Raw genomic sequence first — 53297 nt, 5'->3', positions numbered from 1 at the left:
CCGCGGGGGGCTGTCCGCCCCCTCGACCCCGGACCAGCCAGGGGCTGGACCCAGGGTTGAAAAACTGCGCTCCGCGCAGTTTTTCAAACAGGCCGACGAAGAAGCCGGGGTGCCAGCCGAACCAACAGCGCGGCTGTTTTGGTGGGGAACGTCGTTGCCAGTCTTGACCGGGCCTGTTCGACGAACTGCGCGGAGCGCAGTTCGTCGAGCTTGGGTCCAGCCCCTGGCTGGTCCGGGTGCAGGGGCGGACAGCCCCTGCTGGGGCCTGGGGCAAAGCCCCAGACGCTAGCGGCGCCGGTTCTCGACGAGCGAGACCACGAAGTCGAGGCCCCCGCGCACACGCTCGGGCAGGACGCCGTCGATCCGCTTGCCCAGGCTGTGCTCGAACTTTGCGCGCTCCTCGCGGAGCTCGTCGAGGGCGCGCGCGAGTTCCTGCTTCGCAGCTTCAAGCGCACCCTTCACCGCCTCGTGCTCGCGTCTTTCAGCCTCGAGCGCGCCCCTCGCAGACTCGTGCTCACGCCTTTCAGCTTCGAGCACGCGCCTCAAAGACGCGTGCTCACGCCTTTCAGCTTCGAGCGCACCCCTCACAGACTCGTGCTCACGCCTTTCAGCTTCGAGCACGCGCCTCAAAGACTCGTGCTCACGCCTTTCAGCTTCGAGCGCGCCCCTCACAGACTCGTGCTCACGCCTTTCAGCTTCGAGCGCGCCCCTCGCAGCCTCGTGCTCACGCCTTCCCGCTTCGACCTCGCCCTTCGCCACCTCGGTCTCTCGTTCCTTTTCCGAGAGCGCCCCCTGCAGCGACGCGACCTCCTTGCGGAGCGCCTCGATCTCCTCCTTCGACGGCCCCTCGACGACCGCCGCCGCAGGCTCCGCGGCCGGCGGCTCCGGCGCCGCGGCCACCTCGACGACCGCGGCGCGCATCACCTCGCCCTCGGTCGTCCCGATCCAGACCGACGTCGCCCCCTTCGTCGTCGTCACCAAGAGCACCCGCGGCCGGCCTTTTCCGCCCGCCGCCGTCGTGCTCACCGGCACCTTTGGCCCCTCGCTCGGCGCGGCCAGCGACGCCGCCTCGTACAGCGCGAGCTTCCCGCTCGCGAACGCCACGATCACGCTCGTGTCCGTCACCGCGACATCTGCGATCGGCGCGTCCAGCGTGACGAGTGACGCCTCCGCGCGCTCCCCATCCCGCATCACCACGCAAAGCCCCGCGCTGCCGCGCTTGTACACCACGCAGGACACGCGGCCTCCGCGCACCTGATCGAACTCCGCCGCCTCCGCCGGCAACGTCACCCGCGCGCTCGGCCCGCGCTCCGGCGCCGTGCCCGGATACACGCGAAGCTGCCCGCCGCCTTCCCCCTCGGCCAGCAGGTACGTCACGCCGTCCCCCACGTCCCCCGCGCGCATGCGCCCCGGAACCTCGACCGGCCGCGCGCCCACCTCACCACGACCGAGCGAGAGCGTGAGCACCTTGCCCTCGTCGCTGATCGCGAGCGCGCCTTCTCCGGAGGGACGCGCGAGCAGCATCCGCATGTCGCGTACGATCTCGCGCACCCGGTACGGATCGGCGAGCGGCACGGACCACACCGTGCCCTCCTTGTCGCGCACGAGCGCCACGTCTTTCGACAGCAGCGCCACCTCCTGCGCGGTGATGCGAGGCAGATCGATCGCGTCTCCGCTCGTCGCCGCCACGGGCGTGACCGCCATGCGGGCTGGCCTCGACGTCAAAAACGCGACGAGGCCCGGGCCCCCGAGCCATGCGCAGGCCGAGGCGCCTGCGCCGAGATCGAGGATCTTGCGCGGAGAATCGAGGTGCGAAGTCGACATGGCCCGGAGCGTACCCGAGCCAGACCCGTCTTGTACGTACTACTTGAGCCGCGCGTCACACGTCGCGCAGCGCTTCGGCACGGCGTCCTTGTGGTAGACCTCGCCGCACCGGCCGCAGAGCCGTGCGTCGCGCTCGAACGCGATGAGCTTGCCGCTCGCCTTGCACTTGAGCCCCGCGACCTGCGCCGGCTCGAGCGGCAGCGTCTCGGCCGACCCCTCGTTCGCGTTTTCCAGCGCCCCCGCCGCGATGTCCTCCATCTTCGCCGGGATCCGCTCGCGCGCCTCGCGCAGCACCTTGCCGGCCGCCTCGGGCAGCGCCGCGAGGGAGATCACGATCGACGTCCCCTCCCCCTCCACCGTCAGCGTCCGATCGCCGAGCACGAGCCGGCGCACCGCGTTCCACGCGATCCGCTCGATCTCGTTTCCGCCCTTCTCGACCCCGACGCCCGCGTCGCCCACGCGGATCGGCAGCGCCGCCCGTGGCCCGAACAGCGCCGTCACGAGCAGCACGGCCGCGCCGGCGGCGAGCAGGTACGGCGCGGCTTTGTGCGGCCCGAGCGCCTCGTCGCGCAGCCATTGCCCGTACGTCCCGGCCCCGACGAGCACCGCCGCCACCGAGAACGCGAGCACCGACAGGATCGCCGACGGCGAGCTCTTCGGCTCGAACCGCTTCTCCGTGCGCGGATCCGAGCGGAGCTTCAGCACGACCTCGTCCCGCGAAGGCGCCTTCTTTCCGCCCTTCTTCGTCTTTGCCTCTCCCATCGTCCCTCGCGCTTGCTCTATCGGATGCGCTGCCCGAACGCAAACAGGCAAGGTAGACTCGCATGGCATGCTCGGCCGCCTGGCCACCTACGTCGTGCCCGCGGCCTCGGTGATCGTCACCGCGCTCGTGCTCTTTGGCCCGGGTTCGCCGAACCCCGCGCCCTTCGTGCGGGTGCGCGGCGTGCCCGTGGCCGGCGGCCGGACCCTCGCCCTCCGCCTCGAAGGCGCGCGACGATTGTTCGGCGTGGACGACGTCGCCGCGCTCGAAGGCGTGACCGTCGAGGTCACGAACGCCGGGACGAACCTCGCGCCCGAGACGGTCTCACTCGGCCCGGACGGCGTCGGCGAAGCCTCGATCGAGGCGAACGCGCCGCTCACGGGCCCGCTCGACGTGCGGGTCCTCCAGGGAAAAACGGTCCTCGCCGAGGGGACCGTGCCGCTCCGGCCTCCGCCTCCGAAGGCCGCCCCCGCGCGCGACATCGCGGGCGTTTCGAGCGGTTTTTTCCGCTTCTTCGTGCACGCGCGCCGCGGCCACCTCGTCTCGCCTTTCCCGGAGACGCTCGACGTCGCCGTGGGCCTGCCCGAGCACGCCTCGCCCTATCGCCCGAGCTTCGCGGGCATCACGCTCTCGCTTTCGGGGTCCGGCACGACGATCACGCCCGAGAAAAACGACACCAACGAGCGCGGGGCCGCGTCCTTCACCGTCACGCCGCTCGCGCACCACGTCGAGCTCGTGATCTCCGCCCGGGATCCCGATGGCCACGAAGGCCGCTGGGAAGGCCTCTTGCCCGTGCATCCGGGCGCCATCTGGCTCGACCCCGACCTCCACGCCGGCCTCACGTTCGTCTCGCCCGCCCCGCGCGATCGCGTCTACGCCTCCGTCGTCACCGACGTAGGCCGCATCCTCGGCGCGGTCGTCCCCGTCACCCGCGACGACGTCGGGTTCTTCCGCGGCCGCCTCGACGTCACGCCCCCGGAGGGACCCGCGCAGGTCATCGTCTCCGGCGACCCCGGCGAGCGCGGCGTCGCCACGATTGCCTGGCCCCTCGCGGCACAACCCCCCTCCGCCGCCGCGCCTCGCCTCGAACTCCTCCTCGACGGATCGGCCGCCGCCGAAGCACGCGAACATGCGCGGGCCTCCTCGGCGCGGCGCGCGGCCGTTTTCCTCGTCGCGGTCGCGGCGCTCGCGGAGGTCCTCTTGATCCTCGTGCGGACGCGGGCATCGCAGCGGGACCTCGACACGAACCTCGCTGCGGCCGTCTCGCTCGAAGCGAGCGACGAGGCGGGCGCGCCCATTCCGCCCGAGGATCAACGGCGTATCGTGGCGGCGGCGCGCGAGCGCCATCCGGCGCTCCGCGTCGCGCTCGCCATCACGCTCGTCACGCTCGGGTTTGCGCTCCTCGCGGCATTGTCCACGTTTCGCCGCTGATTCTTGGCACGACTTGCCAACGTCCTCGGAGTCGTGTCTGATCGAGCTTTGCGATTTCCATCCACCCCCACGAGGAATGTGCCGATGGCTCCCAGGCTCGCGTTCGGATTGGTTCTTTTCTTGATGGGCTGCGGCGGCTCGACGCCTTTGCCGGAGACGAAGGAGCCCGCCGCGCCCGCCGCCAAGGTCAACGTCCCGGAGATGCAGCGCAAGGCCACCGTGCGTGTCAAGGCCGAGCTGCCCGAAGACGTGAAGACCGCGTTCGTCGACACGGTAAAGAAGTCGCGCCTCCCGGACGCCGTGGGCACCGCCGGCGTGGGCTGGACCTCGACCGGCAGCGGGTTTTTCCTCAAAGCGCCGGACGGCAAGGGCCTCGTGCTCATCACGAACCGGCACGTCGTGGACAGCGCGCCCAAGGTCACGATCGTCCTCGACGAACACACCTCGCTCAGCGATTGCGAGGTCCTTTATACCGACGACAAGTATGACGTCGCCGTGGTGAAGGTGCCCGAGAGCCTGGCGACGAGCGCCATTGCGGTGGCCACGCTCGCCGACGTCGGCGTGAAGAACGACGAGTCGGTCCAGGCCTCGGGGTATCCGCGCGTCGGCGACCAGCAATCGTACCGCCTCACGAGCGGCACCATCTCGAACGCCGATTTCTCGGTCACGGTGCGCGGCCACAAGTCCTCGTTCCTGCAGCACACGGCCGCGATCGATCCGGGCAACAGCGGCGGCCCCCTCTTCCGCAAAGACTCGCTCGAGGTCATTGGCATCAACACCCTGACGATGCGCTCGAACGACAACCTCTACAGCGCGGTCCCCGCCGCCACGGTGAAGGGCGTGCTCGAGCGCGCCTTCAAGGTGCCGGCGAAGTCGGACGTCCAGGCGACGATCAAGCAGATCCAGACCTCCTGCAAGGAGCTCATGGACGAGCTCAGCATCGGCGGCGAGCCTCCGATCTCCACCGTCGCGCTGGTCTCGGATCGCCTCGTCGCCGACCGCGGCGTGCCCACCTGGGAGCTCCGCTACATCGAGAATGGTCCTCCGCAACGCAACGAGGACACGGGCGAGCTCACCCCGGGCAAACCCAAGGTCAACGAGGAGGCCTTTGGCGAGCTCGTGTCCGCCGTGAAAAAGGGCGACGTGATGGAGCACCTGCGCGGGCTCACGTTCGCGTACCTTTACGTCGATTTGAAGCGTCAGAAGGGCGTCAACGGGGACCCGTGCTCGCGCGTCGTCGAGAAGGACGTGCGTGATTACGACGATCGCGGCTTCGTGCGCGTCGGCATGGATCTCGGCTCGGGCGAGCGCCGGACGATGCGCTTCCGCTTCGAGCAGGGGCACTGGCGCCTCTCCGGATACGAATGAGCTCCGCGCGGTGACGCGCGATTCGATTTGAAGCCCGAACAATCTCCCACCTACCGGCCCGAGATCGACGGTCTCCGGGCAGTCGCCGTGACCAGCGTGGTCCTCTTCCACGCCGATCTCGGGCTCCCGGGCGGGTACGTCGGCGTCGACGTCTTTTTCGTCATCTCCGGCTTCCTCATCACGTCGCTGATCCTCCGGGATCTCCGGGACGACACGTTCCGCCTCGCCGATTTCTGGGAGCGGCGCGCCCGGCGGATCCTGCCTGCGCTCGTGCCGGCCAGCGCCGCCGCGCTCCTCCTGTCGATCGCATTCCTCCCGCCGGACGCGCTCGAAGGCGTCGGCCGCTCGGCCATGTACCTCGCGGCCTTCGCCTCGAACGTGTTTTACCGGAACAACCTCGGCTATTTCTCCGCGCGCGCCGAGGAGCAACCCTTGCTCCACACGTGGTCGCTCGCCGTCGAGGAGCAGTTTTACCTCCTGTTCCCGCCCCTGCTCCTCCTCGCCTTTCGCCTCGTGAAGCGCTCGCACCTGCGCCTCGCGCTCGTCCTCGGGATCACCGCCGCGCTGAGCCTGGCCGCGAGCATCCGCGTCACGCGGATCGACCCACCGTCGGCCTTCTACCTCCTCCCCGCGCGCGCCTTCGAGTTGCTCGCCGGCGCGCTCCTCGCCTTCGTCCCTGCCAAACCCCTCGCGCGCCTCGGCCACGCGCGTGAATTCCTTTCGATCGGCGGCCTCACGCTGATCGCCGCGTGCTGCCTTCTCTTCACCCGGGAAACCCCCTTCCCCGGCGTGGCCGCCGCCGCGCCGTGCCTCGGGGCGCTCCTGTTCCTCCTGGCAAACCTGCGCAGCGTGGCCGGACCGCCGCCCACCTGGAGCGGCCTCGCGCTCGCCTCACGCCCGTTCGTCTTCCTCGGCCTCGTCTCGTATTCGTTTTACCTCTGGCACTGGCCTCCGCTCGCGATTGCCCATTCTTGGAAAGTGGGCGGCGACGCGTGGCTCTTTCGCAGCGCGGTCGTCCTCGGCGCGTTCGTGCTGGCCGTGCTTTCGTGGCGTTTCGTCGAGCAACCTTTCCGCAAACCTCGCCCGCGCCGGAGCCGCGCCTGGGTCGCGGGCGGGGCCGCCGTCGCCATGGGCGCGCTCCTGCTCGGCGGCGCCTCCATTTCCGCGCATGGAGAGATTTCGCAGGTCCCGCCGGCCGCGCTCGGATGGCTCGACGCCAAGATCGACCCGAAATACCTGCACATCGTCGGCCTCGATCGAATGCGCGCGCGGAACCTGCCTTCGATCGGCGTCCGCGACGAGGACAAAGACCCGACGGTCCTCGTCTGGGGCGACAGCCACGCCATGGCCGTCATGTCTGCGATCGATGAGGCGTGCCGCGACGTCGGCTGGAAAGGGCTCGTCGCGACCCACGCCTCGACCGCGCCCGTGCGGGGATATTACGTGCGTGAAACGTATGGCCTCAACGAACGGGCCTTGCCGTACAGCGAGTCCCTCTTCGAGTTGATCCCGACCGCCGGCATCACCGACGTCGTCCTGGTCGCCTACTGGAGCTCGTACTTCCGCGAAGATCCGCCGAGCCACGACCCGCTCGTGAAGGCCCTCCTTTTGACCATCAAGGATCTCCGGGCGCTCGGCGTGCGCGTCTGGTTCCAGCGCGAGGTGCCGAAATACGCGGTCGACGTGCCACAAGAGCTCGCGCGGCGCGCCCTCGTGGGCCTCGCTCCGCCGAGCGGCGAGGTCACGCTGGCGGAGCTTCACGTGCCGAGCCCGATGCAAGCCTTCGAATCGGAGATCGTCGCCGCCGGCGCGACGCTCGTCGACTCCATCGGCGCGCTCTCCACCGCGGAGGGCCTCCCGATCGCGGGCGTCGACGGCCGCTCCCTCTACTGCGACCACCATCACCTCACGCCCGCGGGCGCACGCCGCCTCCTGCCCGCCTACCGCGCCGCATTTGCCGCCGCGACGCAGCCCTGAGACCACGTGCGTCCGCGGAGAATGTCCCGTGATGCCGGGCTTCCCAGGGCGCGCGGACGGGCCCGCCCGCGCCGCGTGGTGCGAGCAGGCTCGACGCGTCTCCGCGTGATACCCTGCGCTCGTGCGCTCCCACGTCCTCGCCGGCTGCTTGCTCCTCGGCTTGCCCTTCGCCGCGACCGTCCTCGCGCCGCCCAGCGCCGAGGCCGCAGACTTCGACCCGTCCGGGCGCAACCGCAAGAAGCCCCCGAAGCCGAACCCGCAGCCCGGCGGCGGGAGCCGGCCCGCGCAGCCGAAGCAGCCGAAGCAGCCGCAGGGCGACGCCGACGCGACGGGCAAAGGCCCGGGGAGCGACGCGCTCATCGCGCGGTACACGGCGATCGTCATCTCGCAGCCGAGCGCGCCGTTCCCGCTCCAGCGGCTCTCGCAGCTCTATCGGGAGCGCGACGGCAACATCAAGAAGCTCGTCGAGGAGTTCGAAAAACGCGCCGCCACGCCGGGCACCGACGCCTGGGCCGCGAAGGTCGCGCTCGCCGGCATCTACAAGCTCGACGGCCGCCCCGAGGACGCCGTCAAGACGTACGAGGCCGCGATCGCCGAGAAGCCGAACGATCCGCAGGCCATCCTCGCCCTCGCGCAGCTCCAGTCCGAGCGCGGCGATAAGTCCGCCTCCCGCGCGAGCTACGAAAAAGCCCTCGCCCTGCTCAAGCCCGGCCCGGACTTCGAGCAGACGACGCGCACGCTCCTCGGGCTTTGCCTCGATCTGAAGGACTTCGAGGCCGCGAAGAAGCACCACGACGCGCTCGTGAAGGCCGCGCAGGGCTCGCTCTTCGTGAAGGCCGAGCTCGGCCGGGAGCTGCTCGCGCGCTCGCTCTACGATCGCGCCGAGGTCGAGTTCCGCGAGCTCGTGAAGGCCGCCGCTGGCGACAACCGCGCCCTCGCGCCGGCGCTCCGCGATCTCGGCCAGGTCCTCGCGCGGCAGAAGAAGACCGAGGAGGCGCTGAGCGTGCTCAAGCGCGCGCTCACGGTCGCGGGCGGCGCGGCCGGCGTGCGCGCCGAGATCCTGGTCATCATGACCGACGCCTTCCGCGCCGAAGGCAAGCTCGCCGAGCTCATCCCGATCCTCGAAGCCGAAAAGGCGCAGGACGCGCAGCGCCTCGCCACGCTGGGCGGCCTCTACGAAGAGACCGGCGACGTCGACAAGGCGATCGCCACGTACCGCAAGGTGCTCGGCATCGACAGCCGCGCGATCGACGTACGCCTGAAGCTCGTGCACCTCCTGCAGACCGCGGGCGAGCTCGACGCGGCGATCAAGGAATACGAGGCGCTCATCAAGGCCGCGCCCGGCAACCCGGACTTCGTCTTCGAGCTCTGCGAGACGCTCATCCAGCGCGGCGATCGCCCGAAGGCGCTGAAGCTCCTGACCGAGCTCGAGGCGCGCGTCGGCAGCGAGCCCGAAATCCTCGCCGCCGTCGCCGACTTCTACGAGCGCGTCGAGGAGAAGGACAAGGCCCTCAAGGTCCTGCAGAAGCTTGCGGCCTCCGGCGGCGCCGACCACACGTACATCGTCGACCTCGGCGATCGCTACTACCAGGCCGGCGACAAGAAAAAGGCGCTGGAGACGTGGGCGCGCATCAAGCAGGTCGTGCCGAACCGCGCGCGGGCGAACTCCCTCCTCGGCGAGGTCTACCTCGACCACGACATGCCACTCGAAGCGCTGAACGCGCTGCGCGAGGCCGTCCAGCTCGAACCGACCAACGTCCGGTACAAGAAAAACCTCGCCGTCGCGATCGAGCGCACGGCCGCGACGCTCGGCAGCGCGGCGCAGCGATACGCCGAGGCGCGCGTGATCTGGGAGGAGCTGCTCGCCGGGGCGCAGAACGACAAACTCCTCGCCCGCGAGGCGCGCACGCACATCGTGAGCCTGTGGTCGCTCGCGCACGAGCTGCCGAGCCGCGTCGCGCCGCTCACCGCGCGCTTCAACGGCACCCCGCCCGACCTCGAAGCCGGCCGGCTGCTCGCCGAGGTGCAGCGCCGCCTGCATCGCCTCGCGGACGCCGAGGCCACGTTGCGCAAGGTCACCGAGCTCGCGCCCGGCGACGAGGAGAGCCTGCTCGCGCTCGAACGGATCCTCGTGCTGGAGCAGAACCTGCTCGGCGCGATCGGCGTCCTCGAAAAGCTCGTCGAGGTGAACCCGAAGCGCGCGCGCGAGTTCTACCAGCGCATGGCCCAGTACGCGGCCGAGCTCTACCGCGACGACGACTCCATCAAGTACGCGGCGCGCGCCGTCGAGCTCTCGCCCGAGGACGCGAACGGCCACCAGAAGCTCGGCGACATGTACCGGCGGCGGCAGGATTTTCCGCACGCGATCGCCGAGTACAGGCAAGCCATCCAGCGGAACGACAGGCTCTTCCCGGTCTACTTCGACCTCGCCGAGCTGCTCCTGTCGAGTGGCCAGGTCGATGAGGCCGACAGGCTCTTCCGCCGCGTCGTGCGCTCCTCGCCCGACGAGGAGCTCGTCTCGCGCGCGGCGCGCATGAGCATGCAGATCAACCTCGGCAAGAACTCGCTCGAATCACTCGAGCGCGAGCTCTTGCCCGTCGCCGTCGGCAACCCGCAGAAGGGCATCTACCGGCGCCTGCTCGTCGAGCTTTACGGCGCGATGACGCTGCCGCTCGTGCAGAAGGTGCGCCACGAGGGCGGCACGTCGCCCGCGGCAAGGGCAGCGCGCGCGGAGCTCGGGAAGATCGGCGCGCGTGCGATCAAGCCGCTGCTCGACGCGCTCGCCGACGACAAGGAGTCGCAGCAGAAGATCGCGATCGAGGTCCTCGCGTACGTCGAGAACAAGAGCGCCGGCCCGGCCCTCTACAACTACGCGACAGGCCAGGCCGACAAGAGCCTGCGCGTGCGGGCCATGATCGCCTGCGGCGCCCTGCGCGACCCGTCAATCCTGCCGCGGTACGAGCAGATGCTCGCGCCGAAGGACACGGGCGCGGCCCTCCTGCCGAGCGACTCCATCGCCGTCGCCGCGGCCTGGGGCGTGGCGCGCATGGGCGACAAGAAGGCCGAACCTTTGCTGGTCAAACTTCTCGGCTCGACCTCGCCGGAGGTGCGCGGCGTCGCGGCCCTCGGCCTCGGGCTCACGCACGACAAGAAGTACACGCCCGCGCTCGTGGCCCTCGCCCGCGCGCCCGAGGCCGGCGCCACCGCGCGCGCCGCCGCCGTGCACGCGCTCGCGGAGCTCGGCGCCTCGCAGAGCGACAACCTCCACATGCTCGTCGCGCTCGCCGACACGAACGAGCCGGTCCTCCGGCAAGCGGCCCTCGTCGCCCTCGCGCGCCTCGCGCCGAAAGGCGACGCCGCGCAGAGCGCCTCGGCCGAGAACGCCCTCGCGTCGAGCCTGTTCGCGACCGACGAGTCGATGCGCCGCACCGCCGTCGCGGCCGCGACTGCCCTCGCCACGAAAAACTTCTCCCGCACGGGCGAGGCGCTGCCCGTGCCCGATGGTCCGCTCTCCATGAAGGAGATCCTCGCGGGCCTCGGCCCGGACGCGGCGCGCGTCGCGGGAGCCCGCGCCCGCGCGCTCGTCGCGCTCGCGCCCTCGCTCGAACGAGCTGCCGTGGCCGCAGCCTCGACCTCGCCCGATCGCGCGCGCGTCGTCGCGGACGCGCTGCTCGCGAACGACGCTGAACTCTCCCTCGCGCCGCTCCTCGGCCCCGACGACAAACTCGACCCCGAATCGGCGCGCGCGACCTCGGCCGCGATCGAGCGCATCGCCGCGGCCGTCGTGCCTGCGTTCGTCGCGCTCGTCCGCCATCCGGCGCTCGAGGTCCGCACGCGCGCGGTCGAGCTCCTCGCACGGAGGCCCGAAAAGGAGGCGCAGGACGCCGTGATCGACGCGCTCTCCGATCCCGAGGAGAGCGTGCGACGGGCAGCGCTCGCCGCGCTCGGCCGGGTCAAACACCCGGCCACCATTGCCGCCGTCGCGCGCCTCGGCCGTGAAGCGCCGAGCTGGCCGCTCCGCGTGCGCGCCGCCGAAGCGCTCGGCCGCCTCGGCGCGGGCGCGACGGGCCGGGTCGCGTTCGAGACCCTCACCACGATCGCGCAAGAGGACCCGTATGCCCTCGTGCGCGAGGCCGCAGCCCTCTCGATGGCCTCGCTCGATCGCGCCGCCGCCGAGCCCATCCTGCGCAAGCTCTCCGCGAGCGACCCGGAGCCCCGCATCCGCAAGACGGCCGCGGACCTGCTCGGCGGCAAAGCCACGAACTGAGGGACGGAGTCGTTTCCGTCCCGTCAAACGCGTTCCGGGATCGGGCCTCCCATGTTGAGGATCTCGACCCGCACCAACGCGCCTGCCTCGACGAGCGCGCGTTTCGTCTCGGCGTCGTCCTCCACCACGACATGCGTGACGTCTTGCTCCGGCGGCGCATGCGCGCGGACGGCTTCGAGCAGCGGCCGCGCGAGCGTCGGCCTGGCCACGCGGAACGGGAATGACCCCGGGTAGCTCGGATGGAAGCACGCGATCCCGAGCCGCGCCTCGTCCGGCCGGGCCGCATCGACGAGGCGCAGGAGCACCGCCCCTGCCCGCGCGCGGTTCAGCGCGATCGTACCGAGGGGCAGGCCAAAGGCCGCCTCCAGCGCGGCGTCCTCGTGCGGCTCGACCCTCCGCGCCATGATCCCCTCCTCGCCGCCTGGCAAGCGCGAAAGCACGTCCCAGCCGAGCCGCATCGCCGTGGACGCGTAGTTCCTGGTCATGCCGACGGACGAATACAGCGCGATCGCGACGACGTTGCCGACCTTCACGTTGAGGCACCAGCGCGAGCACCCGGCCGCGCGGAATCGCTCGGCGCTCGCCCGCAGCAGCGAGCGCCCTCCGCCTTTGCCGCGTGCCTCGGGCGCGACCACCACGTGACGCACGTAGCCCGTCTCCTTCAGGGCCACGACGTACGCATACCCCGCGATGTCGCCGCCTCGCTCCAGGATCAGGGTATGCGGCATGAGATCGCCGGCCCATGCCTCGCGCGGCAGCGTGGGATCATCGACGCCGAGCTCTGGAAGCAGACGCGCGTAAACGTCGTAGTCGGCCGCTGTCGCGGGCCTCGACGTGAACACCTCGTGCATGGGTCGGGAACGTACCATGGCAGAACGGCCACGCCCTCCGCACGCCCTCGTCAGGCAGCCTTGCGCGCGCCTCGCGCCTCGGCCGCGAGCTCGCGGATCTCCGGCTGCTCGACGTCCCAGCCGCGCAGGAGCACGGCGGCGCGCATCCAGCTCATGTGCCGCCGTTCGTCCTCGAAGTTCGCCGCGACGAGCGCGCGGATCTCCTCCGGCAGCCCCGCTCGCAATGCCGACGCGTACGCGTTGTTCGAGAGCTCCTCGTTGCCGCGCATCACCAGCACCGCCGTTCGATCCTCCTGCGCGGCGAGCGTGGTGAAGGCCCGGATGATCTCGCCCTTCGCATCGAGCTCGCGCGGCGGCTCGGCGAAAGCCCGCCGGACGTGCTCGCCAAGCTCGGCGACGTGCCTCAGGTGGTCCTCCCGGAACGCGGCGAACGTCCCTTGGATCTCCTCGTCCCGCGAGACCCCGCGCGCGACCTCGTAGGCCGCGGAGCACGCGAGATCGAGCGCGATGAGCTCGTTCAGACACTGGAGGATCTTCTCGTCCATGTCCGCCTCTTCCCTTTCGTCCCGTGGAGGGCGCCGCGCCCTCGGGGGCTACGTGGCGAGGCCCCCTGTCCACCGCAAGCGCCGCGCGGCCCGGGGAGGTTTTTCCTGCCAGACGTGGCCCCGAGCGCGCGCGCCCAGGCGAACCCCGAGCGCCCAAGTCACCCTCCCCCGGGCGGCTTGCGCTCCCCCCTCCCTGTCTGCTACATGGCGCCCCCTATCCATCACCGCGCGAGTGATCTCGCGCAACACGGAGGTAACGACATGGCACGCAAGGCACCGCTCGCGATCGTGAAGGAGAAGTTCAGCGAGAAGGCGAAGCTCGTCGAGGCGGTCAAGGGCTTCATGACGGAGGACCTGTGGGTCGGCCGCACGAGCTCGGACCGCGGCGGCGACAAGGGCCTCGATCACGTCTCGAACGCCAAGCTCCTGCGCCTCCACGCCACGTTCTCCGAGGTCAAGGAGAAGTTCGGCACCCGGGCGAAGCTCATCGACGCGATCTTGACGGCCGAGAACCGGTTGAAGGACGCGGGGTACAAGAAGCGCCTCGAGGCCTACCCCGTCCCGCGCCTCTACGACCACTACAAGGCCGCTTCCAAGCGCGCCAAGGCCGCCACGGCCACCAAGGCCTGACCCACCCCTCCCAGCACCTCCTTCCGCCCCTTCTCCCGTCCGTCTGTCCCGTCCTCGCGGCCCCCCACCCCACCCTTGAAGGTTCGGCCTTCCTGGCGTATTGAGCCGCAGCACGGACGTACCGGAAGACCGACGTCCACCGCACAGCATTTCACGCTCAAAGCCGCCCCTGGTTTCCTCGCGCGCTGCGAGGAAGCTCTGCCCCGAACAGCACGTCGCGCAAGGGCCATGGCCCTCGGGTCCCAAGGGAGACGAAGACGTTGACCAGCAGCCATCACGACACTGACACCGACGCGTGGAGCACCGACGACGCGAAGGCCCTTTACATGATCGACCGCTGGGGCCGCGGCTACTTCGACGTGAACCCCACAGGGAACATCACGGCGGCGCCCCTGCAGGAGCGTGGTCGCAAGATCGCCCTCATCGACGTCGTCGAAGAGGCGCGTGAGCAGGGCCTGCGCACGCCGCTCCTGATCCGCTTCCAGGATCTCTTGCACCACCGCGTGCGCACGCTGAACGAAGCGTTCAACCGCGCCATCTCCGACCTCAAGTTCCGCGGCACCTACCGCGGCGTGTTCCCCATCAAGGTGAACCAGCTCAAGGAGGTCGTGGAGGAGATCCTCGAAGCGGGTCGGACCTACCATTACGGCCTCGAGGTCGGCTCGAAGCCCGAGCTCTTCGCGGGGCTCAGCGTCCACACCGACAACGAGTCGCTCATCGTCTGCAACGGCTACAAGGACGAGAACTTCATCCGCACCGCGATGATCGGCCGCAAGCTCGGCAAGAAGGTCATCCTCGTCGCGGAGAAGCTCTCCGAGGTGCGGACGATCGTTCGTGTTGCAAAGGAAATGAACGTGGAGCCGATGCTCGGCCTGCGCGTCCGGCTCATGACGCAAGGCGCCGGCAAGTGGGCCGAGAGCGGCGGCGAGCACGCGAAGTTCGGCCTGTCCACGGCCGAGATCCTCGCGGCCTGCGCGATCCTCGCGGAGGCGGGCATGAGCTCGGCGTTCAAGCTCCTGCACTTCCACATCGGCTCGCAGGTCCCGGACATCCTCGTCATCAAGCGCGCGGTGCGCGAGGCGGCGCGGCACTACGCGAAGCTGCGCAAGATGGGGCACCGCATCGAGTACATGGACGTCGGCGGCGGCCTCGCGATCGACTACGACGGCTCGCGATCGACGTTTCATTCGTCGATGAACTACTCCGTGGAGGAGTACGCGCGCGACATCGTCTTCAACATCGCGGACATCTGCGACGACGAGAAGGTCCCGCACCCGAACATCGTGAGCGAGTCGGGGCGCGCGATCGTCGCGCACCACTCGGTGCTCGTGGTGCAAGCGTTCGGCTCGATCGAGAAGACCCCGGAGGCGCCGATCGACATCCAGACGGAGGAGCACAAGCTCATCCGGAACGTGCTCGACACGCGCGACAGCCTCTCCGTCCAGAACCTCGCCGAGTCGTGGCACGACATCCTCCAGGTGAAGGAGGAGTCGCAGAAGATGTTCGAGCTCGGCCTCTTGAACCTCGACGTGAAGGCGCGGGTAGAGGCCCTCTTCTGGGAGACCGCCGAGCGCATGCAAAAGCTCATCGCCGCGCTCGATCCCGCGGAGATCCCGGAAGACGTCGTCGAGCTACGAAACAAGCTCGCCGACCAGTACATCTGCAACTTCTCGGTGTTCCAGTCGTTGCTCGATCACTGGGCGCTCGGCGCGCTCTTCCCGGTCGTGCCGATCCACCGGCTGCACGAGCGGCCGGGCGCGGAGAGCACGCTCGTCGACATCACGTGCGACTCGGAGGGCAAGGTCTCGAAGTTCATCGACCTCTCCGACGTGAAGGAGACGTTGCCGCTCCACGCGCTGCGCGGCGACGAGCCGTATTACCTCGGCATCTTCCTCACCGGCGCCTACCAGGACATCATGGGCGACATCCACAACCTGTTCGGCCGGGTGAACGAGGTGCACGTCTTCCTCGATGACGACGAGGAGTGCGGCTACTACATCGAGGAGACGATCGCGGGGAACCAGATCCGCGAGGTCCTCGCGATGACGCAGTACGACACGCAGAGCCTCATCGCGAAGGTGAAGGCCCAGGTCGACGGCGCGATCAAGCAGGACCTCCTCAAGCCCACCGAGGGCATGCGCCTGCTCGCCGATTACGAGCGTGGCCTCAAGGATCAGACCTACCTGAGCTTCTGACGCAGCGCCGGGGTTTCACCCCGGACCCCGACCAGGGGTTGTCCACCCCTGGACCCGGACCAGGCACGGCCTGGACCGAGGATGGAAGAACTGCGCAATGCGCAGTTCTTCCAGCCGCCAGGAGGGTTGCCTGTTGAAACGCCAGCGCTGCTGACTTCATTGGCAGTCTTGACCCGGCCTGTGCGATGAACTGCGCACCGCGCAGTTCATCGTCCTGGGTCCAGCGCCTCGCTGGTCCAGGTCCAGGGGCGGACAGCCCCTGGTGGGGTTTGGGGCAACGCCCCAACGCGGGACCAGAAGTTGACGCGACGAAAGGGCATGTTCGCGGCGCCTGTGTCAGGATGCGCGCCCAGCGCCACCCGAACGCCTCGTGGCGCGCCGTACGAACGAGGCGAGCCGTCGATGCGATCCCCGCTTTTGCCGATATTCCTCACCGTCTTCGTCGACGTCCTCGGCCTGACGCTCATCCTGCCGCTGCTGCCGTATTACGCGAAGGACTACGGCGCGTCGGATTTTCAGGCGACGCTCCTGACCTCGGTTTACGCGGCGGCGATGTTCGTGTCCGGGCCGATGCTCGGCCGGCTCTCGGATCGTATTGGTCGAAAGCCCGTGCTCCTGCTCAGCCAGGTGGGCACGCTCATCGGCTGGCTCACGCTCGCGGCTGCGCACAACCTGGAGATGCTCTTCGTCGGCCGTATCATCGCGGGCCTCACGGCGGGCAACCTCAGCATCGCCCAGGCGTACATCTCCGACGTCACGAAGCCGAACGAGGAGCGCACGCAGGCCTTCGGCTTTTTCGGCATCGCGTTTGGCACCGGCTTCTTGCTCGGCCCCGGCATCACGGCGCTGCTCACGTACCTGTTCCGGGATCACCCCGATCCGCTCTTCAAGTACAAGCCGCCCACGCTCGCGGCCGCTGGGCTCAGCCTGGCCGCGATCCTGCTCACTGCGTTCTTCTTGCCGGCGCGCAAGCCCGCGGCCCAGACGGGCCGGCGACTCTCGGGCATGGCCGAGTACCTCTCGCGCCCTGGCCCGCGCAAGCACCTCGCCGAGTTCTTCTTCTTCAGCGTCTCGTTCGCCGCGCTCACGGGCGCGCTCGGCGTCTACCTGAAGCGCCAGTTCAACTACGAGCTGCACCAGGCGGGCCTCATCTTCGGCCTCTCGGGGCTCATCGGCGCGATCGTGCAGGGCGGGCTGCTCAAGCGGCTCGTGAAGAGGCTTGGCGAGGAGCGGCTCACGGCGATCGGCCTCGGGACCATGGTCCTCGGCTACTGCCTGCTCGGCGTGGCGACGAGCCTCGGCTTTTTGCTCGTGCTCGTGGTGCTCGGCTCGTTCGGCGCGGCTGTCGTGCGTCCGAGCGTGACGACGCTCATCACGCGGAGCGTCGCCAAGGAGGAGCAGGGCACGGTGCTCGGCGTGAGCCAGTCGCTCGGCAGCCTCGCGCAGATCGCGGGCCCCGCGGCGGCCGGCTGGCTCATCGATCGCAACCAGGTCGTGATGTACGGCCTCCTCTGCGCGGGCTTCAGCCTGCTCGGCCTCCTGCTCGCGCTGCAGCGCCGCGGGGAGCCGCGCCCCGTCGAGCAGGCGCCCGCGGAGGGATGACTACCGGCTGGCCTCGCGAAGGCAATACCGCAGGCCGTCCTTCAGGTTCCGTAACGTCTTCACGTCGCCCATCCCGACCCCGAGGGTCACCACGGTCTGCGCGACCGCGGGCCGGAGGCCGGTGATCACGGTCTTCGCGCCGACGAGGCTCGCGGCGCGGGCGATCGCGAGCAGGCGATCGGCCGTCCCCGTGTCGAGCACCGGCACGCCCGTGAGGTCGAGGATCAAGAACCGCGCCTGCAGCTCGACCACGCTGCCGAGCGCGGCATCCATCATCTCGGCGGCGCGACCGCTGTCGACGACGCCGACCACGGGCAAACACAAAACGCCCTCCTGCACCTCCAGGATCGGCGTCGAGAGCTCCCGGATCGATGCGGCTTGCCGCTCGATGACCGCGAGCTTGTCGCGCAAGTCCGCCTCGGCGCCCTTGCGCTCGGTGATGTCCACGATCGCGGCGGCGAGCCGCAGAAGCTCCCCGCTCTCGCTCCAGAGCGATTGAAAGGTGCTGGACACCCACAGGTACGAGCCGTCCACGCGGAGGAGCCGGCTCTCGAAGGACGTCTCTTCCTTGCGTGACGCGAGGTGTTCGGCGAAGAACAGCCTCGCGCGTTCGCGGTCCTCCGGGTGGACGAACGCCGTCCACTCGCGGAGCGTCTTCGGGGCCGCCTCCGCCGTGATGCCGAGCAGCCGCGTGAGCCCGTCGGATACGTAGATCGGCTGCGTGGGATCGCCCGGGTTCTTCGGATCCTGCGGCACGTAATCCCAGAGGCCGTTCTTCGAGCCTCGCATGAGCAGCTCGAACCGTGCGAGGCTCTCCTCGGCCCGCGCGCGCTCGCGCTCGATCTCGGTCCGGTCGAGGGCGATGCTGAGGACCCCACGCACACGCCCCTCCTCGTCGGCGAGTGGCGCGTTGTGCCATTCGCACACGACCGTGCGGCCGTCCTTCGTGATGTTCTCGGTCGCGACGGCGCGCCCCGAGGGGATCCGGCCTTCGCGGATCGCGAACCCGGCATCGACGACGGTCTCGCGCTGCGGCTCGGCCACGATGAGGTCGACGAGCCTTCGGCCGAGCACCTCGGTCCGCGTGTAGCCGAAGATCCGCTCGGCGCCCGAGCTCCACTCGACGACCCCGCGGCCGACCTCGGTCTCGATCATCGCGACGGGCGCCCTTCGCAGGTATGCCTCCAGGCGCCGCGCGGCGGTGACGGTGGCGCGCCGCGGCTGCTCGATGGAGCGCGCGCAGCAGAACACGAGCCCCCGCTCGAAGACCACGCGCATGGTCCATTCGAGCCACTTGTACGTGTCGTCCGCGCAACGGAAGCGCGTCTCCTGTACAATCGCGCCCTGGGCCTCGACGGAGATGCGCGAGGTGCGCCGGGTCGGATCCCGGTCCTCGGGGTGCAAACGGTCTTCGAGCCGCATGCCTTCGAGGGCTTCGAGCGAGAACCCCGTGACGCGCTCCCAGGCCCCGTTCGGCTGGTAGATCCGGTTGTCGGAGTCGAGGACACAGAACAAGGCCGGGGCCTTTTCGAAAAACTCCCGCGGATCGATCCTGGGGCCTTGGGCTTGGGTTTCCATCGAAGGGTGGGCAGTCTACCAAGGGCGCGCGGAGAGGGGTGGCGGGAGAGGGGGGGCGAGGGCACAATCCGCGCCGATGCACACGGGCCGAGCGAGGAAGATCGGAAAACGGGCGCGATATGGGCCCTTTTTCGCGCAACTCCTCGCCGCTGGGACCGTGCTCGCCGGATGCAACGACGTCGCTCGTTTCTCCACGGACGCGCAGCATGCGTACTGCGGCGCCATCACGCTCGGCAGCCCGTTTCGCGAGGGACTCAGCCCCCGCGTGCAGATGCGCCTGACGCTCGACGCGACGCGGCTCGACGGCGATGACGCGCCAGGAAGGCTCTGGACCTTCGAGGCGGCGACGGAGACGAGGCCCGAGCGGCGGCTCTTCGACGGCGCCGCGCTCCGCCCGATCCGGCCGCTCGCGCACGATCCGCTCTCGCAGTTCGAGATGGGCGAAGGCCGGGTGCGCAACACGATCTTCGCGGTCTCGCCGAGCGAGCCCCTGGCCGAGGCGATGCTCGCGTTCCTGTCCTTGCGCTCGGACGGGGGCGTGGAGGTGCGCCTCGTGCGCGCGGGCTCGGAGGATCCGGAGGCGGACGAGGAGCGGCGGCCGATCTTCGGGATGTTTTCGCTGGTGCGCCGGGAGGGCCAATGCGGGTTCTAGGGATCGAGACGTCGTGCGACGAGACGGCCGCCGCCGTGGTGACGGAGGAGGGCGTGGTGCTCTCGGACGTCGTGCGCAGCCAGGTCGAGGCGCATGCGCCCTACGGCGGCGTGGTGCCGGAGATCGCCTCGCGGGACCACGCGCGCGCCATCGTGCCGGTGATCCGCGAGGCGCTCGCGCGGGCCGAGATGAAGCCGGGCGACGTCGACGGGATCGCGGTCACGTCGCGGCCGGGCCTACTCGGCGCGCTGCTCGTGGGTCTTTCGGCGGCGAAGGGACTGTCCTTCACGACGGGCAAGCCGCTCGTCGGGGTGGATCACCTCGTCGGGCACCTGCTCGCGGTGTTCCTGCGGCGGGGCGAGGCCGAGGCGGCGGCGCCGGTGCCGTCGTACCCGTTCATCGCGCTCCTGGCCTCGGGCGGGCACACGGCGCTCTACCGCGTGGACGCGCCGCGGCTCTCGTCGATCCGCGAGCTCGGGGCGACGCGCGACGACGCCGCGGGCGAGGCGTTCGACAAGACGGCGAAGCTCCTCGGCCTCGGCTATCCGGGCGGCCCCGTGGTGGATCGGCTGGCGGCCACGGGGGATGCTTCCCGGGCGAAGGACGTGGTGCCGCGGCCTTTGGCGCATCGCGAGAGCCTGGAGTTCAGCTTCTCGGGGGTGAAGTCGGCGGTGATGCGCCACGTGGCGACGCTGGGCAAGGCGCCCGAGGGGCAAGCGCTGGCCGACCTCTGCGCGGCGTTCCAGGCGTCGGTCGTGGGCACGCTCGTGGACAAGGCCGTACGCGCGGCGAAGGTGGAAGGCGTGCCGCGGATCGTGCTCGCGGGGGGCGTCGCGGCGAACCGGGGGCTCCGCGCGCGGATGGCGGAGGCGTGCGCGCGGCAGAAGATCGCGCTCTTCGTGCCGTCGTTCGCGAGCTGCACGGACAACGCGGCGATGATCGCATACGCGGGCGCGCTGCGGCTCGCGGCGGGGGAGGCGGACGACCTCGCGCTGGAACCGTCGACCAAGACGGCGCTGCCGCGCGTCACGCGGAAGGGGGCGGGGCTGCGGTGAGGGGCCTCCCCTGCGCCCCGCGCCCGTGATACTTTCGATCTCGTGTTGGAGACGCCGCAAAACCTCGTAGGAGCGGATCAGGATCCCTACGACGCCAACGGGATCGATCGCTCGCTCATCCGCTGGATGCTCAGCCTGTCGCCGACCGAACGCCTCGCGGTGGCGCAGGGCTCGATCGACCTCGTCGAGAGCGTCCGCCCGCTGTCCGATGGCGCTGGCTGACATCCTCCGCACGCTCCTCCACCATCAGGTGGATTTCGTCGTCGTCGGAGGCATGGCCGCCGTCCTGCAAGGCGCGCCTGTGCACACGTTCGACATCGATATCGTTTATTCTCGTGCGGAGGAGAACGTGGCGCGGCTGCTCGCCGCGTTGCAAGACCTCGACGCCGTCTTTCGCACGGATCCTCGAAGGCTCGTGCCCAACGAGTCCCACCTTCGCTCCACCGGGCACAAGCTGCTTTCGACGCGCCACGGCGTACTCGACGTCCTCGGGACCATCGAGGAGGACACCTCCTACGAAGACCTCCTGCAGGATGCATTGTGGCTGGAGGTCGCCGGCGCGCCGGTCCGCGTCCTTTCTCTCGAACGCCTCATCCAGATCAAAGAGAAGCTCACGCGCCCGAAGGACCGCGCCATGCTCCTCGTGCTGAAAGCGACCCTCGACGAGAAACGCCGCCCGCAATGAGCCGTCGGCCCGTGATGCGGGTGACGCCCATTGCTCCCCGCCGCCAGCCCATGCACATTGCTCCGCCGTGCCCACGCCCTCCCGCCTGCGCTCCACCCTCCCCCTCTCCTTGACCGCGGCGCTCCTCCTCGCCGCCTGCCACAAGTCCGACCCCGGCCCTTCCCAGCCGGTCGCGGGAGACGACGCCGCCGCGGACGTCCCTGCCGGCGCGGTCTCCCTCGAGCTTCGCAACGAGCCCGTCGACGTCGTCGCCGAGAAGCTCGCGTCCGCGGCGGGCAAGCCCTTCGCCATCGATGCCGACGCCCAGGCCGTCGCCCATTGCGCGCGGATCACGCTCGTCACCGGCGGCCCCGTCCCCCTTCCGAATGCGATCCGCCTCCTCCGCGAGGCCCTCGATCCGGCCGGGCTCTCGCTCGTCGAGAGCGAGACCGGCGGCCTCGTCGTGCGCCGCATCCCGGACAAACCCTTGCCCGCGACCTGCGCAGGTAGCGTGAGCGCGCCGGCCGAGCCGTCCGAGCGTGCCCCTGCGCCGTCGGACGCGTCCGTGGAGAAATTCGCGGCGGGCGTGCGAAAGGTCTCCGAGACCGAATACGAGATCACGCAAGCGTCGGTCGCTCTCCTGGGGGACGATCAGGCCGGGCTCGTCCGATCGGGCCGCTTCGTTCCGGCGCAGAAGGACGGAAAGATCGTGGGCCTGAAGCTCTTTGGCATTCGTTCGAGAAGTATGCTCGCGACGCTCGGGCTCCAGAATGGTGATCTCGTGCTCGATCTCGGGGGATACGCGCTCACGAGCCCCGATCTCGCGCTCGAAGCTTATTCGAAGCTCCGGGGCGCGAAGAAGGTCGAGATGACGCTCGAACGGCGCGGGGCCCCGCAGAAATTCGTGTATCGCATCGTCGAGAAATGAGCGCCCCTCAGGCGCTGTCCTCTTCCATCACGCGGAGCAGCGCCCAGAACATCGCCTCGCCGTCCCGCTCGCGTTCGACCGTCTTGCCGTGCACGCGCGCCCATTCGAGCGCGAGCGGCAGCGGGATGCCCGCCTGCCTCTTGCCCGTGAGCTCCCCCGTGGCTTTCGTGAGCACGTCGCCCATCGGCGACGGCCGCGGGGCAATCTCGATCCTCGGATCGAGCGCCTCGCACAACGCCGGATCCGTCACCGCGTTGTATTCGCGGCACGCGATCGGCCGCTCCTCGTAAATGCTGCACAGGTCGCCTTCGAGGAACGGGCAATCGATCCGGAGCTCGTAATACCGCCGGCTCACGTCGTCCCACGCCGCCGAGGACGTCGCCTCCTTCGAAACCAGCGAGGACCGACCCTTCGGCGCCCTCGGATCCACGAGCCCGGCCTGTTCGAGCCGCTCGATCGCCCGGATGAACCGCTCGCGCACCTCCGCGCGGCGCGGCTCCGGCATCGCGGCCACGACCTCGCCGAGCCGCCGCGCCTCGATCGGCGAGGCCGGCACGAGCTGGCGGCAGCAATGGGTGCAGCCCTTCTGGCACGAGATCTCCTTGCCCTGCGCCCGCGCGTGCGCCGTCGAGATGGCCAGGATCGACGCCGAGAGCGACCGCGCGAGCGGCAAGAGCTCGTGCACCTGCGCGCGCCCGACCCGCACCTTGCATTCGATCTCGTGCTCCTCGCCGAGCACGTGCAGGTGCACCTTCGCGTCCTCGTACGCCTTGCGCGGGCTCTTCACGGACACACCGCCGGCAGCTCGCCGAGCGAAGGCAAGAGCGTTCGATAATCGTCGTGCTTCACCCCGCCCCGCGCGTCGTCGGCGAGCTTGTAATAAAACGTCCGCGGGATCCCGGAGCTCCAATACGCGTCCACGTCGCTCGGCATGTTGCCGAACGCGAGCTCGGGCAAGAGCCCCGTCGCCGTCTTCAGCAGGCTGAGCTCGCCCGATTTGAACGACGCGGCGGCCCCGCCCATGCGCCCCGTCGCCGTCACCGAGGTGTGCACGATTCCCGGCGGAAACCCCCGCAGCCTGAGCCATTCCCGCGTCCGTGGTTCGAGCCAGTGCGGCCGCGCCGTCAGGTAAAACATGAAAAACCCGCGACCCGAGAGCGACCGCATCACGTCCACCGCGCCCGGGTGCGTCTGGGAATGGTTCCCCGTCAGCACGTCCCCGACGAGCGCCTCTTCCTTTTCGGTCAACGTCCCGTCGATGTCCGTCACCACGATCCGCGCGCCGGCCGGCAGCACTTCGAGGAACAAGTCCACGCTCGTCCCGTCGCCCGCGACCACCATTTTGATCCGGTGCCGCCCCACGCCGAGCGGACCGCCGGGCAGCACCTGCGCGAGATTCACGAAGATCTGTCCGCCCTCGTCCGCGACGCCGACCACCGCCGGGTGCGAGCCCTCGTCTTCGGTCGTGCGGTACGTCCCGACCTTCTCCCACGCTGCTCCGCAGCCGCGGAGCAAATACACGTCGATGTCTTCGTCCTTCAGATCCTTGTCCGCGGGCCCGTATGCGAATTTCCCGAGCACCCATTGCGGGGTGCCCGGGAGCAGGAACAGATCCCGACCCCGGTGCCGCGGGCCGAGCGCGCTCGCGAGCAGCCCCGAGCGGTTGTGCCGGAATTCCCGCTTCGACGGCGCGGGAAAGGGCGTGTCACACGAAGGCCGGAGCGCGCAGGGGCCGGGCGGAGCCATGGGGGGCGGCGCGGCCGCGGTCTGCGCGACGGCGGCGGGGCGGCTCTGCGCGGGTGCGCCCGCGCAAGCGGCCAGGGAGACGGAAAGTCCTGCAATCGCGAGAGATCGAGCGAAGAAATCCACGAGGAGGCCGATGATGCCAGAACCCGCGGGATGCGAGAAGCGCGTCGTTCGCCCGATCGCTCTAGCCGGCGCCGTCGATCGCCGCCGCCTCGTCGGGCTCCAGAAACGGCCGCACGTCCTCGATCGATTCCCGCGAGACGATGGCCTTGCCCGCCGGAGACAGGTGCACGAGGAGCTGAACGAGCGGAGGCGCCGCCGCCGTGACCGCGTCTTTCACGACGTCGAGGTCGGGCGCGCGTTGCGCGAGCAAGACGTACGCCGCCGCCGCGCGGTGCTCCGGGGTTTGCCCGAGATCGGCCACGATCGACGGCAGCTCGCCGAGCTCGAGGGGCGCCTGCTCGCGATACCCCGCCCGTTTGTTCCCGGCCGCCCCGAGCGCCGCGAGCGCCTCGAGCCACGCGGCCATCGGCCGGCCCTGCCGCGCGAGCGTCCGCGCGATGGGCGGCGCCGGCAGGATCGGCCCCGCGCGACGCAGCTCGTACGATCGCAGGAGCGCAACCGCGCTCGCATGCACGCGTTTGCCGAACAGCGGCACCCGCATGAAGGCGCGCCCGCTCGCGTTCGTCAGGGTCAACGTCGGAATGCCGCGCCAATCGGGCTCGATTTGCGCGGGGCCGAGGAGCATCCACGGATAATACGTGACGAGGCCCGAGGCCACGCAACGCAGGCCGGCCTCGTCGAGCGCGAGCTCCACGCGCAGGGCCTGCAAAAACGGGCCGACGAGGGTGACCGCCCCGGCGAGGAGCGTCATCACGACGAACATGAGTGGGATGAGGAACATGTCCTCCAGCTCGAAGGACCGGTCCACGAAGGAGCCCCACAAGATGTAGGCCATGAGGCCCGCCGCGACCCCGCCGATCAGGAGGGCCCGCCGGACGGGGTCCGTGGGGAGCCCCGTCGGGCGGAGCGAAGGCGCGAAGAGGCCCTTGCGATGGTGGAGGCTCTCCTGCTGCCGGAGAGGCTCAATCACGTGGAACGGCAAGGCAGGGCTCGCCTACCGCCGCCCGAGGTCGACCTTCGGCCGCCCGGTCGGCCCGACCGGCGCGCCCTTCGCCGCATCTTTCTTCGACTCCGGCTTCGCGTCCTTCTTCGCCGGCGCCTTGCGCACCTCGACGCCGCCGAGATCCAGCGCCGCGAGCTCCGTCTCCACGACGGCCGCGTCTCCGACCACGATCACGCGCATCTGATCGGGCCGCAGGTACTTCTCGGCCACCCGCTTCACGTCCTCGGGCGTGATCTTCGAGATCCGCGAAGGACGCGTGGCGAGCTCATCGAGCGGCAGCCCTAGCACCGCCAGCGACGCGAGCGTCCCCGCCGTCTCGCCGGCCGTCTCGAAGCGCGCCGGGAGCTGCCGGACGAGGCTCGCCTTGGCGTCGGCGAGGTCCTCCGCGGACACGGGCTCCTTCCGCAGTCGCTCGATCTCGGCGAAGATCTCCCGCACGGCCTTGGCCGTCGCGGGCGTCATGATCGCCCCGCCCGCGGTGAAAGGCCCGGGGCCGTGGCGCATGTCGAAGCTGCTCCGCGCGCCGTACGTGTAGGCGTGTTTCTCGCGCAGGTTCATGTTGAGCCGGCTCGTGAACTGCCCGCCGAGCAGCGTGTTCATGACCATCAGGGCGTCGAAGTCCGGGTTTTTCCGGGGCACCCCAGCGAGCGTCACGGCGACGTACGATTGCGTGGCGCCGGGCCGATCCACGAGGAACACCCGCTTCTCGCCCTTGCCCACGGCCGGCGGATCCTTCGGCGCCTTGACCGCAGTCGCCTTGCCCGTCCAGCCGCCGAAGCTCTTCTCGACGAGCGCGAGGGCCGCGGCCTTGTCGATGTCGCCCGCGATCGTGACCGTCGTGTGCTCCGGCCGGAAGAGCGCCGCGTGCTGGCGCGAAAGCTCCGCGGGCTTGATCGCCTTGACGGACACCTCGGTGCCGATGAGCGGCTCGCGGTAGGGGTGACCCGCCGGGTAGAGCCGCTCGGTGATGGCATTCTGGAGGAGCACGCCCGGCTGATCGGCCTGCTGCAGGATCGACGTGAGCCGCCGCGCGCGCTCGCGCTCGAGCTCCGCCGCATCGAAGGCCGGGTTCAGCACCACATCGGCGAGGACCGCGAAGAGCTCGGGCGTCTTCTCGCGCAGCGCTTGGGCCGTCAGGCCCACGCCGTCGTGATCCGCCCACGCGCCGTACCGCGCGCCAAGGGCGCCGAGCTCCTCGGAGAGCTTGATGGCCGAGCGTTGCTTCGTGCCGGAGAGCATCATGGCGGCCATGGTGCTCGTGAGCCCCGGCGAGGGCTCCTGCTCCGCGCCGCGGTCCACCACGATGTTCACCGCGACGACCGGCATCTCGCGCCGCATCACGTAGAGCACGCGCAGCCCGTTCGGCAGGCGCGCCTCGTCGATCTTGGGCGCGAGGAACGGCATGTCGGCCCCGGCTTGCGGCGGGGTCTTGCGGAACGAGGGATCCTCGGGCGGAGGCGCGGCCGCCTCCTTGGGCGCCTGCTCGGTGGCCGCGGGATCCGGCGGCGGATCGGGCGGCGGGGGCACGACGGGCGTGGGCGTCTGGCAGGCGGCGAGCGAGACCAGGGAGAGGCCGAGCAAGGCCACGATGTGCGAGCGGCGAGCGAGCTTCTTCACGGCATCCCTCCCACGAGGCGACCGGCGCGCGGCGCGTCCGCGACGGGCCGCACGAATGTGACGACGCGGTTGTCCTTCGGCAGGTACGTCGCGAGCGCCCGGGTCACGTCGCCGGGGGCGACCTTCTCGTACCGGGCGAGGTCTTTCTCGAAAAACCCGGGATCCCCGGTGCGTCGATTGTAGTTGTTCAACAGATCGGCCCGCCCCGTGACGCGCTCGGCGCCGAAGACGAGCCCGGAGAGCGCGCGCGTCTTGGCCCGATCCAGCTCCGCGGCGGCGGGCGGCGCGGCGCGCAGCTTGTCGAGCTCCTCGTCGACGACCTTGAAGGCCTCGTCGAGGTTCTTGTCCTTCTGCAGGGTGACCGTGATCTCGAAGACGCTGGCGAGCTCCGCGGACTCCTGCGAGGCCGTGACGCTCTGGGCGATCTGCATGTCGTAGACGAGCCGCTTGTAAAGGCGGCTCGATTTGCCGCTCGCGAGCACGTCGGAGACCATGTCGAGCTCCGCGTCGCCGGGCGCGTAATGCGGCGGCGTCGTCCACGAGATCACGATCCGCGGGAGCGTGACGCCCGCCTCGACGTCGAGGCGCACTTCCTTCGTGAGCGGCGAAGGCACGGGCCCGCGAATGGGCTTCGCGTCGGCCCCGCGCGGCAGGCCTCCGAAATACTTCGCGACGAGCTCCTTCGCCTTCGCCGGCTGGAGATCCCCCGCGATGACGAGCGTCGCGTTGTTCGGCACGTAGTACCGCTTGAAGAACCCGCGAACGTCCTCGAACGTCGCCGCGTCGAGGTCCTGCGGCGTGCCGATCGTGAGCCGGTGGTAGGGGTGCGTCTTCGGGAACAACGTGGAGCGCACGAACTGCCGCACGAGGCCGTAGGGCGCGTTCTCGTAGTTCTGCCGGCGCTCGTTTTTCACGACCTCGCGCTGGCTCTTGAACGTCTCGTCGTTGGCGTGGTCGAGGAGGAAGCCCATGCGGTCGCTCTCCAGCCAGAGCGCGAGGCCGAGCTCCCCGGACGGTACGGTCTCGTAATAGTTCGTCCGGTCCGTGTTCGTCGTGCCGTTCCTGTCGCTCGCGCCGGCGCGTTCGAGGTACCGGAAGAACTGATCCTCGCCGACGTTGCGCGAGCCCTGGAACATCACGTGCTCGAAGAGGTGCGCGAAGCCGTTCCGCCCGGGGCCCTCGTCCTTGGATCCCACGTGGTACCAGACGTTCACGGCGACCACGGGCGTGCGGTGATCCTCGTGCAGGATCACTTCGAGGCCGTTCGAAAGGACGTACTTCTCGAACGGCAAAGACACGCGCATGCCCGGCGCCGCGGCAGGCGCGGGTGCGGGCGGCGTGGGGGCGGCCACTTGGGCCAGGGAAAGGCCCGTCGGCACGGCGAGCAAAGCGAGGGACACGAGCCCGAAGGCGGCCCTCCTCGGTGTTCGGCGCAGCATCGCGGCCCTTGTAGCAAATTCTCGGGCCCGCGGCCCTCGGGATCCGCCCCTCCCGGCCTTCCGGGAACTCCGCGCAGCAAGCTGTTGTCGCGCTCCGAAGACCAGCCTAAGCCAGGCACAACGAGAGCGAGATACCCATGCGCAAGCTTCTTCAACGCTCGGGGGCTCCACGCGGACAAGCCGCGTTGCGCCCCCGAACCCCCGTCCCCCTGTTTCTCCTCCTTGTCGCCATGGCCGGATGCAGCGCGTCCCCGACCCCCGGCCCCCAGACGCCCGCGAACGCGGGCAACGAAACCCCCACCCCGGACACCACGAAGCCGCCCGCGCCGGATACGACCGCCAGCGCCGAGCCCAAACCCAAGCCCGACGAGGCCAAGCCGGCCGGCGGCGAGAAAGCCGCCTACCGCGAGGAGGAGCTCAGCGAGCCGAAGTTCGATCTCGTGATCACGCCCCTGCCCGCGGCCCCGAAAGGCCTGTCCGCGGCGCCCAAGGCGTGCGACGCGTTCGTCAAACGAAAGCCCGCCGCCGCGCCCGTGTGCGCCGAGCGCGCGCAGGCGCTCGAAGCGCTCGACAAGGCCCTCGCCGAAGGGAACGCGGACAAACGAGACGTTGCCCTCGCTGGCCTGGAGTCGTGCGCGGGATTGCCGCCGGGCCTCACGCGCGCGCTCCGCGCCGAGCTTGCGCCCACGGCCTGCGCCGACGTGATCCTGGAGCCCGTGATCGCCGCGCCCCCGAAGGGCATCGACGGCGCCGTCTACACCACGATGCGTGGCCTCGCGACAGCCGCCCGGCTCTCGCGCGCCGGCGACGCGCCCCCCAAGATCGCGGCGCCCTACGACAAGAAGAAGCTGCTCACGTTCATCGGCGGTCCGATGAAGGACTGGGTCGCCGAGCAAGCGACGGCCATCCAGGCGCTCTCGAACGAGGGCGCGGGCCTGCGCTCGTATGCGCGCGGCGTCGCGGCCATCGAGGCCGGCATGGCCGATCTCCGGCTCGTCGAGGCCGTCCGCGCGGTGCCGCTGCCGCCCGAGCTCGCGAAGGACCCCGAAGCGCGGAACATCTACTACGCCGAGCTCGATCAGACGCTCGACCCGCGCAAGGACCGCGGCCGTGACGCCACGCTCGTGGGCCTGCGGGATCTCGCGGTCGTGGGCGTCCTGCGCGACGCGCGGATCGACCGCGCCCGCGGACTGCTCTCGCGCCTCTACGGCGGGCGGCGCATCGACGCGCTCGATGGACTCGTGGTGCCGCCGCTGTCGAAGGCCGCGCCCGCGGACGTGACCGAGCGTCTCGCGACGAAGCTGCCGACGTTCTACGCGGGCCAGCTCCTGCCGAAGGACGCCGTGGCGAAGGCCGGCGTGCTGCGCGCCCTGATCGAGCGCGGGGTGCCGCTTTCGTACCGCGCCGCGCTCAAAACCGAGAAGCTCCCCGACGACGCGCGCCGCATGTATGCCCGTGCGCGCATCGAGCTCGGGCGCGTCTACCTGCGCGCCGTCGATTTCGATCAAGCCGCGGCGTTGTATGCCGGTCTGCCCGAGGGAGCCCGCACGGACGAGGACGCGTTTTTCGCCGCGCTCGTCGGCGCGCTGCGAAACGGGCCCGAGGACGCGGCCACGATGGTCCGCACGGCGCCGGTGTCGATGCTCGGCATGGGGCAGATCGCCGGCCTCGACACGCTCACGAAGGCGAAAGGCCCCTTTGCGGGCGCCGCGGCCTTCGACGCCGCGCTGATCAAGCAGATCACGGCGCCCATCGGCGCGGACGCGGCCTATTTCCGCGACGTGGCGGCGCGATTCCGCGAGGCCGCGGGCCTGCTCGGCGACGCCGCCCAGCGCAAGGCCGCCGAAGACCGCGCCAAGGCCGCCGAGGCCACGGCGAGCGCCATTCACTGACCCGCTCTCCCCCCGCATTCTGTCCCACCGCCGAAAAGGCCGTCCCCACGCGAATTTGATGCGCGTTTCCGGGGAGCGAAAACGATTACGCACGCAAGCTCGTTGACGCGGCGTTGACGCGAACGTGACGGGCTCGATACCGTACGAGGCCCCTCGCTTACACGCAGCCCGACCTTTCGCCCGCGATTCGGTCGAACGGCGCGTGGTGCGTCCCAGGAAACCTTTCGTGGAATCGACAGCGTCCCACCGCAATGCGACGCCGCCCACGGCGGCACACCCCCCTGACGACGCGCTCCTCCGTCTGGAAAGCGCGATGCTCCGCGTCGCGGCCGGCGGCGCGCCCGAGCTGCTCCTTTTGGGCGGCGGGACAGGCGCCACCCGCTCCCAGCTCCTGCGCTCGTTCTGCGAGAGCGCGATCGGGCTGTGCACGCTCGTGCTCTCGGGCGAGGGCAACCTGATCCACGCGGGCGAACCCTACGGCCCGATCGTCGCCGCGCTCCGCCGCGTCGCCCCGACGCTCGGCAGCGAGCCCGGCTCCCTCGGCCCGCTCCTCCGCCAGCGCGCCGAGGAGGCCATGCTCGGCAACGGCCGCCTGCTGCTCGACCTCTGCCCGGCGCTCGCCTCCTTCGTGCCCGACGATCGTCCCGCGGAGCCGCTGCCCCCCGCGCTCGCCGACGAGCGCATGACGACGACCCTGCTCCGCCTGTTCGCGGCGCTCGCCGTGCCCGAGCGGCCGATCGTGCTCGCGCTCTCGCACATCGACGCGGCCGACGACGCGACGTTGCGCCTCGTCATGCGCCTGCTGGAGAGCACCACGTGCCGGTATCTGCTGATCGTCGCGACGTTGTCGGACGGCGCGCACGCGGCCTGGAAGGAGACGCTCGGGCCGTGGCTCCAGAAGAGCGGACCCCGCGTGGACGGCGTGCACCTCGGCCCGCAGGTCGACGCGGAGATGCTGGCGAGGCACGCCGCCGTCGCGTTCCTCCCGGAGCCCTCGCGCTTCGCGCTCGCCGCCGCCGCTTGCCTCGGCAGGTCGGCCCCTCTCGATGCCGTCGCCGCGGCACTCGGCACGACCCCGGTCGAGGCCGCCGCCCGCCTCGCGCCCGCCGAGACGTCCGATCTGCTCGGCCGCGAGGGCGCCGCGTACGTGTTCGCCGACGCGCTCGCCGCGCAGGACCTCCGGCGCGAGGCCACGAAAAGCGACCCCGCGCGCCTCGCGGAGATGCACCTGCGCATCGGCGCCTTCCTCACGCGCGGGATGGGCGAGGACGAGCCGAACGCGCGGCTCTACGAGGCAGCCGGACACATCCTTCTCGGAAAAACCGCGGCCTGCCGCGCGACACTCGCGCCCGGGGAGACGGCGCGGCTCTGCGCGATCACGTTCGCCGCAGCCCGACGCGCGCGGTCCGCGGGCGCTTCGAGCGTCGCGGCCGACCACCTCGGCGCGGCGGGCGACCTGCTCGATGGCCACGACGGTCCCGCGGAGATCCCGCCCGACCTCACCTGGAAAATCCGCCTCGCGCAGGCCGAGTGCGCCGCCAGGCGCGGCGATCGACGCGCGACCGAAGCGCGCGTCGGAGAGCTCCGGCGGCGCGCGCGAAACGAGCTGGAGGGACACGCCGCGGCGCGGCTCCTCATCGACCTGCACGCGGGCCTCGGCGAGCACGAACAGGCCTACGCCTGCGCCGCCGCCTGCCTCGCGCCCCTCGGCGTGCGCCTGCCCGAGCGGCCGGGCCCCGACGACGTCGCGGCGGCGTTCGAGGCCACCTGGGATGCGCTCGGCGACCGCGCGATCGAGGAGATCGCCGACCTCGAGCCCATGACGAACCCCGAGGCGCTCGCGGCCACGGCGGCGCTCTTTGCGGTCCACCCCTCCGCGCATGCGCTCGGGCCCGACGTCGCCGACATCGTGGCGTGCCACCTCGTGCGGCTCTCGCTCCTCCACGGCAACGCGGCCGCGTCCGTGGTCGGGCACGTCGCGTTCGGCGCGGCGCTCGTCGGACGCCGCGGGGATCACCGGGGCGGCTACCGCTTCGGCAAGGTCGCGATGGACCTCTCCGAGCAGATGGGCTCGGCGCTGCTCCAGGGCATCGTCGGCGCGTGCTTCGCCACGAACATCTCCATCTGGACCCACCACCTGCGCGCGAGCATCGCCTATTCGAGGCGCGCCCACGAGGCGGCCCTCTCCTCCGGCAACACCCCGTGCGCGCGGCGCAGCGGCGCCCTCGTCGCGCTCTTCATGCTCCTGAAAGGCGATCCGCTCGACGACGTCGCCCGCGAGGTGCGAAACCATGAGGCGTCGCGCCTGGATGCAAGTGATCCCGACGGCATCGGCGAGCTCGTCGGCGCGATCGAGCGATTCGTTGCACAACAAAAGGGCCGCGCCGTCCCGCCGCCTGCGCGCCGGGACGATCTCGCGCCCGAGCCGCACGTCGACCCGCGGACCCCCGCGGCCCCGATGCGCTTCGGCACGCTCGTGCGGCGTGTCCTCGACCTCGCCGCGCTCGTCCTCGCCGGCGAGAACGACGACGCGCTCCTCGTGAGCGCCTCGCTCCGGGCCCACGCCCCCGCGTTCGCCTCGCAGGTCCTCCTCCCGGAGGAGCGGTATTTCGCGGCCCTCGCCGAAGCGGGCCGCCGCACGCCCGCGACGCTCGCCGCACGCCTCGCCGCGCTCGACGACCTCGCCTTGGACCTCGAGCGCTGGGCCGATCGCTGCCCCGAGAACTTCCAGCACAAACACGCGCTCGTCCTCGCCGAGCGCAGCCGCCTCGCCGGCCGCGATGTCGACGCGATGCGCCTCTACGACCAGGCCATCGCCGCCGCCCGCGACAACGGCTTTACCCACGGTGAGGCCATCGCCGCCGACGCCGCCGTCCGGTTCTACGTCGACCGCAGCTTCCCCACGATCGCCGCGGCCTACTTGCGCCTCGCGCGCGCGGCCTACGCCCGCTGGGGCGCGGGCGGCAAGGTCGAGAAGCTCGATCGCCGGTACGCCAAGCTCGTCGAGGACCCGGTCACGGGCACCTCGAAGCCCCCGCTCCGCGGCGGATCGAGCCTCGACATCGACGTCCTCGCCGCGGTCCAGACCGCGCACGCCGTCTCCGAGGAGATCGTCCTGCAGCGCCTCATCGTCACGCTCATGCGGATCGTCATCGAACACGGCGGGGCCCAGCGCTGCCACGTCCTGCTCGCGACGGACGGCGGCGAGCTCTCCCACGCGGGCCGCGCCCTCGTGACCTCGCAGGGCCTCGACATCGAGGTCCCCGGTGGCCGCGCCCGCGACCTCTCCACGCTCCTGCCCGCGTCCGTCATCGGCTACGTCCGACGCACGGGCGAGCCGATCCTGCTCGAAGACGCGACCGCGGAGCCCATGTTCTCCGCCGATCCGTACGTCGCCCGCGCACGCCCGCGCTCGGTCCTCTGCATGCCGATCACGCGGCAAACCAAGCTCATCGGCATCTTCTACATGGAGAACAACCTCGTCCCGGGCGCGTTCACCCCGCGGCGCCTCTCGCTCCTCGAGTTCCTCGCCGCCCAGGCCGCGATCTCCCTCGATCACGCCCAGCTCTACGCCGACCTCGCCCGCGAGAACAGCGAGCGGCGGCGTACCGAGCAGACGCTCCGCCGGAGCGAGGAGCGCATGCGCCGCCTCGTCGAGATCGCCGGCGTGATCCCCTGGGAGGCCGACGCCGAGACCGAGCGCTTCACCTTCGTCGGCCCGCAGGCCGAGGAGCGGCTCGGCTGGCCCACGAGCGCCTGGTACAAGCCGAACTTCCTGCGCGATCACGCGCACCCCGAAGACCGGGACCTCGCCCTCGCGGCCTTCACGCGCGCCGCCTCCGACGAGACCCCCGGCGGGCTCGAATACCGCCTGCGCACCAAGGACGGCCGCGCCGTGTGGCTGCACATGGTCGTCAGCGTCGCCGAGCGCGAGGGCGGGCAAAGGCTCCTTTCGGGCTTCTTCTTCGACGTGACGGCGCGCAAGCACGCCGAGGAGACGCTGCGCGAGCAGCTCGAGATCATCCACCGCCAGCGCGAGGACATTCGCACCCTCTCGACGCCGCTGCTCGACGTGTGGGACGGGGTCGTGGCCATGCCCGTGCTTGGCGCCCTCGACGAGTCCCGCGCGGCGCGGGCCATGGAGGTCCTGCTCGGCACGATCGCGCAGCGCGCCGTCCATTGCGCCATCCTGGATTTGACGGGCGTCGCGAGCGTCGACGCCGTGACGGCCGAGCACCTGCTCCGGATCGTGCGCGCGGTCGAGCTGCTCGGCGCGCGCGCGCTCATCGTCGGGATCCAGCCCGACGTCGCGCGCACGATCGTCTCGCTCGGGATCGGCCTCGGCCGCGTCGAGACCCGCGCCTCGTTGAAGGACGCGCTCCAGAACCTGAGGCTCCCCGCCCCGCACGGGAAACGCGCGGCCGGGAAGAACCCGCGCTGGCCCGCGGCGATGGGACGAACCCCCGAGTGACGGGACTCAGTCGGCGAGCAGATGGCCCGCGAAATGCTCGACCGTATCGGGGACCGATCGGGCGATCCACGTGCGTAACGCCTCGGGCTCGCGGGGGAGATCGTCCGGCCACACCCGCACCGTGCCGTCGCGGCCCACGGACACGGCCCAGCTCCCATCGGGGGCGATGTCCACGTCCCGCACGACGCTCTCGTGGGTGCCGAGCACGCGCCCCTCGCCGATCGCGAGATCCCAGAGACGCACGGTCTTGTCGTCGCTGCCCGTCACGAGCGCCGCGCCGTTCGCCGCGAGCGCGAGCGTACGAATGGGACCGTTGTGCCCGCGGAGCGCGCTGCGAATCGCGCCCGTGCCGACGTCCCAGACCCGCACCGTGGCGTCGTCGCCCAGGCTGAGCAGCGTCTCGCTGTCCGGCGTGAACGACAAACCCGCGACACGATACCCGCTCGCGTCGTAGGTGCGGGGCGCGGCGGCGCCCTCGTCCCAGAGCCGCAGCTTGTGATCCAAGCAGCCCGAGGCGAAGACCTTCCCGTCGGGCGAGAACGCCACCGACTCGACGGCCTCCTCGTGACCGCCGAGCACGCGGCTCTCGCCGGTGGTGAGCATCCAGATGCGCGCGGTCTTGTCGGCGCTGCCCGTCGCGAGCCTCGATCCATCCGCGGAGAACACGAGCGCCAGGACCGACGCTTCGTGGCGGCCGATCACGCGCACCTCGCCGGAGTCGACGTTCCAGAGCTCGACGTCGCCCCTCGTGTGGCCGATCACGACCGACCCGCCATCTGGGGAGAACTTGATCACCGGCGGCCTCGCGCCGTCCGCGCGCGCCGCCCGGATCTCGTGGCCTTGCATGTCCCAAAGCCGCACCGTGCCGTCTTCGCCTGCGGTGGCGACCACATCCCCGGCGGGGGACATCTCCGTGTGGATCACCCGTCCCACGTGCCCCGTGAGCGTGACGGGCTTTGCGCGGCCGCTGCCTCGCGTGGGCCAGAGCTGCGCGACGCCGTCGGCGCCGGCGGAGAGCACGTGATCCCCGCCGGGCGTGATGTCGACCTCGAAGGCTGCCCCTTCGTGCCGCCCGAGCACGCGGCCCGGCGTGGTGTCGAGCGTGAAGACACGCGCGGTGCCGTCCACGCTCGCGACGACCAGGCGCGTGCCGTCGTCCGAGAACAACACGTCCGACACGTTGTCGCGCATGCCGACGAACCGCCGCCGCTCCCCGGTCGCGAAATTCACGAGCCGCACCTCGTGATCGTTGCCGCCGTACGCGAGCATGCGCCCGTCGAGGGAGAAGGCGAGCGCGAACACCGAACCGTCGTACGTGGGCAGCGTCGTGGCCGTGCCTGTCGCGAGGTCCCAGACCCGGACCGTTCCATCCACCGTGGCGGTCGCGAGCCGCTGGCTGTCGGGCGCGAACGCGAGCCGCTGGATGGCCGAGGCCTGCCCTTCGAGCCTCCGCGGTTTGTCCTTCTTTTGCATGTCCCAGAGCCACAACGTCCCGTCCGGGTCGCCGGCGGCGAGCACGCGCGAGTCTGGCGAAAAACCCATGGGAAACCGCGGCAGGAACTGGGCCGTGGCGTCGTGGACGCGCATCTCGGGCAGCACGAACGACTCCCCGGTCTTCCGATCGAACAGGGTCAGGATGCCGTGTTTCCCTGCGGTCACGAAATGGCGCTCGTTCGGCGCGAATGCCCCTTTTCGGGTCATCTCCGGGTCCGACGCGAGCACGCGGTGTTTGCCCGTCGCCACGTCCCAGGCCCGCACGGTCCAGTCGTCCGCCTGGCTCACGACCTCTTTGCCGTCGCGCGACGGGAGCGCAAAGACGATGGGGCGCGCGTGCCCGCGCAGCGTGGAGATCACGGCGCCCGTGGCGGCGTCCCAGATGCGGATCGTCCGGTCCTTCCCCGTCGTGAGCACGCGCTGTTCGTCCGGGAAAAACGTGGCGAACCAGACCTCGTCCTCGTGCCCGCGCAGCTCGATCGACGCGCCCGTCGTGAGATCGTAAATGCGCGCCGTATGATCGTCGCTGGCCACGACGAGCCGCTTTCCGTCCTTCGAGATATCGACGCGATTGACCGCCCCCTTTTGGTCGCGGAGCACCTGCGCCGGCCCGTGCACCCAGGCGTCCGCGGCCACGACGCGCGCCGAGCTCCATTGATCGAACGTCGGCGAGAGCGTCTTCAGCCACGCGAGCGCCTCGTTCGGATCCCGCAGCACGGCCGCGCGCGCCTGGACCAGCGTGAGCTCGTCGGCGTGCGCGACGGCCCGTTGCTCGGCTTCCACCGCTTTTTTGCGCGCCTCCTCCGCCATCGCATGCTCCCGCGTCACGCGATCGCGCTCCTTCAGCACGCCCGTGACGAAGAGCCCCCCGGCCGTGACGAGCACACAAAACGCCGCCACCGCCACGGAGAGCGCCGCCCGGTGCCTGCGGGCGAACCGCCATATCTTCTCGCGGGTCGTGTAGGAGTGCACGCCCACGAGTTGCCCCGCGAGAAACCGCCGTAGATCCTCCGCCAGCGCCTTCGCCGTCGGGTACCGGCCGGCCGGATCCCGGGCCATCGCTTTGTCCACGATCGCCAGGAGATCGAGCTGGATCCCGCGCTGCATTTTCCGCAGCGGCGTCGGCGGGCCCTCGAGCACCCGCTGCAGGACCTTGATGCCGCTCACGCCTGCGTACGGCGGGCGCCCCGCGAGCACGTGATAAAGGATCGCCCCGAGCGCGTACACGTCCGCGCGCTCGTCCACGGCCTCCGCCGCTGCTTGCTCGGGCGGCATGTACGCGGGTGTCCCCATCACCGAGCCCACGAGCGTGATCCCGTCGCCCAGCGCGGCCTCGTCCACGTCGTCGCCGCCTTCGGGGGCCGAACTCCGCTCGCCTTCGCGGCTCCCCTGCCCGTTCCCCGCGGGCTCCGACAGATCCTTGCCGAGGCCCCAGTCGATCACGAGCGTCTCGCCGTGCGCGCCGACGAGCACGTTCGCGGGCTTCAGATCTCGATGAATGATGCGTTTCTCGTGCGCGTACGCCACCGCGTCGGCCACCGCGAGCACGTGCGTGAGCAGCGGGAGCCGCTCGTCGATCGTGCGGGCGCCGTCGATGATCTCGGACAGCGGGCGCCCGGAGACGAGCTTCATCGAATAAAAGGGCTCGCCCGTCGGCCAGCGCCCGGCCTCGTACACCGGCACGATCGACGGGTGCTGCAGCCGCGCCGTCAAGAGCGCCTCGCGGACGAACCGATCCTCGGCGGCGGAGCCGGAGTCGAGCAGCTCCTTCAGCGCCACCCGCCGATCGAGCCGCTGATCCCGCGCCGAGAGGACCCGCCCGATCCCGCCCTGCGCGACTTCGGTCTCCACCGCATAACTCGCCCGATCGACGAGCGGCAGCCGCGCCGCGCTCCACCGCCCCGACGACGGCACGTGGGTCGTGACGCCCGACGGCGCCTGGCTTTTCGAGAGCGTCGTCGCCGCGCCGAGGTCCGCCCCTGCGCCGCGCGTCGGGGGCGCGCTCGTCGCGGGTTGACCTCGCTCCGTCTCCTCCGACCCTCGCGATGGCTCCCGGTTCATCGCCCCGATCCTCTCCGCCGACGCTCGCTGCGAAGACACGCGCGAGCATCCCTCCATGCTAGCCCTCACGTAGACCGCTCACCATGACAATTGACGGCGCTCCGGACCCGCGTGAAAACAGCACGGTCATGGGGGAGCAAAAAAGCCGCGGGGGTGAGCAACCCAAACGACGCGTACCACTCTACGTGCGCGTGCTCTCCGGCGTCATCGCCGGCATCTTGCTCGGCCTCGTCTTCAAGGAACGAAAGTACCTCTTCGGAAGCGTGGGCAACGCCGAGCTCGGCCGCCTGGGGCTGCTCGTGGTGAAGCTCCTCAAGGCGCTCGCCGTCCCGCTCGTGTTTTTCGCGATCCTCGACGCATTCGTCAAGACGGACATATCGCTCCGCAAAGGGGCGCGCCTCGTCCTCATCTGCGCGGTCAATGCGACGGTGGCGCTCGGCATCGGCCTATCGATCATGAACGGCTTTTCGCCGGGACGGCACCTCGCGGGCACGCTCTCCGAGCTTCACCGGCCGGGCGACGTGCCTTCGGATGCGGCGCAGGAGCTCCTCGCGGCCTCGAAAAAGGGCAGCCTCGGCTTCCTCGACAACCTCTCGGGGTATGTCCCGCGCAGCCTCGTCGATCCGTTCTCCGAGAACAGCGTGATCACGGTCGTCCTGCTCGGCCTGCTCGCGGGCGTCGCGCTGCGGCGCGCGCGGGCGCGGTCGGACGAGGGGACGGGGCCCGCGATGACGGTGGTCGAGCAGGGCATCGGCGCGGTGTATGCGATCCTCGTCGAGGCGCTCGATATCGTCGTGGGCCTCGTGCCGATCGCGGTGCTCGGGGTCGTCGCGGACGTCGTGGGCAAGGCCGGGCTGCGGGTCTTTCAATCGATCTGGGTCTTCTTGTTCACGGTGCTCGCGGCGATGGTGCTGCATTCGCTCGTGTATTACCCGCTCGTCGCCTGGCTCGTGGGGGGAAAGCCCCCGCGCGTGTACCTCGGCATTGGCGCGGACGCGATCCTGACGGGCCTCTCGACGAACTCGAGCCTCGCCACGGTGCCCGTCACGCTGAAGGCGCTCGATCGCATGGGCGTCTCGCCCGCGTCGGCGCGCCTCGCGGCGTGCATCGGGACGAACCTCAACAACGACGGCATTCTGCTCTACGAGGCGATCACGGCCGTCTTCTTGACGCAGGCGACGGGGATGACGCTCGGGCTCGGCGAGGAGATCACGATCGGGCTCGCCTCGGTGATGGCGGCGGCGGGCATCGCGGGGATCCCGGAGGCGGGGCTCGTCGTGCTGCCGCTCGTGCTCACCGCGGCAGGGCTGCCGGACGCCTTGATCGCCACGGCCATTCCGCTCGTGATGACGGTCGACTGGTTCATTGCCAGGTGTCGCTCGGGCGTGAACGTGATGAGCGACATGCTCGTCGCCGTGCTCCTCGACGTGGGCGACGGCAACGGCAATGGTTCAGGGGCTGACGCGCGGCAGGGCGGCGGGGAAGACGTCGCGAATCTCCTGGGGGATCCGGGCGGGCCTTTGGGTCGCGGTCGCGACGAACGCCCATGAGGTGACGGAGCGGGCCACCTCGACGCCGTCGGACGAGCGCACGAGGCGGGTCCTGCGCTCGCACGTGGCGGCGCCGAATTTGGCGACGTGGGTCCGGACCTCGATGCGATCGCCCAGAAACACCGACGCGAGGTAATCGATCTCGTGGCGCCGCACGACGAACACGGCGCCGGCGCGCACGTAGGCCGACCTGTCCCAGCCGACGGCCTCGGAGTGGGCCCGGGCCGCGTCCTGCACCCAGCGCACGTAGACGACGTTGGACACGTGCCCGAGCTCGTCGATGTCGTCGGGCGAGGCGACGACGGGAAACACGTATTCATCGGAGGAGGCGGCCGTCATGCGCTGCCAAGGTAGCAGAAGGCCTGTCGCCGTCGACGCGGATCCGGCGCGCCGGACGTATCTCCTCCGTCGTATACGGAATCACGGAATCGCGTCCGCGCATTCCCATTTCTCTCGCAATGGCCATGCAACTCCGATACGTTATCGTGGGGGTGCATTCCTATGGATGGCCGACCTTATGAGCTTTACATTTCCCTCGATGATCTGGCCCCGCTCTGGTCGGGGACGTCGGGCTGGGAGAACGAGGCGCCGCTGCGCGCGGCGCTCGTCTCGCTCGAGCTCGTGTTCCTGCTGATCGCCGATACCGCGCGCGACGCCCGGGCCGCGGCGCCCAGGGACGAGCGCATGTCGCGCCTGTGGAGCGGCGCGGTCGCGCAAATTCGGCTGCTCGGCGACGTGCTCGCCTCGACGCCGCCGCCGCCGACGCTCCCGCCGGGAGCGCCCTCGCGCGCCACGAATCTCCACGTGCTCGCGGACCTCGCGCACCACACGACGAAGCTCGGCGTCCCCACGCGGCTCGTCCGGCAATGGGCCGACACCTACGACGCCACCTGTGCCGACGTCCCTTTCTTGCTGGGCCTCGAACCCGCGCTCGATGCCCTCCGGGCCGCCCACGGGCTCCCCGAGCGACGCCCCCGGACGGACGTCCCGACCCTCCCTTATGACGCCTGGGCCGCGCCCGTCGCCGTCGCCGCGCTCTTCCAGCGCCGCACGTTCAACCCCGAGGATCGCCTCTTCGCCGCCACCCACCAGGGCGTCGAGTGCTGGATGTCCCTCGCGCTCCGGGCGCTCGCCGCAGCCGAATCCGCGGCGAACCTTCGCGATTGGCTCGCGGGGGCCCGCTCCATCCAGCAAGCCGCGTGCATCGTGAGTTCCCTCGCCGAGGCCATCTTGATCCTCGAAACGATGGTCCTCTCCGATTACCACCCGCTCCGCGTCCGCCTGCGTGACGCGAGCGGGGCGCAGTCGCGCCAGTTCGCGAGCGCCCTCGCGGCGGCCCGGAGGCTCTTCCAGCGCCTCGACGCAGATCGGGCCGAGCGTGGCACCTCTCTCCTCACGATCTATCGACGCCCCGAGATCCATCGGGACGAGCACGCGTTCTTCGAGGCGCTCACGACCCTCGAGAATCGCCTCTCCCTCTTCCTCTTCAACCATTACAAACTGGCCGTGCGTGTCCTCGGGACGGAGAGCCTCGGCTCCCTCGGCGTCGAGGTGCAGACGCTGGTCGACCATTTCGTCAAGCCGCTCTACCCGGACCTGGATCGGGCGCGCTACCGGCACAGCGTCATCACGAGCTTCGCCCACGGAAACCACGCAGGGCGTATCATCAGCGATCTGGAGCGCGCCCCGGCCGATCCGCCGCTGGCCCCGCCCCCCGCGGCCCTCGACACGAGCCGCATGCGCGCCGCCGTCGCCGCCTATTTCGACGCCATGCGCGACATGGATCTCGATCGCTGGGTCCGGCTGTTCGCGACGAACGGCGCCATCGAATCGCCCGAAGGCAGCCGACCCTTCCGCGGGCATCACGGCCTGCGCGTGTTCTTCCGCAACTTCATGAAGGTCTTCGAGCGCGGCGTCGTCGTGACCGAGCGCGCCGTCCGCATCGACGCCCGCGAGGGCCGCGCCGAGGTCGACTGGCAACTCGACGTCCGGCACCAAGGAATCCCCATTTCGTATATGGGCACCGAGCGATTCTCGTTCTCCCCCGCGGGAGAGATCGTCCGCGTCACCGTGCTCGACGATCCCCGCGACATCGCGCGGCAGATGCTCTCGGGGGCCGAGCGCGTCGCTTGCCCCCTGGAAGAATAGAGGCGCCGCCCTTCACCGGCACCGCGCGAGCGCGGCGCGCAACGTGGGGAGCATTTGAAGCGCCGAGAGATCGGCCTCCAGCCGAACGAGCTCCTGGGCCACCCGGCTCCGCAATCCACAAAGCACGACCCGGGCCCCGAGCAGGCGGAGCGCCGCGCAGACCCGCAAAAAAGCGACCGCCGTCGTACCGTCGACCTCGTCGAGCCCCGTGAGGTCGAGGATCACCCAGCGCGCCGGCTGCGCGTGGATCCTCGCGAGCAGCGCCTCCGTCACGAGCGCGGCGCGCTCGCCGTCGAGCGCGCCGATGATCGGCATGGCCACCACGCCTTCGCCGACCTCCAGGATGGGCGCGGAGAGCGCGCGGATGGTCTCGGCCTGCTTCTCCACCACCGCGACGTGGGGCTCGAGCTCGCGCGTGCTTTGCTTGTACACGCGCTCCATGTTCTCGATGCGCGCCTCGTATTGCGCCGTCGCTTCCAGGGCCGCTTCGAGGTCCTTTTCGCGCTGCCGGAGCAAGCTCCGCGTCCGGCGGAGCGAATGGGCGCTCTGCCGGAGCCGATCCAGCGCGAGCCGGAGCGCGAGGGGCCCTGCCGCCGCCTCTGTGCACGCGTCGCAGGCGAGAAAATCGGAGAGAAAGGCATCCAGGGGCAGCTCGGCGCGCGATTCATCCTCGAGGATGCAACGATCACAATGCATGCTCACGCCCCGAGGAGGACCACGGTGAACGTCTCGTCGTGACAGAGGGTGATGTCACGCACGGGGCAAAGCTCGCCGTACGTATAAAACCCGACCTTGGGCACGCCCGGCGCGAGGGCGGAGAACGCGCGCCGGATCTCCTCCTGATAACGCGTGCCGAGGATGAGCTTGCGCCCGGCGCAACCAAAAACGAGCGCGAGCGAGGGCGAAGGCATCTTCCGATGGACTTCCTCGGCCGCCTGGGCCGCGGCGAGCAGCAGATCGTCCCGGGTCGAGCACGTCAGGCGAATCTTCATGCCCACGGCGATCTCGCTGCTGAGCAAGAGGCCACCTTTCTCCTCGTCGAGCTTGCGCACCACGCGCACCACGTTCACGCGCTCGTCCGAATCCATGTAGCTGCCCTCGAAATCGAGGATGACGAGCAGCGGGAACTCGATTCCTATCATCTGCTGATCCCGGAACGCGTGCCCGAGGAAGTCCTTGTAGATCCGGAGCGCGGGTTTTCCGTCGAGCTCCAGGATGAGGTTCTTCCCCTCCACGCGCGTCACGGTGCGGACGGCGCCGAGCGGCCGAAATCCCGACTTTGCGGCCGTGGCGATCGCCCTCGTGCCGCGGATGGCGAGGGCGACGGCGCCGCCGGTGAGCACCTCGCGATTGCAAATCTGGGAGGTGCGCTCGAATGCGAGGTGCTCCGCGGAGACGCCGCCCACGATGGGGAACGTCGCGCCGAGCACGTCCTGCAACCCGCGGACGTACTCGCCGGGGCTCCCATGGATGCCATCGGGAAACGTGACGAGCAGGCTCGGGCCGAAGCCTCGAACCTTCTCCGCGAGCGCGTGCCCGGCGCGCCGGCTGTCGGGCAGCAGGCTATCGACCTTGAACGCGGCGCATTCGATCCCCCGCAGGCCCATGGCCGTCACGGACGAGGTGAGGCCTTCATCCGTATTGATCTCAGCGAAACTCGAACAACCCGCGACCACGACCCCCGCGGGCAGGCGGCCCCGGAGGCCCGCGAGCACCTGCACGGGATCGTGCTGGCTCGATACGAAAAGAAGGACGGTCTCCGGCGGACCGCCGAGCTCGAAGGTCAGCTCTTCGGCGACCTCCCGACCCGCGGTCAGGGCGTCCGTATGCACGATGGATACTGTGGCTGCTCGCATCTTTTCCCCCCAATGTCGACGCGATGACGCTATTTTTCATGTTACACGATGGAATTCGGTCGCACCAATGGAATTCCGTACATTCCTGCCAAACGATGGGGACGGAGGAAATCCCCCATGGCGGTGAATCGTCCCCGACGAAGCAGCGGCGCTGCGGCGAAAGCGGGATTGCATCGACGGCCCCCGCGTTCATGTTCACGTCGTGAACGCACCCACGAGCCAGGCCGAGCCTTCCGAGAAACATCACGCGGGTTGCTGCGGAGGTCACCCCTCCAAGGCGCGGACCACGACGCCCGGCCGCTCGTCTTTCCTCGGCGCCGTGCTTCCGGTGCTGGCCTGCGCCGTGTGCCCGACCTGCCTCGGCGCGTGGGCGCAGGCGCTCTCGGCGCTCGGCGTCGGATTCGTGGTCACCGAGACGCAGCACCTCATTTTGCTCGTCGCCGCGGTCGTGATCACGCTGGCCGTGAGCGGCCGTCGTTATGCCCGCTCGCGTCGCGCGGGCCCGCTCGTGCTCTCGCTCGCCGGCTCGACCGGGCTCGTCGCGAGCCACGTCCTCGGGGAGATTCAGGTCCTCGCGTGGTCGTCGATTGCGGTGCTCGTGGCCGCGTCCATCTGGCAAGAGCGCGCGCGGCCGCGACAAACGGCGCGGGGACACGAGCCGGAGCCGCGAGGCGCCCTTCGAGGCGCCGAGGTCTCGGCCGGCGCGGATTGAAGAGCCTCAGCGAACCGCCCGAGGTGGTCCCCGGGACGCAGAACCTCCGCCGAACCGTCGAGGGGAACTTGCTGACACGCCTGGACGCCTGCTAGGCCTCCGGCAGGAGGTCGCGGCGCATGGGGCTCTGGTATCGCAACCGATCTTGTATGGAGAGGGCTTCAGGGATCCCACGCCTGATGCGACTGGCGCAGGGTTTGGCCCTTTGCCTCAGCGTGGGGGGATGCACGCGTGGCCAGCCGGACGGGGCGGCTGTTGCCGCGCCGAGCGCCGTCGCTCCCGTGCCGAGCGCCATCGCATCCGCAGCACCGAGCGCCACCGCGTCCGCAGCGCCGAGCGCCATCGCGTCCGCAGCGCCGCCGGCGACACCGCCGGATGCGAAGGCTTCGGACGTCCAGGAGGCGCCTGGGTCGGCGCCGCAGACGGCGTCGCCTTCGTGCCCGAGCACCCTCCGCGTCGAGAAAGGGGATTCCTTCGAGTCCATCACCAACCGCTGCTATGGGAGCCGCACGTATCAAGACCTCCTCGTGTCGCACAACCACCACGAGCGGAAGGGGCTTCGCGCCGGCGAGACCTTGAAGATTCCGCCTTTCGAGACCCTGGCGCGCGAGCACGTCGCGGCGAAATGGGCGAGCGAAATGAGCGCGGTCGCCGCGTCGTACGCCCACTTCCGCCGCGCCGAGCCCGAAATCGATCGGCAGCTTCGTTCGCAAAAGCCGGGGATGGGGCCGTATCGGCCGACCGCCGCGACGAAGCTCGAGCTCGACGCCGCCGCCAGCGCGCTCCGCCCTGTCGTGGAGCACCTTCGCGCAGCCGGCGTTCGAACGAAGAAGTTCGCCCAGGCCGTGCAGGCATTCGAACAACTTGCCAGCGGCGAGGGCAGCTTCTCCACCGACTACGCGACCGAGGACATCCACCAGTGCTTCTCCTACGGTATTTCGGCGCTCAAGTAGGCCCTTCCGCGCCCACCCCCGATTGACGCCGCGCCTGTTCCGACGCCTCGGTTTCCGCCCCCGCCCCCGCCTCGGTTTCCGCCTCCCACCTCCGCCTCCGCCTCCATTTTCCGGGTCCGCCTCCGTTTCCGCCCCCGCCTCCGCGCCCGCTTGCCGCTTCCGCTCCCGCTTCCTCTCGATCTAGGATGCGCGCCCCACCCGATGACCCAGCCCCGCCCCTCCCCTCCGAGTTCCTCGGCCCATCCCCTCAAGGTCGCGCTCCTGCTCTTCGGCTCCGGCCTCTCGGCGCTCGTGTACCAGACGGCCTGGCAACGTGAGCTTCGCCTCGTGTTCGGGTCCTCCACGGCCGCGAGCGCCGCCGTGCTCGCGATTTTCATCGGCGGCGCCGGCGCGGGCAGCTTGCTCTTCGGCAAGCGCAGCGACGCCTCGCCCCGGCCGCTCCGCCTTTATGGCCGCCTCGAGCTTGCCATTGCCGCCCTCGCCGCCGTCAGCCCGTTCGCGATCGACCTCGCGCGCATCGTGTATCGCGCCGCGGGCGGCACCTTTCTCCTCGGAATGACGCTCGGCACGGCCCTTCGCCTCGCGCTCGCGGCCCTCGTCATCGGCGCGCCCACGGTCCTCATGGGCGGCACCTTGCCCTCGGCCGCGCGCTCGGCCGAGAGCCAAACGGATACGCAGAGGCGCGCCGTCGGCTGGTTGTATGCGGCGAACACCCTCGGCGCGGTCGCGGGCGCCACGCTTTGCACGCTCCTCCTCCTGGAGACGCTCGGCACCCGCGGCGCGCTCTGGGTCGCCGCGCTGCTCAATGCGATCGTCGCGGGCCTCGCGCTCCTCGTGGATCAACGGCTCGCCCCCATGACCGAGGAGCCCACCTCGAAGGCCGACGAAAACGCCGCAGAATCGAAGGCGAACATGCCGCCGCGGTTCGTCCTCGTGTTCGCTGCGCTCTCGGGGTTCTTGTTCTTCTGGCTCGAGCTCGTCTGGTATCGGCTCCTCGGCCCGCTGCTCGGCGGCACGGTGTATACGTTCGGCGTCATCCTCGCCGTCGTCCTCCTTGGGATCGGGCTCGGGGGCCTCTTGTATCCCCTCCTTTTCCGCAAGCGCGCCCCGTCGGCGCGTGGCCTCGCGCTCACGGCCGCGCTCGAAGCGCTCTTCGTGGCCGTTCCTTTTGCGCTCGGCGATCGGCTCGCGGTGCTCGCGCTCGCGGTCCGTCCCGAGGCGGGCGCGGGCCTCTTTCATTACGTGCCCGGCTGGATCGCGCTCACGGCCATCATGGCGTTTCCGGCGGCGCTCGTGGCCGGCGTCCAGTATCCGCTCCTCGTCGCATTGCTCGGCGAGGGCCGGACCCGCGTCGGATCGCACCTCGGCACCGTCGGCGCGCACAACACCCTCGGCGCCATGGTCGGCTCGCTCGCCGGTGGGTTTCTCCTCGTCCCCTCGCTCGGCGCCCTCGGATCCATGCGCGTCGTGGTGTTCGGGCTCCTCGCCATGGCGGCCGGCGCGGCGTTCTTCGCGTTTCGGGTCCCTGCTTTGCGGCGCATGATCGCCGCCCCGCTCTCGGCCGCCCTCGCCTTCGCCGCCATTCTCACGCCGGGCCCCTCGGCCGTCCTCCGGCATACGCCCATCGGCGCGGGCCGCGTCGATCGCGTCTTGCTCGACACCCCCGCGTTCACGCGCGCCTGGATCGAGGACGTCAAGCGCTTGATCATCTGGCAAACCGAGGGGCGCGAGAGCAGCGTGGCCATCGACGGCACCGACGGCATCGCGATGGTCGTCAATGGCAAGATCGACGGCAATGCGCGCGGCGACGCCTCGACGCAGGTGATGGGCGGCCTCCTCGGCGCCTTGCTCCACCCCGATCCGAAGCACGCCATGGTGATTGGCTTCGGCACCGGCAGCTCGGCCGGGTGGCTCGGCAAGGTGCCCGCCATGGAGCGCGTGGACGTCGCCGAGCTCGAGCCCTCCATGCTGGAAATCGGCCGCCGCTGCGCGCCGGTGAACGAGGACGTCCTTTCGAACCCGAAGGTTCGTGTCCTCCTCGGCGACGCGCGCGAAATCCTCCCCACCGTACCGGCCCGCTACGACGTCGTCTTCTCCGAGCCGTCGAACCCGTACCGCGCCGGCGTCGCGAGCCTGTTCACGCAGGAGTATTACCGCGCCGTGCGCGGCCGCCTCAAGGAGGGCGGGCTCTTCCTGCAATGGGTGCAGATCTACGAGATCGACGTCGACACGCTCCGCACGATTTATGCGACGCTCGCCTCGGTCTTTCCGGCCGTGGAGACGTGGTATCTCGGCTGGAGTGATCTCGTCCTCGTCGCGTCCGAGGCCCCGCTCGTGCACGATACGGACCTCCTCCGGACGAAGCTCGCCGCAGAGCCTTATCGGCGGGCCCTCTTGAATGCCTGGCGCACCGAGGGCATCGAGGGGCTCTTCGCGCATTACGTCGCCGGCCCTCCCTTCGCGCGGGCCATCGCCGACGTGCCCGGCGCCGTCTACAACACGGACGACCGGAACCGCGTGGAGTTCGGCTTCGCGCGGGCCGTCGGCAATTTTGGCTCGGTCTCGACGTTCTTCGAGCCCGTCCGGCACCGCAAGGAGGATCGCCCGAAGCTGAAATCGGGCAACCTCGATTTCGTGCGGGTCGCGGAGGATCGCGCGGCGCAGGTCGCGGGCGACGGCTCGGACCCGGCCATGCCCGAGCACCTCACGCCGGAGGCGGAGGTGCGCGTGCAGGCGCTCGTCAATTACGCGGCGGGCAACCTCGAAGGCGCGCTCGCGAAATGGGGATTCCAGGAGCAAGCCCCGGTCGGCCCGGTGGAGACGACGCTCGTGGCCGAGGGGCTCGCGTGGAAGGCCGACGACGCCGTGCTCCCGCTGCTCGAACGGCACGCGCGTGATTTCCCGATCGAGGCCGACGTGATCCGCGCCCGCTACGAATACGCGAAGGGCCGGCGCGCCGAGGCCGTCAAGCTGCTCGAAGGCGCGTTCGCCGCCTACCGGCGTGATCCGTGGCCCTCGACGGCGGTCATGAACCGGGCCATGGACCTCACGCGCGAGCTCGGCCAGAGCGCGCCCGCCGACGCGAGGCGCCTCTTCGCAGCGCTCGACACGCCCTTCTCGGTGCTGGTGCTCGAATCGACGCGGAGGAGCCTGCGTGTCGACCTCTCCGAGGTGCTCCCCGAGGAAAACGCGTGCGTGGCCGCGTTTGCCATCTTCGAACCCCATCCGCCGTGGGACGAACGCATGCTCGGGCTCCGGCGTGATTGTTATGCGCGCTTCATGCACCCGCTCGCGGCGGAGGCCTCGCGCGCGACGGAGCGGCGGGCGGCGTGTGTGGGATGGCGGGGATGGTTGACGTGTTTGTGAATGCGCGCGCTCGGTCCGGCGAACGCCGCGTCAATCGGCGATGTCGCGCCCCGCGGCGACCGTCTGCCCATCGGACGTCACGAGCACCTCGAGCTCTTGCCCTCCCTTGCTGATGTGAGCCTCGAAAAACACCTGGCCACCGGGCAGGGTATACATCTCGACCTTGTCGAGCTTGCCGCCCTGTGCCCACTTCAGGATGGTGTCGCGCGCCGCCGGCGAGGCGGAGCTGAGCGAGACCTCCCATTCCTTGCCTTGGTCGAGGAACGCCTCGAGCGACTTGCCGCCCGTATCCACGGGTGACGGCGTCATCTTGTCCGGCTGCGCCCCCTGCGCGCCGGCGGTGGCCGGCAGGGCGACCAAAGCGAACGCGAGCGACGCGAAGAGCGGCCATCGTTCCAGCCTCGTCATGAATTCATTCCTCCTTCCGGGCATGTAGGGGCCCGCCGGATCACGCATGCGAACGGAGTGCCGCGCCGCCGTCGGCCGGCGTCGACGAGGCCCGCGCTGCCCGGGGTCGTTCGATTCGTGCCTAGCGGGGCTGCTTGCATTTCCTCGTTGCACCGGGGATGCGCTTGCTCTTCCATCGCTTCGATGGGACACGCGCACCACTTCCTCTCCCGGCTCGATCGTGTCTCGCTCCCGCATGTCGAGCTCGCGCTCTCCCTGTACCGGGACGAGGGCCTGCTCCGGTACCTCTTCGACCGGGCTCGCGTGCCCGAGGGCGCCGAGCGTGTCGCGCTCTCGCTCGATCACCCCGAGGAGGGGCCTTTCCTCATCGTCACGCGCGACGGGAGGTTCGTCACCTGCCTCGGCGCGGGCATGAAGGTCTCGAACCTGCCCGTGGTCACGCGCGGGCAGATCGACGCAATCGCCGCCAAGGTCGGGGAGCTGCGCGAGCGCATGGAGGCCGCGAGGGCGCTCGCCGGGGAGAAGGGGGTCCGGGCGCTGCTTCGGCGGATCTACGAGGCCGCCGACGAACTCTCGCGCGAGGAGTTCGTGGCGATCTCGGCGCTCCAGCCGCTTTACGGCTTCGAATTCTTGCACCTCTACCTCCGCGCCGCGGTCGAGCTCGACGAAGCCCGCCAGATCCTCCTGCCGCTGCTCCGCAAGACCGACAAGCCCAAGCCCATCTACGACGACGCGCTCAGCGCGTACTGGCGGACCCTCTGGGCCATGAGCCATTTCGCCATCCTCGCGACCCTCGACGGCCAAGAGACGTTTCCCCCAGGTCTCCTCGACATGTTCGGCGAGGGCGGCACGTTTTCCTGGCCCACCACGCGGCAAGGATTCTTGCCCTTCGCGATCCGCGGCGCCTGGGCCACGGCCCGGGTCGGCAAGCCCCTGCTCGCCAAGTACAAACGGTTTTACCAGGAAGCGGAGAGCGAGCTTCAGAACATCGACGGCGCGCTCGGGATCCTCGCGATCGGAATGCGCCACGCGCGGCTCCGCGCCGAGGCGGAGAAGACGCTCGGCGCAGACATCCCCGTCAAATGGAGAGGCACGCCCCACGGCAAGGTCACGGGCGCGATACGCAAGCTCGCGCGCGGGATCGCGGAGACGGATCGGGATTCGCCCGAGGAGCGGCAAGCATGCGTGCGGGACCTCGGCGCGCACCTATGGGTGGCCCTCATGCAATCGAGGCCCGCGGGCCCCCTCCGGTACGAGCGACCGGAGGACGTCCCGGAGGATCTCGCCTGCGCGGTCGTGGCGAATACCTTCCAATGTTATCTGCGCGGGTCGCAGGGCCTTTCAAACGCATTGACGTGGCTCTTCATGTTGACCCCGTGGGCCGCCCGCGCCGCGCCGGAGGCGCTCTACCTGCCGCGCGCCGCGATCGCGGCAGTCCACGTGCCCTTCCGGACGGATCTCACGCTCGGCGTGCTGCGCGCGATGCGGGATCACGTGGCCCCTGGCAGGAGACAGGCGCCCCCCGAGGGCCCCGCCCGCAAAGGCCCGTGCCCCTGCGGAAGCGGCAAGAAGTACAAGCGTTGTTGCGAGGAAACGGAGGCCGAATCGAAGAGCGCGGCGCTGCTCGGGCCTTCCGATTCGTAGGGCTTCCGCCTCCGGCGCCACGCCCGCTTGCCGTTCCGGCTTCCGCCTCCGCTTGCCGGGAAGCGCGTTCCATGGGCTCGTCCGGGCTTCTTATCTCAGTCAGGACAGCAGAGAGCACCCGCATTTGCATTGCCCACACAGCCACCGAGGTAGTTGGCCGCGGTTTCGCTCTCATACTTGCACCCCGTCCACGTGCAGGTGTTTCCTTCCGCATCCGAGGTTCCCGAGCAAACGCGCATCGGACGGGTGCTGTCGCCATTGCTGTCAAGCGTGCCGCAGCTCGTGGTCCCTGTCGAGGGGTATGCCTTGGCGGCGCAGTTGTTCGAACCCGAGCCAGAAAAACCGAGGTCCGACGCCCCATTGTCCGTCCAATAAATGTGCGTGGGGGCTGTTGACGCCCTTTTGGCGTTCCACTCCTCGGCGGTGCACACATGCATCCGATGGCCGCAAAGGCTCTCTCGGTTGGCATAGGAAACGGAGCCCGCACAGCCATACATGTTCGTGCCCCAGCTCTGTTCGGCAGTGCCATCCGCACAAGGACGATTCGCACAACAGAGTGCGCCTGCCGTCGTGTTGCCGAGGCATCCACCCCAATAATTCGTATTGGTTGACGACTCGTACTTGCACCCCGTCCAGTTGCACGCATTCCCCTCCGCATCCGAAGTTCCCGAGCAGATTCGCATCGGTGCGTTCCCGCTGCTGCCACACGTCGTGCCCGCCGGCGAAGCATTCACGTAGCGCGCGGAACAGTTGCTCGAGCTTCCGGAATAGCCCAGTTCGGTGGACCCATAGTCCGTCCAGTAGATGTGATCCGGGGTCCCGGCGGCACCTGAGAATCTCCTGGCTTCCCACTCGGCAGGTGTGCAGACGTGGGTCTCGGATCCGCAAAGCGTCGCCTTATTTGCGTAGGATTCCGAACCTGGGCACCCCCACATCTGATTGCCCAACGCTTCAGCGGGCACCCCATTGTCACAGAGCCTGGCTTCATCCCAAGCGTTGACGAGCATGCCCACGTTGTCATCTGAGTGGATATTGGTGTTCTGAACGACGACCGTTCCGGGATGGTCCTTGAAGACGAACAGAATCGACTGCTGCTCCGTGCCGCTCGTCTCGAATCCGCCACCCTTCATCACAAAAGGAGTCCCGCCGATGGTCGTTCCAGCCCAGTCCATACCGTAGCCTGAATCGAAAACCATATCGACAGCTTCCTGCTGCATGATGTCTCCAGCATACAGCAAAGAGAAGGTCTTGGCCAGGTCATACGCTGTCAAAGCGAATCCTCCTGTGCCGCATCCTGTGTTGAAATCCGTGCCGTACTGGTAGCCCGCCGTTGTACTCGTGGCATTCGGCGGATACGCAAAAGGGGAATGAGAAAGCGTGTGGGTGCAGCCTGAGTACGCAGCTTCCCCCATGAAATAGCTGCCCCTTACATGCAGATCCAGCAGTTTTCCTGCCGTCCAAGCGTCCGACTTGCCGTAATTCGTCATCTCCTGCGACAGGTTGGTTGTCATGTTGGCGATGAGCACCTGCAGCAACACGTACGTCATGCTGTTGTACTCATCGGTGCCGTTGTTGAGGCACTCCTGTGTGATGAAGTGTATCTCGCAACCCTCTTCCAACCAGTCGTGGAACACGGACGGGACGTTGCAGTCCCCGGCTGGCTGCGGCATACCGCTTTTGTGCTCCAACAGCTCCTCGAACGTGATCTTTTCGACACCGGGGCCTGGGGACAGCCAACTGGGGATGTAGGGACCGATCGCGGCCTGGGGACTTATTTGGAGCGCCGCGAGAACTTCCGCCATGCGCGCCCCGGTAAGGGCCTTGGAAACGCTCCAGATGTTCATCGGAATGTCGTAGGTCATGGTCGAGATCGCCGTGCTGTGATTATACACATCCCAGGCACTCACAGCGAATCCGTGGTTACGGGTGACCGTGCAGAGCTGGCCATTGCTCTGCTTGCGAACAACCGCGAGCTGCGTTCCGCCATACGGGTTGAAGTGGTCCTCGATTCGATTCGCAAGCGAGGAAAGCTCTGCGTAGTTGACGGCGTCGCAGTCATTGGTATTGCAGAACGATTGTGTAGCGGTACATGCACCGGCATTGCCGTATTCGTCGCATGTCCTGGTCCCCGCGGTATTGCCGCAAGTCGCGGTCGGAGCCGTACAGCTTATCTTGGCCCCCGGAATGTATTCACACGTACCCCAGTCGAATCCCAGGATACATTCCTTCTCTCCTGGGCAGCCGCTCGCGCTGATGCAGTCCTGTTTCATGCCCTCGGTACAAGTCGCACGCGCATCGAGGTGGAAAGACAGTAGCGTGGCGAACGCGCCCAGTCCGATATACCATCGCTTCATATGAATGTAAGTCCTCGCCGCCCCCCGTCCTGACGTCCCGTGGCCCCCGTGCCCAGGCTCCCAACCGGAAGGAGCCTCAACATGCATACGGAACAACAAGCGGCGGCCATTCGTGCGGAGGTCTCGCGCATCG

General features: G+C 69.8%; 36 protein-coding genes. 20 read left to right on the top strand and 16 right to left on the bottom strand.

All coding sequences use genetic code 11. From position 1 onward, the window contains the following. Positions 1 to 285: 285 nt before the first annotated feature. Together QHF89_RS42160 and QHF89_RS42155 are read right to left on the bottom strand one after the other, a co-directional pair. Positions 286 to 1824 carry a hypothetical protein gene (locus QHF89_RS42160; RefSeq protein WP_136968365.1) on the bottom strand — a complete coding sequence of 513 codons (1539 nt, stop codon included), beginning with the start codon at positions 1822 to 1824 and terminating at the stop codon, positions 286 to 288. Positions 1825 to 1863: 39 nt separating this feature from the next. Beyond that, positions 1864 to 2586 (bottom strand): hypothetical protein, encoded by a 723-nt coding sequence (locus QHF89_RS42155; protein WP_136968364.1) that lies wholly within the window; start codon positions 2584 to 2586, stop codon positions 1864 to 1866. Positions 2587 to 2653: 67 nt separating this feature from the next. On the opposite strand from QHF89_RS42155, the gene QHF89_RS42150 reads away from it, so the two are divergent. The 4 genes from QHF89_RS42150 (at position 2654) to QHF89_RS42135 (ending at position 11627) form a co-directional block, all read left to right on the top strand. Further along, on the top strand, positions 2654 to 4015 hold the full coding sequence (locus QHF89_RS42150; RefSeq protein WP_136968363.1) for a hypothetical protein: 1362 nt from the start codon (positions 2654 to 2656) through the stop codon (positions 4013 to 4015). Between the two features lie 84 nt (positions 4016 to 4099). Next, positions 4100 to 5383: a S1C family serine protease gene (locus QHF89_RS42145; protein ID WP_136968362.1), complete on the top strand. Its 1284-nt coding sequence runs from the start codon at positions 4100 to 4102 to the stop codon at positions 5381 to 5383. Positions 5384 to 5410: 27 nt separating this feature from the next. Beyond that, on the top strand, positions 5411 to 7360 hold the full coding sequence (locus tag QHF89_RS42140) for an acyltransferase family protein (RefSeq protein ID WP_136968361.1): 1950 nt from the start codon (positions 5411 to 5413) through the stop codon (positions 7358 to 7360). A 121-nt stretch (positions 7361 to 7481) separates the two neighbouring features. Next, positions 7482 to 11627 carry a HEAT repeat domain-containing protein gene (locus QHF89_RS42135; protein ID WP_136968360.1) on the top strand — a complete coding sequence of 1382 codons (4146 nt, stop codon included), beginning with the start codon at positions 7482 to 7484 and terminating at the stop codon, positions 11625 to 11627. Between the two features lie 23 nt (positions 11628 to 11650). Here QHF89_RS42135 and QHF89_RS42130 read toward each other — a convergent pair whose 3' ends face one another. Together QHF89_RS42130 and QHF89_RS42125 are read right to left on the bottom strand one after the other, a co-directional pair. Beyond that, positions 11651 to 12478 (bottom strand): GNAT family N-acetyltransferase, encoded by an 828-nt coding sequence (locus tag QHF89_RS42130; protein WP_284721641.1) that lies wholly within the window; start codon positions 12476 to 12478, stop codon positions 11651 to 11653. Positions 12479 to 12528: 50 nt separating this feature from the next. Beyond that, a complete protein-coding gene (locus QHF89_RS42125; protein ID WP_136968358.1) occupies positions 12529 to 13023 on the bottom strand; it encodes a ferritin-like domain-containing protein in 495 nt (164 codons plus the stop codon). A 261-nt stretch (positions 13024 to 13284) separates the two neighbouring features. On the opposite strand from QHF89_RS42125, the gene QHF89_RS42120 reads away from it, so the two are divergent. From QHF89_RS42120 to QHF89_RS42110, 3 genes are all read left to right on the top strand, one after another. Continuing rightward, positions 13285 to 13653, top strand: a complete 369-nt coding sequence (locus tag QHF89_RS42120; RefSeq protein WP_136968357.1) for a hypothetical protein — start codon at positions 13285 to 13287, stop codon at positions 13651 to 13653. A 260-nt stretch (positions 13654 to 13913) separates the two neighbouring features. Beyond that, positions 13914 to 15848 (top strand): biosynthetic arginine decarboxylase, encoded by a 1935-nt coding sequence (gene speA / locus QHF89_RS42115; RefSeq protein WP_232379847.1) that lies wholly within the window; start codon positions 13914 to 13916, stop codon positions 15846 to 15848. 402 nt (positions 15849 to 16250) lie between these two features. After that, positions 16251 to 17450 (top strand): MFS transporter, encoded by a 1200-nt coding sequence (locus tag QHF89_RS42110; RefSeq protein ID WP_136968356.1) that lies wholly within the window; start codon positions 16251 to 16253, stop codon positions 17448 to 17450. On the opposite strand, the gene QHF89_RS42105 is transcribed toward QHF89_RS42110, so the two are convergent. Beyond that, on the bottom strand, positions 17451 to 19028 hold the full coding sequence (locus tag QHF89_RS42105; protein WP_136968355.1) for a PAS domain S-box protein: 1578 nt from the start codon (positions 19026 to 19028) through the stop codon (positions 17451 to 17453). A 76-nt stretch (positions 19029 to 19104) separates the two neighbouring features. On the opposite strand from QHF89_RS42105, the gene QHF89_RS42100 reads away from it, so the two are divergent. The 5 genes from QHF89_RS42100 (at position 19105) to QHF89_RS42080 (ending at position 22327) form a co-directional block, all read left to right on the top strand. After that, entirely contained in the window at positions 19105 to 19680 is a 576-nt protein-coding gene (locus tag QHF89_RS42100) for a hypothetical protein (RefSeq protein WP_284721640.1), read from the top strand. Further along, positions 19668 to 20735: a tRNA (adenosine(37)-N6)-threonylcarbamoyltransferase complex transferase subunit TsaD gene (tsaD, locus tag QHF89_RS42095; protein ID WP_136932977.1), complete on the top strand. Its 1068-nt coding sequence runs from the start codon at positions 19668 to 19670 to the stop codon at positions 20733 to 20735. The genes QHF89_RS42100 and tsaD overlap by 13 nt, the downstream gene beginning before the upstream one ends. A 42-nt stretch (positions 20736 to 20777) precedes the next feature. Then, the gene (locus QHF89_RS42090) at positions 20778 to 20957 is read left to right on the top strand and encodes a hypothetical protein (RefSeq protein WP_136968354.1); all 180 of its coding nucleotides are present in this window, start codon (positions 20778 to 20780) and stop codon (positions 20955 to 20957) included. Then, the gene (locus tag QHF89_RS42085) at positions 20944 to 21420 is read left to right on the top strand and encodes a nucleotidyltransferase domain-containing protein (RefSeq protein WP_136968353.1); all 477 of its coding nucleotides are present in this window, start codon (positions 20944 to 20946) and stop codon (positions 21418 to 21420) included. The genes QHF89_RS42090 and QHF89_RS42085 overlap by 14 nt, the downstream gene beginning before the upstream one ends. A 67-nt stretch (positions 21421 to 21487) precedes the next feature. After that, positions 21488 to 22327 (top strand): hypothetical protein, encoded by an 840-nt coding sequence (locus QHF89_RS42080; RefSeq protein WP_136968352.1) that lies wholly within the window; start codon positions 21488 to 21490, stop codon positions 22325 to 22327. A 7-nt stretch (positions 22328 to 22334) separates the two neighbouring features. On the opposite strand, the gene QHF89_RS42075 is transcribed toward QHF89_RS42080, so the two are convergent. The 5 genes from QHF89_RS42075 to QHF89_RS42055 all read right to left on the bottom strand — a co-directional run bounded on the left by QHF89_RS42075 (position 22335) and on the right by QHF89_RS42055 (position 28255). Further along, positions 22335 to 23114 (bottom strand): YkgJ family cysteine cluster protein, encoded by a 780-nt coding sequence (locus QHF89_RS42075; RefSeq protein ID WP_284721639.1) that lies wholly within the window; start codon positions 23112 to 23114, stop codon positions 22335 to 22337. Next, the gene (locus QHF89_RS42070) at positions 23111 to 24196 is read right to left on the bottom strand and encodes an LNS2 domain-containing protein (protein WP_284721638.1); all 1086 of its coding nucleotides are present in this window, start codon (positions 24194 to 24196) and stop codon (positions 23111 to 23113) included. The genes QHF89_RS42075 and QHF89_RS42070 overlap by 4 nt, the downstream gene beginning before the upstream one ends. A gap of 61 nt (positions 24197 to 24257) precedes the next feature. Continuing rightward, positions 24258 to 25166: a hypothetical protein gene (locus QHF89_RS42065; RefSeq protein WP_136968350.1), complete on the bottom strand. Its 909-nt coding sequence runs from the start codon at positions 25164 to 25166 to the stop codon at positions 24258 to 24260. 24 nt (positions 25167 to 25190) lie between these two features. Next, positions 25191 to 26816, bottom strand: coding sequence for a M16 family metallopeptidase (locus QHF89_RS42060; protein WP_136968349.1), 1626 nt, complete (start codon positions 26814 to 26816; stop codon positions 25191 to 25193). Beyond that, positions 26813 to 28255, bottom strand: a complete 1443-nt coding sequence (locus tag QHF89_RS42055) for a M16 family metallopeptidase (protein ID WP_136968348.1) — start codon at positions 28253 to 28255, stop codon at positions 26813 to 26815. The genes QHF89_RS42060 and QHF89_RS42055 overlap by 4 nt, the downstream gene beginning before the upstream one ends. Before the next feature lie 230 nt (positions 28256 to 28485). On the opposite strand from QHF89_RS42055, the gene QHF89_RS42050 reads away from it, so the two are divergent. Continuing rightward, complete coding sequence (locus QHF89_RS42050) at positions 28486 to 30147, top strand: hypothetical protein (RefSeq protein ID WP_136968347.1); 1662 nt, start codon at positions 28486 to 28488, stop codon at positions 30145 to 30147. A 124-nt stretch (positions 30148 to 30271) separates the two neighbouring features. Then, positions 30272 to 34618, top strand: coding sequence for a GAF domain-containing protein (locus QHF89_RS42045; RefSeq protein WP_342763986.1), 4347 nt, complete (start codon positions 30272 to 30274; stop codon positions 34616 to 34618). 6 nt (positions 34619 to 34624) lie between these two features. Here QHF89_RS42045 and QHF89_RS42040 read toward each other — a convergent pair whose 3' ends face one another. Continuing rightward, on the bottom strand, positions 34625 to 38173 hold the full coding sequence (locus QHF89_RS42040; protein WP_136968345.1) for a WD40 repeat domain-containing serine/threonine-protein kinase: 3549 nt from the start codon (positions 38171 to 38173) through the stop codon (positions 34625 to 34627). 128 nt (positions 38174 to 38301) lie between these two features. Between QHF89_RS42040 and QHF89_RS42035 the strand changes: the two genes are divergently transcribed. Then, positions 38302 to 39723: a dicarboxylate/amino acid:cation symporter gene (locus QHF89_RS42035; protein ID WP_136968344.1), complete on the top strand. Its 1422-nt coding sequence runs from the start codon at positions 38302 to 38304 to the stop codon at positions 39721 to 39723. Here the strand turns inward: QHF89_RS42035 and QHF89_RS42030 are convergent. After that, complete coding sequence (locus tag QHF89_RS42030) at positions 39625 to 40062, bottom strand: acyl-CoA thioesterase (RefSeq protein WP_136968343.1); 438 nt, start codon at positions 40060 to 40062, stop codon at positions 39625 to 39627. The two genes, QHF89_RS42035 and QHF89_RS42030, sit on opposite strands and share 99 nt — an antisense overlap. Positions 40063 to 40224: 162 nt before the next feature. On the opposite strand from QHF89_RS42030, the gene QHF89_RS42025 reads away from it, so the two are divergent. Then, entirely contained in the window at positions 40225 to 41871 is a 1647-nt protein-coding gene (locus QHF89_RS42025; protein WP_136968342.1) for a nuclear transport factor 2 family protein, read from the top strand. 12 nt (positions 41872 to 41883) lie between these two features. Here QHF89_RS42025 and QHF89_RS42020 read toward each other — a convergent pair whose 3' ends face one another. Continuing rightward, the gene (locus QHF89_RS42020) at positions 41884 to 42567 is read right to left on the bottom strand and encodes an STAS domain-containing protein (protein ID WP_284721642.1); all 684 of its coding nucleotides are present in this window, start codon (positions 42565 to 42567) and stop codon (positions 41884 to 41886) included. 2 nt (positions 42568 to 42569) lie between these two features. Continuing rightward, the gene (locus tag QHF89_RS42015) at positions 42570 to 43727 is read right to left on the bottom strand and encodes an FIST signal transduction protein (protein ID WP_136968340.1); all 1158 of its coding nucleotides are present in this window, start codon (positions 43725 to 43727) and stop codon (positions 42570 to 42572) included. Positions 43728 to 43929: 202 nt separating this feature from the next. Between QHF89_RS42015 and QHF89_RS42010 the strand changes: the two genes are divergently transcribed. The 3 genes from QHF89_RS42010 to QHF89_RS42000 all read left to right on the top strand — a co-directional run bounded on the left by QHF89_RS42010 (position 43930) and on the right by QHF89_RS42000 (position 48758). Beyond that, positions 43930 to 44439, top strand: coding sequence for a MerC domain-containing protein (locus tag QHF89_RS42010; protein ID WP_284721636.1), 510 nt, complete (start codon positions 43930 to 43932; stop codon positions 44437 to 44439). 281 nt (positions 44440 to 44720) lie between these two features. Next, positions 44721 to 45392, top strand: a complete 672-nt coding sequence (locus tag QHF89_RS42005; protein WP_284721635.1) for a hypothetical protein — start codon at positions 44721 to 44723, stop codon at positions 45390 to 45392. A gap of 201 nt (positions 45393 to 45593) precedes the next feature. Further along, complete coding sequence (locus QHF89_RS42000) at positions 45594 to 48758, top strand: fused MFS/spermidine synthase (RefSeq protein ID WP_136968337.1); 3165 nt, start codon at positions 45594 to 45596, stop codon at positions 48756 to 48758. Positions 48759 to 48788: 30 nt separating this feature from the next. On the opposite strand, the gene QHF89_RS41995 is transcribed toward QHF89_RS42000, so the two are convergent. Further along, entirely contained in the window at positions 48789 to 49166 is a 378-nt protein-coding gene (locus QHF89_RS41995; protein WP_136968336.1) for a hypothetical protein, read from the bottom strand. A gap of 183 nt (positions 49167 to 49349) precedes the next feature. Here QHF89_RS41995 and QHF89_RS41990 point away from each other — a divergent pair, with 183 nt between their 5' ends. Further along, entirely contained in the window at positions 49350 to 50810 is a 1461-nt protein-coding gene (locus QHF89_RS41990) for a YecA family protein (protein ID WP_136968335.1), read from the top strand. Positions 50811 to 50905: 95 nt separating this feature from the next. Here QHF89_RS41990 and QHF89_RS41985 read toward each other — a convergent pair whose 3' ends face one another. Then, positions 50906 to 53164 carry a serine hydrolase gene (locus QHF89_RS41985; protein ID WP_284721634.1) on the bottom strand — a complete coding sequence of 753 codons (2259 nt, stop codon included), beginning with the start codon at positions 53162 to 53164 and terminating at the stop codon, positions 50906 to 50908. Positions 53165 to 53297: the final 133 nt, after the last annotated feature.

It is taken from the genome of Polyangium sorediatum, assembly GCF_029946465.1.
Lineage (GTDB): Bacteria > Myxococcota_A > Polyangia > Polyangiales > Polyangiaceae > Polyangium > Polyangium fumosum.
This window is presented reverse-complemented; position numbering and strand designations above follow the sequence as displayed.

Excerpts from the sequence above, each read along its gene's own strand:
- QHF89_RS42105 (WP_136968355.1), bottom strand. The coding sequence starts at position 19,028 with ATGGAAACCCAAGCCCAAGGCCCCAGGATCGATCCGCGGGAGTTTTTC.
- QHF89_RS41995 (WP_136968336.1), bottom strand. The coding sequence starts at position 49,166 with ATGACGAGGCTGGAACGATGGCCGCTCTTCGCGTCGCTCGCGTTCGCT.
- QHF89_RS42050 (WP_136968347.1), top strand. The coding sequence starts at position 28,486 with ATGGCCGGATGCAGCGCGTCCCCGACCCCCGGCCCCCAGACGCCCGCG.
- QHF89_RS42120 (WP_136968357.1), top strand. The coding sequence starts at position 13,285 with ATGGCACGCAAGGCACCGCTCGCGATCGTGAAGGAGAAGTTCAGCGAG.
- QHF89_RS42035 (WP_136968344.1), top strand. The coding sequence starts at position 38,302 with ATGGGGGAGCAAAAAAGCCGCGGGGGTGAGCAACCCAAACGACGCGTA.
- tsaD (WP_136932977.1), top strand. The coding sequence starts at position 19,668 with ATGCGGGTTCTAGGGATCGAGACGTCGTGCGACGAGACGGCCGCCGCC.
- QHF89_RS42015 (WP_136968340.1), bottom strand. The coding sequence starts at position 43,727 with ATGCGAGCAGCCACAGTATCCATCGTGCATACGGACGCCCTGACCGCG.
- QHF89_RS42030 (WP_136968343.1), bottom strand. The coding sequence starts at position 40,062 with ATGACGGCCGCCTCCTCCGATGAATACGTGTTTCCCGTCGTCGCCTCG.
- QHF89_RS42110 (WP_136968356.1), top strand. The coding sequence starts at position 16,251 with ATGCGATCCCCGCTTTTGCCGATATTCCTCACCGTCTTCGTCGACGTC.
- QHF89_RS42055 (WP_136968348.1), bottom strand. The coding sequence starts at position 28,255 with ATGCTGCGCCGAACACCGAGGAGGGCCGCCTTCGGGCTCGTGTCCCTC.
- QHF89_RS42130 (WP_284721641.1), bottom strand. The coding sequence starts at position 12,478 with ATGCACGAGGTGTTCACGTCGAGGCCCGCGACAGCGGCCGACTACGAC.
- QHF89_RS42040 (WP_136968345.1), bottom strand. The coding sequence starts at position 38,173 with ATGAACCGGGAGCCATCGCGAGGGTCGGAGGAGACGGAGCGAGGTCAA.
- QHF89_RS42000 (WP_136968337.1), top strand. The coding sequence starts at position 45,594 with ATGACCCAGCCCCGCCCCTCCCCTCCGAGTTCCTCGGCCCATCCCCTC.
- QHF89_RS41985 (WP_284721634.1), bottom strand. The coding sequence starts at position 53,164 with ATGAAGCGATGGTATATCGGACTGGGCGCGTTCGCCACGCTACTGTCT.
- QHF89_RS42020 (WP_284721642.1), bottom strand. The coding sequence starts at position 42,567 with ATGCATTGTGATCGTTGCATCCTCGAGGATGAATCGCGCGCCGAGCTG.
- QHF89_RS42155 (WP_136968364.1), bottom strand. The coding sequence starts at position 2,586 with ATGGGAGAGGCAAAGACGAAGAAGGGCGGAAAGAAGGCGCCTTCGCGG.
- QHF89_RS42025 (WP_136968342.1), top strand. The coding sequence starts at position 40,225 with ATGGATGGCCGACCTTATGAGCTTTACATTTCCCTCGATGATCTGGCC.
- QHF89_RS41990 (WP_136968335.1), top strand. The coding sequence starts at position 49,350 with ATGGGACACGCGCACCACTTCCTCTCCCGGCTCGATCGTGTCTCGCTC.
- QHF89_RS42150 (WP_136968363.1), top strand. The coding sequence starts at position 2,654 with ATGCTCGGCCGCCTGGCCACCTACGTCGTGCCCGCGGCCTCGGTGATC.
- QHF89_RS42125 (WP_136968358.1), bottom strand. The coding sequence starts at position 13,023 with ATGGACGAGAAGATCCTCCAGTGTCTGAACGAGCTCATCGCGCTCGAT.
- QHF89_RS42085 (WP_136968353.1), top strand. The coding sequence starts at position 20,944 with ATGGCGCTGGCTGACATCCTCCGCACGCTCCTCCACCATCAGGTGGAT.
- QHF89_RS42100 (WP_284721640.1), top strand. The coding sequence starts at position 19,105 with ATGCACACGGGCCGAGCGAGGAAGATCGGAAAACGGGCGCGATATGGG.
- QHF89_RS42145 (WP_136968362.1), top strand. The coding sequence starts at position 4,100 with ATGGCTCCCAGGCTCGCGTTCGGATTGGTTCTTTTCTTGATGGGCTGC.
- QHF89_RS42160 (WP_136968365.1), bottom strand. The coding sequence starts at position 1,824 with ATGTCGACTTCGCACCTCGATTCTCCGCGCAAGATCCTCGATCTCGGC.